The organism is Streptomyces sp. NPDC029138 (assembly GCF_055564375.1).
In genome coordinates, this window is sequence record NZ_JBVHWM010000011.1 from 54,787 (window position 1) to 111,182 (window position 56,396).

The 56,396-nt window shown below is 72.2% G+C and carries 50 protein-coding genes, 2 pseudogenes and 1 riboswitch (2 of these 53 only partly in view); of the genes and pseudogenes, 25 read left to right on the forward strand and 27 right to left on the reverse strand.

Going from position 1 to position 56,396, the window contains the following annotated elements; all coding sequences use genetic code 11:
- The 7 genes and pseudogenes from ACZ4WH_RS12890 to ACZ4WH_RS12920 form a co-directional block, all read left to right on the forward strand.
- Positions 1-691, forward strand: the 3' end of a protein-coding gene (locus tag ACZ4WH_RS12890; RefSeq protein ID WP_468179610.1) for a glycoside hydrolase family 43 protein. The gene continues 815 nt to the left of window position 1, outside the view; only the last 691 of its 1,506 coding nucleotides appear in the window; its start codon lies beyond the left edge, outside the window; the stop codon is at positions 689-691.
- 49 nt (positions 692-740) lie between these two features.
- The gene (locus ACZ4WH_RS12895) at positions 741-2,084 is read left to right on the forward strand and encodes an ABC transporter substrate-binding protein (RefSeq protein ID WP_468179612.1); all 1,344 of its coding nucleotides are present in this window, start codon (positions 741-743) and stop codon (positions 2,082-2,084) included.
- A 127-nt stretch (positions 2,085-2,211) separates the two neighbouring features.
- The gene (locus tag ACZ4WH_RS12900; protein ID WP_468179614.1) at positions 2,212-2,982 is read left to right on the forward strand and encodes a rhamnogalacturonan acetylesterase; all 771 of its coding nucleotides are present in this window, start codon (positions 2,212-2,214) and stop codon (positions 2,980-2,982) included.
- 56 nt (positions 2,983-3,038) lie between these two features.
- Positions 3,039-4,316 (forward strand): pectate lyase family protein, encoded by a 1,278-nt coding sequence (locus tag ACZ4WH_RS12905; protein ID WP_468179617.1) that lies wholly within the window; start codon positions 3,039-3,041, stop codon positions 4,314-4,316.
- Between the two features lie 49 nt (positions 4,317-4,365).
- Positions 4,366-5,466, forward strand: a complete 1,101-nt coding sequence (locus tag ACZ4WH_RS12910; protein WP_468179619.1) for a pectinesterase family protein — start codon at positions 4,366-4,368, stop codon at positions 5,464-5,466.
- Between the two features lie 39 nt (positions 5,467-5,505).
- Positions 5,506-5,929, forward strand: a pseudogene (locus ACZ4WH_RS12915) (pectinesterase family protein); the annotation flags it as partial.
- A gap of 242 nt (positions 5,930-6,171) precedes the next feature.
- Positions 6,172-6,969, forward strand: coding sequence for an HAD family acid phosphatase (locus ACZ4WH_RS12920; protein ID WP_468179620.1), 798 nt, complete (start codon positions 6,172-6,174; stop codon positions 6,967-6,969).
- Between the two features lie 9 nt (positions 6,970-6,978).
- On the opposite strand, the pseudogene ACZ4WH_RS12925 reads toward ACZ4WH_RS12920, so the two are convergent.
- A pseudogene (locus ACZ4WH_RS12925) lies at positions 6,979-7,998 on the reverse strand (glycoside hydrolase family 43 protein); the annotation flags it as partial.
- 36 nt (positions 7,999-8,034) lie between these two features.
- On the opposite strand from ACZ4WH_RS12925, the gene ACZ4WH_RS12930 reads away from it, so the two are divergent.
- Positions 8,035-9,432 carry an NCS2 family permease gene (locus ACZ4WH_RS12930; RefSeq protein WP_468179622.1) on the forward strand — a complete coding sequence of 466 codons (1,398 nt, stop codon included), beginning with the start codon at positions 8,035-8,037 and terminating at the stop codon, positions 9,430-9,432.
- 4 nt (positions 9,433-9,436) lie between these two features.
- On the opposite strand, the gene ACZ4WH_RS12935 is transcribed toward ACZ4WH_RS12930, so the two are convergent.
- From ACZ4WH_RS12935 to ACZ4WH_RS12945, 3 genes are all read right to left on the reverse strand, one after another.
- Complete coding sequence (locus tag ACZ4WH_RS12935; RefSeq protein ID WP_468179624.1) at positions 9,437-10,891, reverse strand: peptidoglycan D,D-transpeptidase FtsI family protein; 1,455 nt, start codon at positions 10,889-10,891, stop codon at positions 9,437-9,439.
- A gap of 65 nt (positions 10,892-10,956) precedes the next feature.
- The gene (locus ACZ4WH_RS12940; RefSeq protein WP_468179626.1) at positions 10,957-11,430 is read right to left on the reverse strand and encodes a GNAT family N-acetyltransferase; all 474 of its coding nucleotides are present in this window, start codon (positions 11,428-11,430) and stop codon (positions 10,957-10,959) included.
- Positions 11,431-11,476: 46 nt separating this feature from the next.
- Positions 11,477-12,250 (reverse strand): IclR family transcriptional regulator, encoded by a 774-nt coding sequence (locus ACZ4WH_RS12945; RefSeq protein ID WP_468179628.1) that lies wholly within the window; start codon positions 12,248-12,250, stop codon positions 11,477-11,479.
- Positions 12,251-12,402: 152 nt separating this feature from the next.
- Between ACZ4WH_RS12945 and ACZ4WH_RS12950 the strand changes: the two genes are divergently transcribed.
- From ACZ4WH_RS12950 to ACZ4WH_RS12965, 4 genes are all read left to right on the forward strand, one after another.
- Positions 12,403-13,932 (forward strand): aldehyde dehydrogenase (NADP(+)), encoded by a 1,530-nt coding sequence (locus ACZ4WH_RS12950; RefSeq protein WP_468179630.1) that lies wholly within the window; start codon positions 12,403-12,405, stop codon positions 13,930-13,932.
- Positions 13,933-14,040: 108 nt separating this feature from the next.
- Positions 14,041-14,652 carry a DUF1349 domain-containing protein gene (locus tag ACZ4WH_RS12955; RefSeq protein WP_468179632.1) on the forward strand — a complete coding sequence of 204 codons (612 nt, stop codon included), beginning with the start codon at positions 14,041-14,043 and terminating at the stop codon, positions 14,650-14,652.
- Positions 14,653-14,759: 107 nt separating this feature from the next.
- Positions 14,760-15,479, forward strand: a complete 720-nt coding sequence (locus ACZ4WH_RS12960; protein WP_468179634.1) for a DsbA family oxidoreductase — start codon at positions 14,760-14,762, stop codon at positions 15,477-15,479.
- A gap of 95 nt (positions 15,480-15,574) precedes the next feature.
- On the forward strand, positions 15,575-16,636 hold the full coding sequence (locus ACZ4WH_RS12965) for an aminotransferase class V-fold PLP-dependent enzyme (protein ID WP_468179636.1): 1,062 nt from the start codon (positions 15,575-15,577) through the stop codon (positions 16,634-16,636).
- Positions 16,637-16,698: 62 nt separating this feature from the next.
- Here ACZ4WH_RS12965 and thpD read toward each other — a convergent pair whose 3' ends face one another.
- The 5 genes from thpD to ACZ4WH_RS12990 all read right to left on the reverse strand — a co-directional run bounded on the left by thpD (position 16,699) and on the right by ACZ4WH_RS12990 (position 21,267).
- Entirely contained in the window at positions 16,699-17,592 is an 894-nt protein-coding gene (thpD, locus tag ACZ4WH_RS12970; protein ID WP_468179638.1) for an ectoine hydroxylase, read from the reverse strand.
- A 5-nt stretch (positions 17,593-17,597) separates the two neighbouring features.
- Positions 17,598-18,002, reverse strand: coding sequence for an ectoine synthase (locus ACZ4WH_RS12975; protein WP_468179640.1), 405 nt, complete (start codon positions 18,000-18,002; stop codon positions 17,598-17,600).
- 30 nt (positions 18,003-18,032) lie between these two features.
- The gene (gene ectB, locus ACZ4WH_RS12980) at positions 18,033-19,304 is read right to left on the reverse strand and encodes a diaminobutyrate--2-oxoglutarate transaminase (RefSeq protein ID WP_468179642.1); all 1,272 of its coding nucleotides are present in this window, start codon (positions 19,302-19,304) and stop codon (positions 18,033-18,035) included.
- 13 nt (positions 19,305-19,317) lie between these two features.
- The gene (ectA, locus tag ACZ4WH_RS12985) at positions 19,318-19,836 is read right to left on the reverse strand and encodes a diaminobutyrate acetyltransferase (RefSeq protein WP_468179644.1); all 519 of its coding nucleotides are present in this window, start codon (positions 19,834-19,836) and stop codon (positions 19,318-19,320) included.
- 330 nt (positions 19,837-20,166) lie between these two features.
- Complete coding sequence (locus tag ACZ4WH_RS12990) at positions 20,167-21,267, reverse strand: pyridoxal-phosphate-dependent aminotransferase family protein (RefSeq protein WP_468179646.1); 1,101 nt, start codon at positions 21,265-21,267, stop codon at positions 20,167-20,169.
- Positions 21,268-21,405: 138 nt separating this feature from the next.
- On the opposite strand from ACZ4WH_RS12990, the gene ACZ4WH_RS12995 reads away from it, so the two are divergent.
- The 5 genes from ACZ4WH_RS12995 to ACZ4WH_RS13015 all read left to right on the forward strand — a co-directional run bounded on the left by ACZ4WH_RS12995 (position 21,406) and on the right by ACZ4WH_RS13015 (position 26,050).
- On the forward strand, positions 21,406-22,254 hold the full coding sequence (locus ACZ4WH_RS12995; RefSeq protein ID WP_468179648.1) for a transporter substrate-binding domain-containing protein: 849 nt from the start codon (positions 21,406-21,408) through the stop codon (positions 22,252-22,254).
- Complete coding sequence (locus ACZ4WH_RS13000) at positions 22,251-23,084, forward strand: amino acid ABC transporter permease (protein WP_468179649.1); 834 nt, start codon at positions 22,251-22,253, stop codon at positions 23,082-23,084. Before ACZ4WH_RS12995 ends, ACZ4WH_RS13000 begins: the two co-directional genes overlap by 4 nt.
- Positions 23,081-23,875 (forward strand): amino acid ABC transporter ATP-binding protein, encoded by a 795-nt coding sequence (locus ACZ4WH_RS13005; protein WP_468179651.1) that lies wholly within the window; start codon positions 23,081-23,083, stop codon positions 23,873-23,875. The genes ACZ4WH_RS13000 and ACZ4WH_RS13005 overlap by 4 nt, the downstream gene beginning before the upstream one ends.
- A gap of 17 nt (positions 23,876-23,892) precedes the next feature.
- Positions 23,893-24,984: an amidohydrolase family protein gene (locus ACZ4WH_RS13010; protein ID WP_468179652.1), complete on the forward strand. Its 1,092-nt coding sequence runs from the start codon at positions 23,893-23,895 to the stop codon at positions 24,982-24,984.
- A 154-nt stretch (positions 24,985-25,138) separates the two neighbouring features.
- Positions 25,139-26,050 (forward strand): SCO1860 family LAETG-anchored protein, encoded by a 912-nt coding sequence (locus ACZ4WH_RS13015; RefSeq protein ID WP_468179654.1) that lies wholly within the window; start codon positions 25,139-25,141, stop codon positions 26,048-26,050.
- Positions 26,051-26,388: 338 nt separating this feature from the next.
- Here ACZ4WH_RS13015 and cobC read toward each other — a convergent pair whose 3' ends face one another.
- From cobC to cobM, 6 genes are read right to left on the reverse strand one after another with little or no spacing between them, the layout of a single operon-like run.
- Positions 26,389-27,483, reverse strand: a complete 1,095-nt coding sequence (gene cobC / locus ACZ4WH_RS13020; protein WP_468179656.1) for an Rv2231c family pyridoxal phosphate-dependent protein CobC — start codon at positions 27,481-27,483, stop codon at positions 26,389-26,391.
- Complete coding sequence (locus ACZ4WH_RS13025; protein ID WP_468179658.1) at positions 27,473-28,411, reverse strand: sirohydrochlorin chelatase; 939 nt, start codon at positions 28,409-28,411, stop codon at positions 27,473-27,475. Before ACZ4WH_RS13025 ends, cobC begins: the two co-directional genes overlap by 11 nt.
- A complete protein-coding gene (locus tag ACZ4WH_RS13030; protein WP_468179659.1) occupies positions 28,408-28,998 on the reverse strand; it encodes a precorrin-8X methylmutase in 591 nt (196 codons plus the stop codon). Before ACZ4WH_RS13030 ends, ACZ4WH_RS13025 begins: the two co-directional genes overlap by 4 nt.
- On the reverse strand, positions 28,995-30,677 hold the full coding sequence (gene cobJ / locus ACZ4WH_RS13035; protein ID WP_468179661.1) for a precorrin-3B C(17)-methyltransferase: 1,683 nt from the start codon (positions 30,675-30,677) through the stop codon (positions 28,995-28,997). Before cobJ ends, ACZ4WH_RS13030 begins: the two co-directional genes overlap by 4 nt.
- A complete protein-coding gene (cbiE, locus tag ACZ4WH_RS13040; RefSeq protein WP_468179663.1) occupies positions 30,674-31,909 on the reverse strand; it encodes a precorrin-6y C5,15-methyltransferase (decarboxylating) subunit CbiE in 1,236 nt (411 codons plus the stop codon). The genes cobJ and cbiE overlap by 4 nt, the downstream gene beginning before the upstream one ends.
- Positions 31,906-32,724: a precorrin-4 C(11)-methyltransferase gene (cobM, locus tag ACZ4WH_RS13045; protein ID WP_468179665.1), complete on the reverse strand. Its 819-nt coding sequence runs from the start codon at positions 32,722-32,724 to the stop codon at positions 31,906-31,908. The genes cbiE and cobM overlap by 4 nt, the downstream gene beginning before the upstream one ends.
- An 82-nt stretch (positions 32,725-32,806) precedes the next feature.
- Between cobM and ACZ4WH_RS13050 the strand changes: the two genes are divergently transcribed.
- Positions 32,807-33,535 (forward strand): ZIP family metal transporter, encoded by a 729-nt coding sequence (locus ACZ4WH_RS13050; protein WP_468179667.1) that lies wholly within the window; start codon positions 32,807-32,809, stop codon positions 33,533-33,535.
- A gap of 11 nt (positions 33,536-33,546) precedes the next feature.
- On the opposite strand, the gene cobI is transcribed toward ACZ4WH_RS13050, so the two are convergent.
- The 10 genes from cobI to ACZ4WH_RS13100 all read right to left on the reverse strand — a co-directional run bounded on the left by cobI (position 33,547) and on the right by ACZ4WH_RS13100 (position 47,301).
- On the reverse strand, positions 33,547-34,296 hold the full coding sequence (cobI, locus tag ACZ4WH_RS13055) for a precorrin-2 C(20)-methyltransferase (protein WP_468179669.1): 750 nt from the start codon (positions 34,294-34,296) through the stop codon (positions 33,547-33,549).
- Complete coding sequence (locus ACZ4WH_RS13060; protein WP_468179671.1) at positions 34,293-35,699, reverse strand: cobyrinate a,c-diamide synthase; 1,407 nt, start codon at positions 35,697-35,699, stop codon at positions 34,293-34,295. Before ACZ4WH_RS13060 ends, cobI begins: the two co-directional genes overlap by 4 nt.
- Positions 35,699-36,298, reverse strand: coding sequence for a cob(I)yrinic acid a,c-diamide adenosyltransferase (cobO, locus tag ACZ4WH_RS13065; protein WP_014671916.1), 600 nt, complete (start codon positions 36,296-36,298; stop codon positions 35,699-35,701). Before cobO ends, ACZ4WH_RS13060 begins: the two co-directional genes overlap by 1 nt.
- Positions 36,298-38,301, reverse strand: coding sequence for a putative cobaltochelatase (locus ACZ4WH_RS13070; RefSeq protein WP_468179673.1), 2,004 nt, complete (start codon positions 38,299-38,301; stop codon positions 36,298-36,300). The genes cobO and ACZ4WH_RS13070 overlap by 1 nt, the downstream gene beginning before the upstream one ends.
- Positions 38,298-41,948, reverse strand: coding sequence for a cobaltochelatase subunit CobN (cobN, locus tag ACZ4WH_RS13075; protein WP_468179675.1), 3,651 nt, complete (start codon positions 41,946-41,948; stop codon positions 38,298-38,300). The genes ACZ4WH_RS13070 and cobN overlap by 4 nt, the downstream gene beginning before the upstream one ends.
- Positions 41,945-43,453, reverse strand: a complete 1,509-nt coding sequence (locus ACZ4WH_RS13080; RefSeq protein ID WP_468179677.1) for a cobyric acid synthase — start codon at positions 43,451-43,453, stop codon at positions 41,945-41,947. The genes cobN and ACZ4WH_RS13080 overlap by 4 nt, the downstream gene beginning before the upstream one ends.
- Positions 43,450-44,394 carry a cobalamin biosynthesis protein gene (locus tag ACZ4WH_RS13085; RefSeq protein ID WP_468179679.1) on the reverse strand — a complete coding sequence of 315 codons (945 nt, stop codon included), beginning with the start codon at positions 44,392-44,394 and terminating at the stop codon, positions 43,450-43,452. Before ACZ4WH_RS13085 ends, ACZ4WH_RS13080 begins: the two co-directional genes overlap by 4 nt.
- A gap of 103 nt (positions 44,395-44,497) precedes the next feature.
- A riboswitch (cobalamin riboswitch) is annotated at positions 44,498-44,638 on the reverse strand.
- A gap of 158 nt (positions 44,639-44,796) precedes the next feature.
- Positions 44,797-45,024, reverse strand: coding sequence for a hypothetical protein (locus ACZ4WH_RS13090; RefSeq protein ID WP_014671911.1), 228 nt, complete (start codon positions 45,022-45,024; stop codon positions 44,797-44,799).
- A 34-nt stretch (positions 45,025-45,058) separates the two neighbouring features.
- Positions 45,059-46,315: an inorganic phosphate transporter gene (locus ACZ4WH_RS13095; RefSeq protein ID WP_468179681.1), complete on the reverse strand. Its 1,257-nt coding sequence runs from the start codon at positions 46,313-46,315 to the stop codon at positions 45,059-45,061.
- A gap of 143 nt (positions 46,316-46,458) precedes the next feature.
- Positions 46,459-47,301 carry a lysozyme gene (locus ACZ4WH_RS13100; RefSeq protein ID WP_468179683.1) on the reverse strand — a complete coding sequence of 281 codons (843 nt, stop codon included), beginning with the start codon at positions 47,299-47,301 and terminating at the stop codon, positions 46,459-46,461.
- Positions 47,302-47,492: 191 nt separating this feature from the next.
- On the opposite strand from ACZ4WH_RS13100, the gene ACZ4WH_RS13105 reads away from it, so the two are divergent.
- The 3 genes from ACZ4WH_RS13105 (at position 47,493) to ACZ4WH_RS13115 (ending at position 51,116) form a co-directional block, all read left to right on the forward strand.
- Positions 47,493-48,221: a class II aldolase/adducin family protein gene (locus ACZ4WH_RS13105; protein ID WP_468179685.1), complete on the forward strand. Its 729-nt coding sequence runs from the start codon at positions 47,493-47,495 to the stop codon at positions 48,219-48,221.
- A gap of 133 nt (positions 48,222-48,354) precedes the next feature.
- Positions 48,355-49,482, forward strand: coding sequence for an alpha/beta hydrolase (locus ACZ4WH_RS13110; RefSeq protein ID WP_468179687.1), 1,128 nt, complete (start codon positions 48,355-48,357; stop codon positions 49,480-49,482).
- Positions 49,483-49,697: 215 nt separating this feature from the next.
- Positions 49,698-51,116, forward strand: a complete 1,419-nt coding sequence (locus ACZ4WH_RS13115) for a hypothetical protein (RefSeq protein ID WP_468179689.1) — start codon at positions 49,698-49,700, stop codon at positions 51,114-51,116.
- 60 nt (positions 51,117-51,176) lie between these two features.
- Here the strand turns inward: ACZ4WH_RS13115 and ACZ4WH_RS13120 are convergent, their stop codons facing one another.
- Positions 51,177-51,614: a VOC family protein gene (locus ACZ4WH_RS13120; protein ID WP_468179691.1), complete on the reverse strand. Its 438-nt coding sequence runs from the start codon at positions 51,612-51,614 to the stop codon at positions 51,177-51,179.
- Between the two features lie 747 nt (positions 51,615-52,361).
- Here ACZ4WH_RS13120 and ACZ4WH_RS13125 point away from each other — a divergent pair.
- From ACZ4WH_RS13125 to ACZ4WH_RS13140, 4 genes are all read left to right on the forward strand, one after another.
- Positions 52,362-53,054 carry a hypothetical protein gene (locus ACZ4WH_RS13125; RefSeq protein WP_468179693.1) on the forward strand — a complete coding sequence of 231 codons (693 nt, stop codon included), beginning with the start codon at positions 52,362-52,364 and terminating at the stop codon, positions 53,052-53,054.
- 93 nt (positions 53,055-53,147) lie between these two features.
- The gene (locus ACZ4WH_RS13130; protein WP_468179695.1) at positions 53,148-54,746 is read left to right on the forward strand and encodes an ABC-F family ATP-binding cassette domain-containing protein; all 1,599 of its coding nucleotides are present in this window, start codon (positions 53,148-53,150) and stop codon (positions 54,744-54,746) included.
- A 335-nt stretch (positions 54,747-55,081) separates the two neighbouring features.
- Positions 55,082-55,303: a helix-turn-helix domain-containing protein gene (locus tag ACZ4WH_RS13135; RefSeq protein ID WP_004002281.1), complete on the forward strand. Its 222-nt coding sequence runs from the start codon at positions 55,082-55,084 to the stop codon at positions 55,301-55,303.
- A 117-nt stretch (positions 55,304-55,420) separates the two neighbouring features.
- Positions 55,421-56,224: an enoyl-CoA hydratase/isomerase family protein gene (locus tag ACZ4WH_RS13140; protein ID WP_468179697.1), complete on the forward strand. Its 804-nt coding sequence runs from the start codon at positions 55,421-55,423 to the stop codon at positions 56,222-56,224.
- A 38-nt stretch (positions 56,225-56,262) separates the two neighbouring features.
- Here ACZ4WH_RS13140 and ACZ4WH_RS13145 read toward each other — a convergent pair whose 3' ends face one another.
- Positions 56,263-56,396, reverse strand: the 3' portion of a protein-coding gene (locus tag ACZ4WH_RS13145) for a nucleopolyhedrovirus P10 family protein (RefSeq protein ID WP_468179699.1). The gene runs 592 nt beyond the window's last position; only the last 134 of its 726 coding nucleotides appear in the window; the start codon falls outside the window, past its right edge; the stop codon is at positions 56,263-56,265.

Genomic DNA, 56,396 nt, shown 5'->3' on the forward strand with positions numbered 1-56,396 from the left:
GGGCCATGGGGGGAACTGGCCGGTCCTCGGTGACGAGGGCGCCCCCGTCGCCGTACACCGACGGCCGGACCTCCCGCCGCAGCCGCCCGCCGCTCCGGCGACCGACGACGACTTCCCCGGCGGCCGGTACGGCCGGCAGTGGCAGTGGACCGCCAACCCGGGCGACGGCTGGGCCACCCAGCACTCCGCGGACGGGCTGCGGCTGACCTGCGTCCGCTCGGCCCACGCCGGTGACCTGCGGGAACTGCCGAACGTGCTCACCCAGCGGCTGCCCGGCCGGCCGAGCACGGTCGAGGTCGAGCTGTGCCTGGACGGCACCGAGCCGGGCGCGCGGGCGGGGCTCGCGGTGCTCGGGGATGCCTTCGCCTGGATCGGGCTGGAGCGCGGGGCCGACGGGACGGTCCGGCTCGTGCACCGGTTCGCGGAGGCGGTCGCCGACGAGGAGCGCGACGCCGGGGTGCCGTGCCTCGCCCCCGAGGGGCGGGCGCGGCTGCGGATCGAGGCCGGCGCCGGGGCGCGCTGCCGGTTCCGGTACGACGTCGGGGACGGCCTCCGCCCGTCCGGACCCGTCTTCGCGGCCACCCCCTGGCGCTGGGTCGGAGCCCTGCTCGGCCTGTTCGCCACCGCACCCGAGGGACCGGGACCCGCCGGGGCGGCGACCTTCACCCGGTTCCGGATCACACCCCGCTGAGCCCCACACGTTCATGTCTCCGTTGGATCCAGCAGAAGAGAGCCGACCCATGAGAAGCAGCATCCGCATCCGCAGAAGCAGGCGCGCCGCCCTCGCCGTCGCCCTGGGCTCCGTCCTCACGCTGACCGCCACCGCCTGCGGCGACGACGGCAGCGGCAGCGCGGGGGACAAGGGGGGCGAGGGCTCCGGCAAGGGCACCATCACCTTCTGGGACAACAACGGCGGTGTCCGCACCGACGTCTGGAAGCAGATCATCGCCGACTTCGAGAACGAGTACCCGGACATCAAGGTCAAGTACGTCGGCATCCCGGCGGCCGGCGCCCAGTCCAAGTACGACACCGCCATCCAGGGCGGCGGCCTGCCGGACGTCGGCGGCGTGGGCACCGCGATGCTCGCCGAGGTCGCGGCCCAGGGCGCACTGGAGCCGCTGGACAGCCGGCTGGAGAAGAGCCCGCTGAACGGAAAGCTGAGCCAGAACCTGATCGACGTCAGCAAGGCGGCGGGCGGCGGGGGCAGGCTGTACCAGGTGCCGACCTCCGCGAACAACGGCACGCTGTGGTATCGGACCGACCTGTTCAAGAAGGCCGGCCTGGACGCGCCGACCACCTGGTCGAAGTTCTACGAGGCCGCCGACAAGCTCACGAACAAGGGGAAGAACCAGTTCGGCTTCACCATTCGCGGCGGCGAGGGTGCCATCGCGCCGGCCCTCGACGCGGTGTACGGCCAGACCGGAATCACGTCGTTCTGGAACGGCGACAAGACCACCGTCAACGACCCCGAGAACGTGGCCGCTCTGGAGAAGTACGTCGCGCTCTACAAGAAGGACACCCCGTCCGCCGACGTGAACAACGACTTCACGAAGATGGTCGCCCAGTGGGACAGCGGCACGATCGGCATGCTGAGCCACAACCTGGGGTCGTACCAGGACCATCTGAAGGCACTGGGCAAGGACAAGTTCCGGGGCATTCCCAACCCCACGCAGGACGACGGCACCCGGGTGCAGGTCTCCAACCCCGTCGACGGGCTGAGCCTGTTCAAGTCGAGCAAGAACAAGGCGGCCGCTTGGAAGTTCATCGAGTTCGCCGTGTCCGCCAAGGAGAACTCCAAGTTCAACGAGTCGGCGGGGCAGGTCCCGGCCAACACCGACGCGGCCAAGGACGCGTGGATCCAGCAGGCCGAGCCGACGAAGCTGGCGGCCGAGGCGCTGAACGGGGGCGACACGAAGATCGTGCAGCTGCCTTACTACCTGCCCGACTGGAACACGATCTCCAAGGCCGACAACGAGCCGAACTTCCAGAAGCTGCTGCTCGGGAAGATGAGTGCCAAGCAGTTCCTGGACATCCTGGCCGAGCAGCTGAACAAGGCGCAGGCCGACTGGAAGAAGAACCACTGAGAACTCGGGTGGTTTACGCCGCTGGGGCTGCGGGCCGGATGTGGCTGGTCGCGCCCCGCGGCGGAGCCGCAAAGAGATGCAGCCCCGCGCCCCTTCAGGGTTCCCCTGCGTCGGAAAGGCGCCGATCTTGTCCCTCACGCGTAGGCAAGTCACCTCCGCCGCGATTGCTGCCGTTCCCGTCGTCGGCCGTTCCCGGCGGGAATCCCGCACGCTCCACATCGCCGGTGATTCGACGGCCGCCCAGAAATACGCCGACGCCGCTCCCGAGACCGGGTGGGGAATGGCGTTGCCCTTCCTTGTCCGCAAGGAGGTAAAGGTAGCCGACCATGCCCTGAACGGGCGGAGTTCGAAAAGCTTCGTGGACGAAGGAAGGCTGGACGCGATCCTCTCGGAGATCCGCCCCGGCGACCTCCTGCTCGTCCAGTTCGCGCACAACGACGAGAAGGCCACCGATCCCGCCCGGTACACCGAGCCGTGGACGACGTACCAGGAGTACCTGCGGAGGTACATCGACGGGGCACGGGCCAGGAAGGCGCGCCCCGTTCTCGCCACCCCCGTCGAGCGCCGCAGGTTCGACGCCGACGGCAACGCCCTGCCCACCCACGGCGACTACCCGGCGGCCATGCGGGCGCTGGCCGTGGCGGAAGGGGTGCCGCTGCTGGACATCGAGGCGCTGTCGCTCGCGCTGTGGCAGCGGCTCGGGGTGGAGGAGACGAAGACCTACTTCAACTGGACCGCCACCGAGCAGGACAACACGCACTTCAATCCGCTGGGCGCCATCGCCGTGGCCCGGCTCGTGGCGCGGGAGTTGCTGCGTACCCGGGTGCTGGCCCGGCACGACGTCGTACGGCCGCACGAGGACATACCCACCTCCTGGATCACCTGGCCACCCGCATAGCTGAGGAGACCCCCACAGTGCGCATACACAGATGTCATGGACGTGTCATAGCAACGATGGCCGGCTGCACGGCCCTCGTCCTGGCCGTCACCGGCACCGCGTCCGCTCAGTCCGCCCACCACGCCGGCCCCGACCGGCAGGTGCTGCCCGCCGAGGACGGCTGGGCGGCGTACGGGACCGGGACGACCGGCGGGGCCGCCGCCGGCTCCGCCCACGTGTACACCGTCACCACCTGGGAGCAGTTCAAGGCGGCCCTCGCGGACGGCGGCAGCGCGCCGAAGATCGTCCGGGTGAAGGGCACGATCGACGCCGACGGGCCGGACTGCGCCTCGTTCGCCGTGCCCGGGTACGACTTCGCCACCTATCTGAAGACCTACGACCCGGCGGTGTGGGGCCGCTCGAAGAACCTCGACGGCGAGCCCGACGGCAGCCCCGAGGGCCTGCGCCGCGCCTCCGCCGCCCGCCAGGACGCCTTCATCAAGGCGGACGTCCCCGCCAACACCACGATCGTCGGCATCGGCCGGAACGCCGGTTTCCAGGGCGCCAGCCTCCAGATCAAGGGCGTCGACAACGTCATCGTCCGCAATCTGAGCTTCGAGAGCCCCCTCGACTGCTTCCCGCAGTGGGACCCGACCGACACCGCCGACGGGAACTGGAACTCCGAGTACGACAGTGCCGTGATCTACGGATCGACCCATGTGTGGATGGACCACAACACGTTCACCGACGGGGACCACCCGGACAGCACGCTGCCGTCGTACTACGGCCGGATCCACCAGCAGCACGACGGCGAGCTGGACATCGTCAAGGGCGCCGACTACGTCACCGCCTCCTGGAACGTCTTCGAGGACCACGACAAGACGATCCTCATCGGCAACAGCGACAGCGCGTCCACGGCCGCCGTCGACCGGGGGCACCTGAAGGTCACCTTCCACCACAACCTGTTTCGGAACCTGGTCGAGCGGGCCCCGCGCGTCCGCTTCGGACAGGTGGACTCGTACAACAACCACTTCGTCGCCGGCGACGGCTACTCCTACAGCTACGGCATCGGCATGGAGTCCCAGCTCGTCGCCGAGCACAACGCGTTCACCCTGCCGGCGGGGGTGGGCGCCGGTTCGATCCTGAAGAAGTGGAAGGAGGCGCCGGTCACCGCCGCCGACAACTGCGTCAACGGCGTGCCGACGGACCTCATCGCCGTCCACAACGCGCAGGTGCCCGGCGAGATCCTCCAGTCCGGGGCCGGATGGACGCCGGTCCTGCGGACCCGGGTTGACCGGCCGCAGGCCGTCCCCGGCATCGTCGACCACCGCGCGGGCGCCGGACACCTGCGCTGAGCCGAGGGGGCCGGGCCCCGGCCCCCTCCTCACCCGAAGGAGTACAGCTGTGCCCCTCTCCAGACGGGGTTTCCTCACCGCGAGCGCCACAGCCGCCGCCGCGCTCGCCCTGACCTCCGCCCCCGCACACGCCCTCACCCGCCCGTTCGGCCGCTACGGCTCCCCGGCCCGCCGCCTCACCCCGGACACCCTGTACGTCGACCCGCACGGCCGCGGCGACTTCACCTCCGTGCAGGCCGCGGTGACCGCCGCCACGGGGAGCGGCCGGACCCTCGTGATCGCCCCCGGCAGCTACCGGGAGAAGATCGCCGTCGACGTGAGTCGTACGGAGATGACCTGGATCGGCGCCTCGGAGAACCCCCGGGACGTGGTGGTCGTGCACGACCACGCGGCCGGCACCCCCAAGCCCGACGGCGGCACGTACGGCACCTCCGGTTCGGCGACGACCACCGTCCAGGCCGACGGGTTCACCGCCCGCTGGATCACCTTCGCCAACGACTGGCTGCGCGCCGACCACCCGGACATCGGCGGCACCCAGGCCGTCGCCCTCAAGGTCCAGGGCGACCGCGGCGCCTTCCTGCACTGCCGCTTCCTCGGCCACCAGGACACGCTGTACGCCGACTCGACGGCCCTCGGTGTCTTCGCCCGCCAGTACTACGCCCACTGCTACGTCGAGGGAGACGTCGACTTCGTCTTCGGCCGGGCGACGGCGGTGTTCGACCGCTGCCGCTTCCACACCCTGAACCGGACCGACCTGGCCGCGGCACCCTACGGCTTCGTCTTCGCGCCCTCCACGGCCGTCGCCAACCCGCGCGGTTACCTCGTCACGCGCGGCCGTGTCACCAGTGAGGCCCCGGACGCCTTCTACAAGCTGGCCCGCCCCTGGGTGCCCAGCTCCGACCCCACCGCCCGCCCGATGCTCACCGTCCGCGACACCCGGCTCGGCCCCGGCATCGACGCGGCCGCCCCCTACACCGACATGTCGGCGGCCTACCCCTGGCAGAACCAGCGCTTCGCCGAGTACCGCAACACCGGCCCGGGAGCCGAGATCACCGTCCCGGAGAACCGGCCCCAACTGACCGGCGAACAGGCCGCGTCGGCGACCAGAACGGCCTGGCTCGGGGAGTGGACGCCGCGGCAGGAGTGCTGATGGTCCGCAGACGCACGCTCCTCGGTGGACTCGTCGGCGGTCGTGCACGGCCCCGCCGAGGCGGCGGACCTGACCCTGCGCGGGGTCGCGGGGCGACCCCCGTGACGTGGTCATCGTGTACGACAACGCCAACGACTCGCTGCGCGCCGACCACCCCGACATCACCGGCACGCAGGCCGTCGCCGCCTACCTCACCGGCGACCGCAGCCGCGCCGAGAACGTCCGGTTCCTCGCCCACCAGGACACCCTGTTCACGGACACCACGGCCCTGGACGCCTTCGACCGGCAGTACTTCCGCAACTGCTACGTCGAGGGAGAGGTCGACTTCGTCTTCGGCCGGGCGACGGCGGTGTCCGACCACTGCCGCTGCCACACCCTTCCGCGGGACGTGGAATTCGCCCCCAAGGGCATGGTGTTCGCACCCTCCACCGCCCGGGCCAACCCGCACGGCATTCTCGCCGTTGACCTTGCCGGGCACCTTGCCGTCGCTCACCGATGAACCCCCGTTCGCAGTCGCGGTATCCGACCCCAGGGGAGGCGGGTCAAGGGAGCTCCAGATCAAGGCAATCGGAAGGTAATGCCCCAGGTGGGTGTGCAACAGGGGGTGCGTATCGATCGGGTAACAGGGCTCGCCGTGTGGGTGTGATGCGCGTAGACAGTCCGTGACCTGGTACATCACTCTCATCCACCAGATCCGGAGAATCCATGCGGAAGTCCCTCAAGGCGGTCGCGGTCGGCGCCGCCTGTGTCGTCGCCGGCGCGGCGCTGTACGGCGCGGGCGCGGCCACCGCCGGTCAGTCGACGGCGAACTCCACCCACGAGCCGTACAACATCGGGCTCCTGGTGAAGGACATCGACACCTACTACGGCACCACCGCCGACAGCGACGGCGTCTACCAGGCGTCCAAGGACAGCCCGTACGCCAAGGACCTGGCGCGTATAGACGCCGACGCCAGGAGCTACATCGACAAGGCGGCCCGCAAGGCGCACCACAAGGGCGAGAAGCCGGCCGTCGTCTTCGACATCGACGACACGCTGCTGCTCAGCCTCGACTACGAGAAGCGGTACAACTACACGTACAACTCCAGCACCTGGAACGACTACGTGAACCGCGCCGACCGGCCCGCCGTCTTCGGCAGCCCGGAGCTGGTCCGGTACGCCGCGTCCAAGGGCGTCGAGGTCTTCTACAACTCCGGCCTCAGCGAGGCCCAGCGGGCCGCCGCCGTGGAGAACCTGAAGAAGGTCGGCGCCGATGTGAACCTCGACGTCGACCACATGTTCCTCAAGGACAAGGCCGACCCGCCGGCCTACCTGAAGGACTGCGCCACCCCGGGCACCTGGAACTGCACGACCGTGCGGTACAAGTCCGGGACGCGCGAGCACATCGAGGACGACCTGGGTTACGAGATCATCGCCAACTTCGGCGACCAGTACTCGGACCTGGACGGCGGCCACGCCGACCGCACGTACAAGCTGCCGAACCCGACGTACTTCGTCAGCTGAGCCCTATCCGTACGTCCTGAGCAGCCGCTCGTACTCGGCCCCCGTCACCGGCAGCACCGTGCCGTGGCGGGGGCTGGCGGGCAGCGCGTAGTCCGTCGACGGGGTCCACTTGCCGGGGGCGAGGTCGGTGGTCTCGAAGGGGACGTAGCCGCGCAGGCCGTACTCGTCGATGAACAGGTACCACTTCTTCTCGGTGTTGGACCTGAAGACGGTCGGGCCCTCGCCGCGCTGGACGGCACCGCTGCCGACGCAGTCGGCGACGAAGTCGTACGACGTGTCGGTCAGGTCCCGCGACTTCTCCGCGGTGATGAACTTCGAGCAGGGCGAGCTGGAGGACGGGTCCCGCTCGTCCTTGGTGAAGCGGTAGTACGTCCCCTTGTCCTTGATGACCGTCGAGTCGATGACCGAGTAACCGGGGTCGTCCCAGACCTTGGGTTCGCGGAAGGTGCGGAAGTCCTTGGTGGTGGCGTACAGCATGCGGTTGTACGTCCAGCCGGTGTGGTCCGGGTCGTCGGCGGCGTACAGCTTCGACGCCCAGAAGACCACGTACTCGTGCAGCCGGCTGTCCCAGTAGGCCTCCGGCGCCCAGGTGTTGCCCGCGTTGTCGGGCGCGACCCGCACCAGCCGCTGGTCGGTCCAGTGGACCAGGTCGGTGGACTCCCACACCATGAGGGACCTGCTGCCGTGTCGCTGGACGTGGTCCCAACTGCCGCTGCTGTTGCGGTACATCCGCAGGTCGGTGGCGATCAGATAGAACGTGTCGCCCTTGGGGGAGCGGATCACGAACGGGTCGCGCAGGCCCTTCTCCCCGATGGTCGAGGTCAGCACCGGCTGCCCGCCGTTCAACTCCCGCCAGTGCAGCGGATCGTCGCCCTGGCTGAGCGCGTAGCGGATCTGCTCGCCGTCGGCCGTGCCCTCGCCGGTGAAGTAGACGAAGAGATGTCGGACGCCGTATGGCGGGCCGAACTCGATGACGTAACACGGAGAAAACCTGAAACAGGTTCGGCGCGGGAACAATCCAGCCAGCATCCGCAGACTGATCTTCAGATGACGAGGAGTGGGACCATGTCCGTCGACCGGTACTTCAGGATCTCCGAGCGGGGATCGACGCTCGGGCGCGAGATACGCGGCGGCTTCGCCACGTTCTTCACCATGGCCTACATCCTTGTCCTGAATCCGATCATCCTGGGCAGCGCCAAGGACAAGTTCGGGCACACGCTGGACACCGGCCAACTCGTCACCGCCACCGCCCTGGTGGCCTGTGTGATGACGGTCGTCATGGGCGTCGGCGGCAATCTGCCCCTCGCCATCGCCGCCGGACTCGGCCTCAACGCCGTCGTCGCCTTCCAGCTGGCCCCGCTGATGAGCTGGGCGGACGCGATGGGCCTGGTCGTCCTCGAAGGCGTCGTCATCTGCGTGCTGGTGCTCACCGGACTCCGGGAAGCGATCATGAACGCGATCCCGCAGGAGCTGAAGCAGGCCATCGGCGTCGGCATCGGCCTGTTCATCGCCTTCATCGGCTTCGTGGACGCCGGGTTCGTCAGCCGTGTCCCGGACGCCGCCCACACCACCGTGCCGGTCCAGCTCGGCGCCGTCGGCCGGCTCACCGGCTGGCCGGTGCTGGTCTTCTGCCTCGGCGTGCTGCTCACCATCGCGCTGCTCGCCCGCAAGGTGAAGGGCGCGATCCTCATCAGCATCGTGACGATGACCGTCGTCGCGATCGCGGTCAACGCCGTCGCCGACATCAAGAGCTGGGGCCTGACCACGCCCAAGGTCCCCGACAAGATCGTCGCCGCCCCGGACTTCGGACTGGTCGGTCACTTCAGCCTGTTCGGCGGCTTCGCCGAGGCCGGCGTCCTCACCGCCGTCCTGCTGGTCTTCACCCTCGTCCTGTCCGACTTCTTCGACGCCATGGGCACGATCGTCGGCATCACCGCGGAGGCCGGACTGCTGGACGAGAACGGCCAGGTGCCCGGCATCGGCCGCGTGCTGTTCATCGACGGCGCCGCGGCCGTCGCCGGCGGTGTCGGCTCCGCCTCCTCCAACACCGCCTACATCGAGTCGGCGGCCGGCGTCGGCGAGGGCGCCCGCACCGGCTTCGCCAACCTGATCACCGGCGGCCTCTTCGGCCTCGCCCTCTTCCTCACGCCGCTGCTCACCATCGTCCCGCTCCAGGCGGCGGCGCCCGCGCTCATCGCCGTCGGCTTCCTGATGATGACCCACGTCAAGCACATCGACTGGGACCGCTACGAGATCGCCGTCCCGGCGTTCCTCACCATCGCCGCGATGCCGTTCACGTACTCCATCACCGACGGGATCGGGGCGGGGTTCCTGGCCTACGTCGTCATCAAGACGGTGGTGGGGAAGGCGCGGGAGGTCAACTGGCTGCTGTGGGCGGTCTCGGCACTGTTCCTGGTGTACTTCGCGATCGACCCGGTGGAGCAGATCCTCGGGGTGAAATGAGGGTCTACTTCAGGGCCGCCTGCATCATCGCCCTGGCCACCGGCGCCGCCAGGCCGTTACCGCTGACTTCCGAGCGGGCCGCGTCCGACTGCTCGACCATCACCGCGACGGCGACCTCCTTGCCGTTGCTGTCGGACTTGCCGTAGGACGTGAACCAGGCGTACGGCGTCTTGCTGTTGTTCTCGCCGTGCTGGGCGGTGCCGGTCTTGCCACCGACGGTCACCCCGTCGATCAGCGCGTTCGTGCCGGTGCCGTCCTTCACCACCGTCCGCATCGCCGACTGGAGCTGCTCGGCGGTGGTGGAGCTGATGATCTCCTCGGTGCCGGCGCTGTCGTCATAGTCCTTCAACACATCACCGCCGCTGTCGGTGATCCGCGAGACCATATGCGGCGAGACCAGCTTGCCGCCATTGGCTATGGCCGCGGACACCATGGCCATCTGGAGCGGGGTCGCGGTGACGTCGAACTGGCCGATGCCGGACAGGGCGGTCTGCGCCTGGTCCATGCCGGACGGGTACACGCTGGCGTAGGCCCGAACCGGCACGTCCTGCGCGTCGTCGTTGAAGCCGAACTTCTCGGCCATGGCCTTCACCTTGTCCTGGCCGAGCTGGACGGCCATGTGGCCGAAGACGTTGTTGCACGAGTACCGCAGGGCGACGCGGATCGAGGCGTTCTCGCAGGGCGCGGACCTGTTCTCGTTGTCCAGGTCGCGCACCGTGCCCGGCAGCCGGTACGGGTTGGGGCTGTCGGTCGGCTCGTCCACGTTCTTGTACAGCCCGTCCTCCAGCGCGGCGGCCGCGACGACCAGCTTGAACGTCGAGCCCGGGGGTAGCGGCTGGCGCAGGGCGCGGTTGGTGAGCGGCTTGTCCTTGTCCGCGTTGAGCGTCTTCCAGGCCTGGCCGGCCGTGTCCGCGTCGGTGAGCGCGGAGGGGTCGTACGACGGCGTCGACACCACGGCGAGGATCTTGCCGGTCTTCGGGTCGATCGCGACGGCCCCGCCCTTCTTGTCACCGAGCGCGCGGTAGGCCGCCTTCTGCACCGCCGGGTCGATCGTCGTGAGCACATCGCCCGGTTCGGCACGCTCGCCGGTGACGGTGTCCATGACGGTCTTCAGCCGGTTGTCCGTGCCGTTGAGCAGGTCCTTGTAGATGCCCTCCAGCTGGGTGGGGGCATAGGCCTGCGAGGCGTAACCCGTCACGGCCGCGTACAGCCTGCCGTCCGTGTACGTCCGCTTGTACGCGAGGTCGCTTCCCTTCGTCCGCGTCGAGCCGGTGATCGCGTCCCCGGCCACGATGATGTTCCCGAGGGGCCGCGAGTAGGTCGCGATCGCGTTCCGCCGGTTGTCGTTGTCGTCCGCGAGGGCCTTGCCGTCGTAGAACTGCAACCATGTGGCCCTGACCAGCAGGGCGAGCACGAGCAGCAGCGCGAAGACGGACGCCCGCCTGATCGTCTTGTTCATCCCGCTGGGAAGACGATCGAGAGGGGGGCAATCGTTCCCGTACGACCGTTTTTCTCATCCGGCGTTCAGGAAGCCTCCAGGATGAGCACGACCTCCTCGATCTCCCGGCCGCGCGCGTTCGCGTAGCCCCGGGCCCGGGCCGCCTCGCGGAAGCCGCACTTCTCCAGGACGCGCAGCGACCCGCGGTTGTCGGCCGCCGCGCGCGCGTACAGCGGCCGCTCGGGAACCTCGGCGAGCAGGGCCCGCAGCGCGGCCGTCGCCACGCCCCGGCCCCAGAAGGCGCGGTCGATCCAGTACGTCACCTCGCGCTCGCCGGCCACGCCGTAGACGGCCGCGTTGCCGGCCACCACTCCGTCGGCCATGACCGTGCGCAGCACGTCGGAGGAGTTCCGCAGGCGCTGCCAGTAGGCCGCCAAGGCCTCCCGGTCGTACGGGTCCTCCGGGCCGAACGCGGCCATCCGGACGGACTCCGGGTCGGTCATCTGCCGGTAGAACACCGGCAGGTCGCCGTCCTGTACGGCCCGCAGCGCGATCTCCATGCGACCGAGCCTACGGCCCCCGGCCTCAGGACCACGGCTGACGCGGTCAGAGTCTGCGGGTCGCCAGCGTCAGCCGGTCCCGCGCGTCGAACAGCGCGTCCCTGATCATCTGCTCGTGGGCGGGGGTCAGCCGGGCCACCGGCACCGAGCAGCTGATGGCGTCCCGCGCGGGCGTGCGGTACGGGATGGCCACGCCGAAGCAGCGCAGGCCCAGCGTGTTCTCCTCGCGGTCGACCGCGAAGCCCTGGTCCCGGACCTGGTGCAGCTCCTCGATGAGCTTCTCCCGGTCGGTGATGGTGTGCTCGGTGAGCGCGGGCAGCGTCTCCGGCAGCAGCTTGCGCACCTGCTCGTCGGTGTAGCTGGCGAGGATCGCCTTGCCGAGGGAGGTGGAGTGGGCCGGGAGCCGGCGGCCGACGCGGGTGAAGGGGCGCAGATAGTGCTGGGACTGGCGGGTGGCCAGGTAGACCACGTTGGTGCCGTCGAGTCGGGCCAGGTGGATGGTCTCCGTGGTGTCGTCGGATAGCCGGTCCAGCGTCGGGCGGGCGGCGGCCACCACCTCGTCGCCGTCGATGTACGACGTGCCGACCAGCAGCGCCCGCACCCCGATGCCGTACCGCGTGCCGGTCGCGTCCGTCTCCACCCAGCCCAGCTCCACGAGCGTGCGCAGCAGCATGTACAGGCTGGACTTGGGATATCCCACGGCCTCCTGGACAGCCGCGAGGGAGTGCATACCGGGCCGGCCGGCGAAGTATTCCAGCAGCTCAACGGTCCGTACCGCGGACTTGACCTGCGCCCCGCCCCCTGTGTCGCCTGCCGTCATCGCCCTTGACCCCTTCGTTCGACGAGGACTGAGTTATATAGTCTCCGAACAGCGAATTCATCATCAGAGACAGTGTTCAGTATATCGAACGCGGCTGATGGGTGAGCCTGGATCGTCGTAGTTGATGCGGCCTTTACTGGGAGGGACCCGCGGTGGCAGCAGCACCAGTCTGGAGTGTCGACCCGCGCACCGGGAAGCAGCGTGAACAGGTTGCGGTGGAGGCCACAGCCCAGGAGGTGGACGCGGCCGTCCGGGCGGCCCACGCCGCGCGCGACGCCCTCACCGACCGCACGGTCCGCGCCGCGTTCCTGCGCTCGGCCGCCGCGGGCCTGGACGCGGCCAAGGACGGCCTCGTCGAGACCGCCGACGCCGAGACCGCGCTCGGCCCGGCCCGGCTGACCGGCGAACTGGCCCGCACCTGCTACCAGCTGCGGGCCTTCGCCGACATCGTCGACGAGGGCGCCTTCCTCGACGTCATCATCAACCACCCCGACGACACCGCCACCCCGCCCATCCCGGACCTGCGCCGCTACAAGGTGCCGCTCGGCGTCGTCGCCGTCTACTCCGCCTCCAACTTCCCCTTCGCCTTCTCCGTCGCCGGAGGCGACACGGCCAGCGCGCTGGCCGCGGGCTGCCCGGTGGTCGTCAAGTCCCACCCCGACCACCCGGCCCTGTCCGAGCTGGTCGCCAAGGTGCTGCGCCGGGCCGCCTCCGAACACGGCATCCCCGAGGGCGTGGTCGGCCTCGTGCACGGCTTCGAGGCGGGCGTCGAGCTGATCAAGCACCCGCTGGTCGCCGCGGCCGGCTTCACCGGTTCGGTGCGGGGCGGACGGGCGCTGTTCGACGCGGCCGCCGCGCGCCCGGTGCCGATCCCGTTCCACGGCGAACTGGGCTCGCTGAACCCGGTCCTGGTCACGGAGGCCGCCGCGGCCGAGCGGGCCGAGGAGATCGGCGGCGGGCTCGCCGGCTCGATGACCCTCGGCGTGGGCCAGTTCTGCGTCAAGCCCGGCCTGGTGCTGGTGCCGTCCGGCGCGGCCGGCGACCGGCTGGTGAAGTCCCTGACCGACGCCGTCAGCGACACCGACGCCGGGGTGCTGCTCGACCACCGCATGCGGGACAACTTCATCGCCGGCGTCACCGAGCGCACCCAGCTCCCGGACGTGGAGTCGCCGGTCACCCCGGGCGCGGGCGGCGAACACTCGGTCAGCGCCGGGTTCCTCACGGTGCCGGCGGAGAAGCTGGCCGAGGAGGGGGCGTACGACCTGCTGCTGGAGGAGTGCTTCGGGCCGGTCACCGTGGTGGCCCGCTACGCGGACGAGGCCGAGGCCACGGCTGTGCTGTCGCGGCTGCCGGGTAACTTGACGGCGACCGTTCAGGTGTCCTCGGAGGAGGCGGCCGGTCGGGGGCGGGGGCCGGAGCTGCTGGCCGAGCTGACGCCGCTGGCCGGGCGTGTGCTGGTGAACGGGTGGCCGACAGGGGTTGCGGTGGCGCCCGCGCAGCATCACGGGGGGCCTTACCCGGCGACCACGTCCACGTCCACGTCGGTGGGCGGTACGGCTGTCGAGCGGTGGTTGCGGCCGGTCGTTTATCAGAACGCGCCTGAGGCCTTGCTGCCCGAGGAACTCCGCGACGACAATCCGCTCGGGCTTCCTCGGCGGTTCAACGGGGTTCTGGAGCGGTAGCGCCGTACGGGGCGGGCGGTTCGTCGGCGGGTGCCGGTGCGTCGTGGTTGCTCGCGCAGTTCCCCGCGCCCCTCGAGTCGGTCCGGTTCCCCTGCGCAGAAAAGGTCGATGGAGTTGGAACTTCCCGAACTGCCCTTTTCGCTGGAGGCTTTCGGGCCGGACGGCGACTGGTCGTACGGAGACGGTGTGCTCACCGGGCGGGCCGGGCCCCGGCAGGACCGGTTCGTGCCGCCCACCGGGGAAGAGGGCGAACCCGCTTCCGACGCGCCCCGGTTGCTGGGGGCGGCCCCCGGTGGGGACTTCCAGTTGATCGCCCGGGTCTCCGTGGGGTTCCGTGACGCCTTCGACGCCGGGGTGCTGTACGTCCATGTGGGCGAGCGGGCCTGGGCCAAGCTGTGTCTGGAGTACTCCCCGGACGTGCCCACCGTGTGCACGGTGGTCACCCGGGGGCACTCCGACGACGCCAATGCGTTCACGGTGGACGGGGACTCGGTGTGGCTGCGGGTCAGCCGGACGGGGCGGGCCTTCGCCTTCCACGCCTCCCGGGACGGTGTGCGGTGGACCTTCGTCCGGTTCTTCACCCTGGGTGAGGAGAAGGAGGCCGGTGCCGCGCTGGTCGGGTTCATGGCGCAGTCGCCGGTGGGGGAGGGGTGCGCGGTGACGTTCGACCACATCGCGTTCAGGTCCGGCGGGCCGAGCGACCTGCGAGACGGCAGCTGAGGCTCGCGTGACACGGCGGCCCCGGGAATGAAACCGGCTGTTTGAACGTTCATGTACCGGCCCGGGGAGAGCCCCCGCACCCGTACGACCTGGAGAGAGCCGAAGACATGCGCGTCGAGATCTGGAGCGACATCGCCTGCCCCTGGTGCTATGTGGGCAAGGCCCGCTTCGAGAAGGCGCTGGCTGCCTTCCCGCACCGCGACCAGGTCGAGGTGGTGCACCGCTCCTTCGAGCTGGACCCGGGCCGCGCCAAGGGCGACGTCCAGCCGGTGATCACCATGCTGACCAGGAAGTACGGCATGAGCGAGGCACAGGCCCAGGCCGGTGAGGACAACCTCGCCGCCCAGGCCGCCGCCGAGGGCCTGGACTACCGCACCCGGGACCGCGACCACGGCAACACCTTCGACATGCACCGCCTGCTGCACTTCGCCAAGGAGCAGGGCCGGCAGGACCAGCTGATCCAGATCCTCTACCGGGCGAACTTCGCCGAGGAGCGGTCCGTCTTCACCGAGGGCGACGAACGCCTGGTGGACCTGGCCGCCGAGGCCGGCCTGGACGCGGAGGCCGCCCGCGCGGTGCTCGCCGACCCGTCCCGCTACGCCGACGAGGTCCGCGCCGACGAGCGCGAGGCCGCCCAGCTCGGCGCGACCGGTGTGCCGTTCTTCGTCCTCGACCGGACGTACGGCGTCTCCGGCGCCCAGCCCGCCGAGGTCTTCACCCAGGCGCTGACCCAGGCCTGGGGCGAGCGCTCTCCCCTGAAGCTGGTCGACCAGGGTGACGCCGAGGCCTGCGGGCCGGACGGGTGCGCGGTGCCGCAGCGGGGCTGAAAGCGCAGGTCGGGGCGGTTGTATAAGCGCTGCTGAGAGGAACCACGTAAAAGTTCGCAATGGACGCGTAGTTCCCTGGGCCGCAGAGTGGACCCATGGAGACCACGGAGACGTTCGACCGCCTCGTCCGCGCCGAGTTCACCCCGAAGAGCATCTATCTCAACACCGCGAGCAACGGCCTGCTGCCGGCCCGTACCGTCGCCGCCCTCCAGGAGGCGGCGCTGCTGCGGGCCGAGGGCCGGCCGCTGACCTCGCTGTACGAGGACGTGGAGACGAGCCGGGCCGCGTTCGCCCGGCTCGCCGGCGTCCCGGCCACCCGCGTCGCAGCGGGCGCCTCGGTCGCCGCGCACACCGGCGTGATCGCCGCCTCGCTCCCGGCGGGCGCCGAAGTCCTCACCGCCGAGGACGACTTCACCTCCGTGCTCAACCCCTTCCACGTCCGCGGCGACCTCAAGGTCCGCACGGTCCCGCTGGAGCGGATCGCCGAGTCCGTCCGGCCGGGCACCGCGCTCGTCGCGGTCAGCGCCGCCCAGTCCGCCGACGGACGGATCGCCGACCTGCCCGCCCTGCGCGAGGCCGCCCACGCCCACGGCGCCCGGACCTACGTCGACTTCTCCCAGGCCGCGGGCTGGCTGCCGGTGGAGGCGGACGCCTACGACTTCACCGCCAGCGTCTCCTTCAAGTGGCTGCTGGGCCCGCACGGCGCCGCCTTCCTCACCGTCCCCGAGGACTTCGGGGGACTGACCCCGCTGCTCGCCGGCTGGGTCGCGGCCGAGCGGCCGTGGGACAGCTGTTACGGCTCGGTGGCCGAACTCGCCCACTCCGCACGGCGGTTCGACCTCACCCACGCCCTGTTCACCTTCGCCGGGCTGCGCCGGTCCCTGGAACTCGTCGAGGAACTCGGCGTGGCGGCCGTCCACGCCCATGACATCGCCCTCGCCGACCGGTTCCGCGCGGGCCTCGCCGGCCTCGGCCACGAGCCGGTGCCCGCACCCGGCTCGGCGATCGTCTCGGTCCCCGGACTCGGCTCCCGGCAACCCGAGTTGAGCCAGGCGGGCATCGAGGTCTCCAACCGCGCGGGCAACCTGCGCGCGGCCTTCCACCTCTACAACACGGCCGCGGACGTGGACCGGCTGCTGGAGGCGCTGTCCGGCTGACACGACCGGGCCGGGGCCTCCCGTCCCACACAGGAGGTCCCGGCCCGGTGATCAAGGGGCGGCTACCGCACCGGAGTGAAGTCCCTCGCTCCGATGAACTCGGGCCGCCGTACTGGCGCCGCGAACGGCTCCACCGCGGCGTTCTCCACGCTGTTGAACACGATGAAGACATTGCTGCGCGGGAACGGCGTGATGTTGTCGCCGGAGCCGTGCATGCAGTTGCAGTCGAACCAGGTCGCCGAGCCGGCCTTGCCGGTGAACAGCCGGATGCCGTACTCGCTCGCCAGCGCGGTCAGCGCCTCGTCCGACGGCGTGCCCGCGTCCTGCATCTGGAGGGACCTCTTGTAGTTGTCCTCCGGCGTGGCACCGGCGCAGCCCAGGAACGTCCGGTGCGAACCCGGCATGATCATCAGGCCGCCGTTGGTGGCGTGGTTCTCGGTCAGCGCGATCGAGACGGACACCGTGCGCATGTTCGGCAGGCCGTCCTCGGCGTGCCAGGTCTCGAAGTCCGAGTGCCAGTAGAAGCCGCTCGCGCCGAAGCCGGGCTTGACGTTGATCCGGGACTGGTGGACGTACACGTCGGAGCCGAGGATCTGCCGGGCGCGGCCGACCACGCGCGGATCGCGCACCAGGTTCGCGAACACCTCGCTGATCCGGTGCACCTCGAAGACCGAGCGGATCTCCTTGGACTTCGGCTCGACGATGGAGCGCTCGTCGGCGCGGATCGCCGGGTCGGCGACCAGCCGGTCCAGCTCACGCTTGTAGACCTCGACCTCGTCCGGGCCGATCAGCTGGTCGACGGCGAGGAAGCCGTCCCGCTCGTAGGCCTGGAGGTCGGCGGCCGGGATCGGGCCCGGGGTGTCCGGGGCGCCCCAGACGACGGGGTCCTGGCGGGGGACGGTCACCTCGGTGGTGCCGCGGGTCGGGTAGAGATCCTTCACGGGGGCGGTGGTCATGGCTCTCACACCTCCTCGGGCTCGGTGAGCAGGGGGTAGACACCGTTCTCGTCGTGGTCCTCCCGGCCGGTGACCGGCGGGTTGAACACGCAGATGCAGTGGAAGTCCTCCTTGACGCGCAGAGTGTGCCGCTCGTGCCCGTCGAGGAGGTACATGGTGCCGGGGGTGATGGTGTACGTCTTCCCGGCCTCGTGGTCGGTGAGTTCGGCCTCGCCCTTGGTGCAGACGACGGCCTCGACGTGGTTGGCGTACCACATCGACGTCTCGGTCCCGGCGTAGAGGATGGTCTCGTGCAGGGAGAAGCCGACCCGCTCCTTGGCGAGGACGATCCGCTTGCTCTCCCAGGTGCCGGACTTCGCTCTGACGTGCCGGTCGGTGCCTTCGATGTCCTTGAACGAACGGACGATCATGGGGGTGCGCTTCCTCCTTGCTAGGCCTTGCTAGGCGGTTTCGCGGACGGCGCGGGCGAGGACGCTGAGCCCCTCGTCCAGCTCGTCGGGGGTCACGGTCAGGGCGGGCAGCAGCTTGACGACCTCGCTCTGCGGGCCGGACGTCTCGACGAGGAGCCCGAGTTCGAAGGCGCGGCGGGCGATCCGGGAGGCCCGGTCCTTGTCGTGGAACTCCAGGCCCCACACGAGCCCGCGCCCGCGGTACTCCTTCACATCGGCCAGGTTCTCCTCGGTGATGGAGATCAGGGCCTGTTCGACCTGCTCGCCCCGGGCCCGGGTCTGCTTCTCCATGGCCGAGCCGTCGGTCCAGTACGTCTCCAGCGCGGCGGTGGCCGTGACGAAGGCGGGGTTGTTGCCGCGGAAGGTGCCGTTGTGCTCGCCCGGCTCCCACACGTCCAGCTCCGGCTTGAACAGGCACAGCGACATGGGCAGCCCGTAGCCGCTGATCGACTTCGACACGGTCACGATGTCCGGCGTGATCCCGGCCTCCTCGAAGGAGAAGAACGCGCCGGTACGGCCGCAGCCCATCTGGATGTCGTCGACGATCAGCAGCATGTCCTGCCGCTCGCACAGCTCCTTCAGCGCGCGCAGCCACGCGGGCCGGGCGACGTTGATGCCGCCCTCGCCCTGCACGGTCTCCACGATCACGGCGGCGGGCTTGTTCAGCCCCGATCCCTGGTCCTCCAGCAGCCGCTCGAACCACAGGAAGTCCGGGACCGTGCCGTCGAAGTAGTTGTCGAACGGCATCGGCGTGCCGTGCACCAGCGGGACACCGGCGCCGGCCCGCTTGAAGGCGTTGCCGGTCACGGCCAGGGAGCCCAGCGACATGCCGTGGAAGGCGTTGGTGAACGACACGATCGCCTCGCGGCCCTTCACCTTCCGCGCCAGCTTCAGCGCCGACTCCACCGCGTTGGTCCCCGTCGGGCCCGGGAACATCACCTTGTACGGCAGGTCGCGCGGGCGCAGGATCAGGTCCTGGAAGGCCTGGAGGAAGGTGCGTTTGGCCGTGGTCGACATGTCCAGGCCGTGGGTGACGCCGTCCCGTTCCAGATAGTCGATCAACGCCCGTTTGAGGACAGGGTTGTTGTGGCCGTAGTTGAGTGAGCCGGCGCCGGCGAAGAAGTCGAGGTACGCATGACCGTCCTCGTCGTACATCCGGCTGCCCCGCGCGCGGTCGAAGACGGTGGGCCAGCCGCGGCAGTAGCTGCGCACCTCGGACTCCAGGGTCTCGAAGACGCTGAGGTCGGGCTGGGTGATGGTCACGGTGAATCGCTCCTCAGTGGGCGGTGGAGTCGGTCAACGGGCCGATGCGGTAGAGGACTTCGGGGTCGTGCGGGCCGTCCGGGAACAGTTCGGCGGGGAACAGCACCTCGCGGGTCACCCGTGCGCCGTGCCGCTCGGCGAAGGAGGTGAACAGCCGCTCGGAGGCGGTGTTGCCGGGCGTGATGGTGGTCTCCACCTCGGTGATCCCGTTCTCGGAGACGAGCCGGGCGGTCAGCCCGTCCAGCAGGTTGGCGGCGATGCCGTGGCCCCGGTGGGCGGGGTCGACGGCCACCTGCCAGACGAGCAGGGTGCGGGGGCGGTCCGGCCGCAGGTATCCGGTGACGAAGCCGACCGGCTCCCCGTCCGCACCGCGCGCCACCGCCGAGGTGCCGGCGAAGTCCCGGCACCACAGCAGATAGCTGTAGGAGGAGTTCAGGTCGAGGGTTTTCGATTCCTTGGCGAGACGCCAGAGCGCGGCTCCGTCGGTCGTCGCCGGCCGTTCGATGAGCAGGTCTGCGGGTGCGGCAGTCATGCGGCACGAATTTAGCGAGGCGAATTCGAAAATGCACGGGAGTGAGTGAGAGGACTCCTTGCCTGCCCGGTGAAATGTCTGGGATGTCCCGCATCAAATCAGGGCATATCGCACTCGTTGTGGAGTGTGTCACAGCCTGGAAACCGCAGGAAACCTGTCGGCAAACTTCCCTGTTTAGCTCTGCAAAAAGCGGGCAGAAGAAGACGGGAAGCTATCGTCCGGAGAATCGGCGGAGATTGTGAAAGTAATTGGAATTCAAGATGTGAAAACGGCCCGCACGAGGTGTGCGAGCCGTTTTCGGTGTGTTCCCGGGTGATTACCGATCGCTCATTACCGCCACGCCTTCTCCACGGCCCGGCGGGCGGCGGCCTGGTCCACCGGCAGTCCCTGCTCGGCGAGCGCGGCGCCCAGTGCCGCCAGGGAGTTCTGGACCGCGGCCTGTGTCGCGTCGGCGCCGTAGTGGTTGACGCGGATCATCCCCCGGGCCAGGGCACCGCCGCCGGCGGCCAGCGGCAGGGCCGGGTCGGCCGCCAGGGCGCGGGCCACCAGGTCGGAGGCCACCACACCGGACGGCACGCGAAGGGTCGTGGCGACCGGCGCGGCGTCCCTCTCCTCGTACACATACGGCTCCAGGCCCCCGCCCAGCGCCACCGCGCCCGCCCGCGAGGCCAGCGCCGCGCGCCGGTGCCGGGCCATCACCGCCTCCAGGCCGGCCGACTCGATCCGCTCCAGGCACGCCTGAAGCGCCAGCATCTCCAGCTGGGCCGGAGCGTGCGGCAGCGCCTTGCGGCCGGCGTCGATCCAGCGGTCCTTCCAGTCCAGCAGGGAGAGGTAGGAGCGGCGCGGGGCGTTCGGGTTGGCGGCCATCCGGGCCCACGCCCGCTCGCTCACCGAGATCGCCGACACGCCCGCCGGGCCGCCCATCGCCTTCTGCGCCCCGATCACGCACAGGTCCACGCCCCACGCGTCCGGCAGCACCGGCTCCGCGCCCACGGAGGCCACCGCGTCCAGATAGAAGAGGGCACCCTGCTCCCGTACCACCTCGCCGATCTCCGCGACCGGGTTGGTGTTGCCAGTGGCCGCCTCCGCGTGCACCAGCGACACGAAGTCGATCTCCGGGTGCTCGGCGAACGCCTCCCGGATCTGCCCGGCGGTCACCGCCGTGTGGAAGGGGACCGAGATGTCGTACACCGTGGCGCCGGCGTCCCGCAGCCAGTTGCCGAAGGTCTGTCCGTACGGGCCCGTGATCACGTTCAGGGCCACCGTGCCCGGGCCGGCCGCCGCGCGGATCGCGCCCTCCAGCGGCAGCAGCGCCTCACCCTGGGTGATCAGGACGTCCTGGCGGGTGTCCAGCAGCCGGGCCACCCCGTCCTCGATGGCGGCGAAGCGCTCGGCACTCAGCGGGGGCAGGTCGAGAAAGGGGTGGGTCACGGCGGTGCTCTCTTCGTTTCTCGGAGGTCGACTCCCTCGATCTTAGGTCGGGGGGCTGCCTGGCCATGGGTTTGATTTGAGAGACTCAAACCCTTCCTTATAATCGGAACCCTTAGTTCCCCCACAGGAGATCTCCCCATGAAAACGCTCGTCGGGCGCCGGGCCCGCCTTCTGGCCGCCACCACCGCGACCGCCGCACTCGTGCTCGTCGCGGCCGGCTGCTCCTCCAGCGACTCGGGGAGCGGCAAGACCACGGTCAAGGGCGTCCACCTGGTCAAGGGAGGTCAGCTGACCACCTGCACCCACCTGCCGTACCCGCCGTTCCAGTCGGAGGTGAACGGCAAGGTGCAGGGCTTCGACGTCTCCCTGATCGACCTCGTCGCCAAGGATCTCGGGGTAAAGCAGCAGATCCTCGACACGCCCTTCGAGAACTTCAAGACGGGCGCCTTCCTGAACTCGGGCGAGTGCGACCTGGCCGCCGCCGGCATGACCATCACCGCCGAGCGCAAGAAGAACGTCGACTTCTCCGACCCGTACTTCGAGGCCACCCAGGCCGTCCTCGTCGACAAGAGCAGCGGGATCAACTCGCTCGCCGACGTCAAGGCCAAGGGCAAGAAGCTCGGCGCCCAGGCGCAGACCACCGGCGAGGACTACGTCAAGAGCAAGGGCTACGACCCGATCTCCTTCGAGTCCTCCGACGCCGTCCTCAACGGCCTGCGCACCGGCCAGGTCCAGGCCGTCGTCATCGACTACCCGGTCGTCCAGGGCTGGCTGAAGGACAAGGCGAACGCGGACAAGTTCAAGGTCGTCGACAACCTCAAGACCGGTGAGCAGTACGGCTTCACCGTGAAGAAGGGCAACAAGGCGCTGCTCGACGCCGTCAACAAGGCGATCAAGACCGCCAAGGCCGACGGCACCTACAAGAAGATCTACGAGCAGTGGATCGGCCCCTACGAAGCCTCCGTCGCCTCTCCCGCCGCCTCATGACCGAGACGGACACAACCCTCCAGCCGAAGAAAAAGGGACTGACCCGGCGCCAGAAGCGCGGCGTGTCGCGCGGCATCCAGTACGCCGTCTTCGCCGCCGCCGTGATCGCCTTCGCGGTCACGGCCGACTGGGGCCGGCTGAAGAACCAGTTCGCCCAGGCCGACATCGCCCGGCAGATGTTCCCGGACGTCATCACGCTGGCGCTGAAGAACACCGTGCTCTACACGCTGTCCGGCTTCGTCGTCGGGCTCGTCCTCGGCATGGTCATCGCGCTGATGCGGCTGTCCTCCGTGGGTCCGTACCGCTGGCTGGCGAGCGTCTACATCGAGATCTTCCGCGGCCTGCCCGCCCTGCTGATCTTCATCTTCGTCGGCGTGGCCGTGCCGCTCGCGTTCCCGGGCACGGAGATCCCGGGCGGCACCTACGGCAAGGTCGCCCTCGCGCTCGGCCTGGTCTCGGCCGCGTACATGGCGGAGACCATCCGCGCCGGCATCCAGGCCGTGCCCAAGGGGCAGATGGAGGCGGCCCGTTCGCTCGGCTTCTCGCCCGCGAAGGCCATGGTCTCCATCATCGTCCCGCAGGCCTTCCGGATCATCCTGCCGCCGCTCACCAACGAACTCGTCCTGCTCTTCAAGGACTCCTCGCTGGTGCTGTTCCTCGGCGTCACCCTGGAGGAGCGGGAACTGTCCAAGTTCGGCCGCGACCTCGCCAGCACGACCGCCAACTCCACGCCGATCCTCGTCGCGGGCCTGTGCTACCTGCTGGTCACCATCCCGCTCAGCTTCGTCGTCCGCCGTATGGAAACCAAGGCCCAGGAGGCGATCCGGTGAGCCGCCCGGAGATCGAGGTCCGCCGACTGCACAAGTCCTTCGGCGACAACGAGGTGCTGCGCGGCATCGACCTGGAGATCGGCCAGGGCGAGGTCGTCTGCGTCATCGGCCCCTCCGGCTCCGGCAAGTCGACGCTGCTGCGCTGCGTGAACCTGCTGGAGGAGCCCACCAAGGGCCAGGTCTTCGTCGGCGGCACCGAGGTGACCGACCCCGACGTCGACATCGACGCCGTACGCCGCCGCATCGGCATGGTCTTCCAGCAGTTCAACCTCTTCCCGCACCTGAACGTCACCGAGAACCTCACGCTGCCGCAGCGCCGGGTCCTCGGGCGGGACAGGGCGACCGCCGCGCGCGTCGCCGCCGAGAACCTCGCCCGCGTCGGCCTCTCGGAGAAGGCGGACGCCTACCCGTCGTCCCTCTCCGGCGGCCAGCAGCAGCGCGTCGCCATCGCCCGCGCGCTCGCCATGGGCCCCGAGGTGATGCTCTTCGACGAGCCGACCTCCGCGCTCGACCCGGAGCTGGTCGGCGACGTCCTCGCCGTCATGCGCCGGCTCGCGCGGGAGGGCATGACGATGATGGTCGTCACCCACGAGATGACCTTCGCCCGCGAGGTCGCCGACCGGGTCGTCTTCATGGACGGCGGCGTGATCGTCGAGGACGGCACCCCGGACCGGGTGATCGGCGATCCGCAGCACGAGCGCACCCGGCACTTCCTCTCCCGGCTGCTCGACCCGGCGATGGCCGAGGTCGAGGAGGAGACCTCCGACCAGGTGGGGAAGTCCGAGCCGTAGGTCGTTAAGGTGCGAGCATGAGCGATGGTGCCGTGCTGCACGTGAAGGGCCGGGTCCTGGCGGGGCCGGACGATGTCCGTGACGAGCTGTGGGTGGTCGGGGGCCGCGTCTCCTACGGCCGCCCCGCCGGGGCCCGCGACATCACCACCGTCGAGGGCTGGGCGCTGCCCGGCCTGGTCGACGCGCACTGCCACGTGGGCCTGGGCGCCGAGGGCCCGGTCGACGCGGACACCGCCGAGAAGCAGGCGCTCACCGACCGCGAGACGGGCACCCTGCTGCTGCGCGACGCGGGCTCGCCCTCCGACACCCGCTGGATCGACGACCGCGACGACCTCCCGAAGATCATCCGGGCGGGCCGGCACATCGCCCGCACCCGCCGCTACATCCGCAACTACGCCTGGGAGATCGAGCCCGACGACCTCGTCGCCTACGTCGGCCAGGAGGCCCGGCGCGGCGACGGCTGGGTCAAGCTGGTCGGCGACTGGATCGACCGCGACCTCGGCGACCTGTCCCCCTGCTGGCCCCGTGAGGCGGTGGAGGCGGCGATCGCCGAGGCCCACCGGCTCGGCGCCCGGGTCACCGCCCACTGCTTCGCCGAGAACTCCCTGCGCGACCTGGTCGAGGCGGGCATCGACTGCATCGAGCACGCCACCGGCCTCACCGAGGACCTGATCCCGCTCTTCGCCGAGCGGGGCGTCGCGATCGTCCCGACCCTCGTCAACATCGCCACCTTCCCCCGGCTCGCGGACGGCGGCGACAAGAAGTTCCCGCGCTGGTCCGCCCACATGCGCCGGCTGCACGAGCGGCGCTACGACACCGTGCGCGGCGCCTACGACGCCGGCATCCCGGTCTTCGTCGGCACGGACGCCGGCGGCACCCTGCCCCACGGGCTGGTCGCGGAGGAGGTCGCCGAGCTGGTCGCCGCCGGCATCCCGCCGGTCGACGCGCTCGCCGCCACCAGCTGGGCCGCCCGCGCCTGGCTCGGCCGGCCCGGGCTGGAGGAGGGCGCCCCGGCCGACCTCGTGGTGTACGAGGCCGATCCCCGGGCGGACGTACGGGTGCTGGCGGCGCCCCGCCGGGTCGTGCTGAACGGACGGGTGGTCGAGTAGACGTTCCCGTGACCCCCTCGATTCGACCTGGAATCGAATCGGCGTGCGGAAAATCCACGTTTGAGTGAAGTAACCCTCGATCGCTGACCGTTCACCCACAGTGGGGACAAGGTTGACGGGTCCCAAGCATGTCCCGTCTGGGGGTCCCACCGCCTTGAACAGCAACAACTTCCGCATGTCCGCACGCCGTCCCGCCGTCCTCGCGACGGTCACGGCTCTCGCCTCGGTGCCCGTCGTCCTGGGGGGCGCGGGCGCCGCGCACGCGACCGGTGAGCACGGTCGCGCCTCCGCCGTCGTCCTGCGCACCGGGCTCGACGTGTCCCTGCTCAACAAGACCGTGAACGTCCCGCTCGCGGTCTCCCTCAACGAGGTCCAGGCACCGCGGAGCGCCGACCGGACCGCGCTGTCCGCCCGGCTCGACGGCGTGAACGGCGGCAAGCCGTTCACCGTCCTCGGCGCGGACGTCGCCCAGGCAAGGGCCACGGTGACCGGGCAGCGCGCCGAGGGCTCGGTCCGGGTCGCCCACGCCAGGCTGCACGTCCCCGGCCTGCCCCTGCTCTCCCTGATCGAGGCCGACACGATCACCGCCAAGGCGACCTGCGAGGTCGGCAAGGCACCGGTCGCCTCCGCGAACGTCCTCGGCGCCGTCACCGTCCTCGGCAAGCGCGTCACCCTCACCGCCGGCGGCCCGACCGAGGTGAAGGTGCCCGGCGTCGGCGAGGTCCGCCTCGACCTCTCCCAGCGGCGCACCACGACCCGTACGGCCGCCGTGACCGCCCTCGAACTCAAGGTCTCCGTCAACCCCTTGAACCTCAACGTGGCCGACGTCGAGGGCAAGGTCACCCTGGCCGAGGCCACCTGCGAGTCCCCGATGACCCCGCCCACCAGGACTCCGGTCCCGAGCCACGACCCGGCCGCCGGCCCCCGCCCCCAGGGCGCCCCCGCCGAAGCGGGCCTCGCGGAGACCGGCGGCAGCTCGGCGACCCCGTACATCGCGGGCGGCGCACTGGCACTGCTGCTGGCGGGCGGGGGAGCCGTGGCGGTGGCCCGGCGGCGGAAGAACTGACGGGGGTCTCGGCTGATGCCGGGTGCTCGCGGTCGGTTCGCGGGCTGCCACTGGCGGCCCTGATCACTCCCGCCGCCGGCCCCGGTGGTCCCCGTCAGGTCGTCACCCCGGGTAAGGCGTCGTCTCCCGGCCCGCCCGGAGCGTGGCTGCCCACCACGCCGGTTGGTCCAGCAGGGTCATGGCGTAGCCCGGGGTGTCGGGGTCGGGGGGCTCGCCGTCCCGGTCCGGCCCGGTCGTGGGCGCATGGGTGGCCGAACAGGCCCGTGCGCACGGAGGGCGATCTCGTGGCCGGGCCGCTCAACGAAGCGAGCCGGGGCGCCGGTCGGGGCCCCAGCCTCTCAGCCGGCCGAGACGGGTGGGTGGGTCGGCGAATCCAGTGCGGCCGACAGTGCCTTCAGGAAACCGTTCACTGTCGCCCGGTCCCGCACAGCGACCCGCACCCACTCGTCCCCGAGCCCCGGGAAAGTGTCACCCCGCCGCACCGCGTAACCAAGCTCCCGCAACCGCCGCCGTACCCCCGCCGCCCCCGGCATACGCACCAGCACGAACGGCCCCTCGGCAGGCTCCACCACCCGTACTCCGCGAGCGGCGAACGCGGCCAGCCCGGCCACCAGATACGCTCGGTCCCCGGCGATGCGATGCGCCGCGTGCCCGGCCTCCGCCAACGCCCTCGGCGTCACACACGCCTCCGCGGCCGCCAGCGCCGGTGTCGACACCGGCCACAACGGCTGGGCCCGCTCCAGCTCGGCGATCACCTCGGGCGCGGCCAGGACGTAACCGATGCGCAGCCCGGCCAGCCCCCAGGTCTTGGTGAGGCTGCGCAGCACGACGAGCCCCGGCACATCGGTCCGCCCGGCCAGCGCCTCCCGCTCACCCGGCACCGCGTCCATGAACGCCTCGTCCACCACCAACGTCCGCCCGGGACGGGCGAGTCGGGCGATCACCCCGGCCGGATGCAGCACGGACGTCGGATTGGTGGGGTTGCCGATCACCACCAGGTCGGCGTTCTCCGGCACGGCCGCCGGGTCCAGCCGGAACCCGTCCTCCTCCCGCAGCAGCACCCGGTCCACGGTGTGCCCGGCGTCCCGCAGCGCGGCCTCCGGCTCCGTGAACTGCGGGTGCACGACGACCGGCCTGCGGACCTTCAGCGCACGGGCGAGCAGGACGAACGCCTCCGCCGCCCCCGCCGTCAGCAGCACCCGCTCCACCGGCAGCCCGTGCCGCGCCGCCACCGCCGCCCGCGCGGCCCGCCCGTCCGGGTAGGCCGCGAGGGACGACAGCGAGCCGGCGATCTCCTCCCGCAGCCACGGCGGGGGCGTGTCCGCGCGGACGTTGACGGCGAGGTCGGTCAACGCGGCTCCGTCGTCCCGTACTTCCGCGTCCCCGTGGTGCCGCAGATCGTGCCCGGACCCGCCGGTCGCCTCAGTGCGCATGGCTGTGCGAGTGCCCCCCGTGATGGTGGTGCCCGTGACCGTGCCCGTGGTGGTGGTCGTCGTCGTCCGGGTGGAAGTGCGGCTGCTGCGGCAGGCCGACCTTGTCCTCGAAGCCCGGCAGCGCGATCCGGTACACGCACGAGTCGCAGTTCATGCGCAGATCGCCCTTGACGGCCTCCTCGTACCGCTCCATCACCAGATCCAGCAGCTCCGGCTCGGGGCCGATGACATCGGCCGACCGCACCTCGGTCTCCGGGTGCGCGGCGGCCCAGCCCTCGGTCTGCTGCCGCACCCGGTCCGGCAGGATGCCGGTGAAGAGGAAGTAGGGGAGTACGACGATCTTCCGCGCCCCCAGCGCCGCGCACCGGTCCAGCCCGCTCGGCACGTCCGGCGCCGCGAGCGACACGAACGCCGTCTCCACCCCGGCGTACCCACGGCCCTCCCACAGCAGCCGCGCCGCCTTGAACACCTCCGCGTTGGCGTCGGGGTCGGTGGACCCGCGCCCGACCAGCAGCACGGTCACGTCGGCCCGGTCCCGCGGGGTGCGGGCGGAAGAGCCGAGCGCCTCGTCCAGCCGCCGCTCCAGCACGCTCAGCAGCGCCGGGTGCGGGCCCAGCGGGCGGCCGTAGGTGTACGAGATGCCCGGGTGCCGCTCCTTCTCGCGGGCCAGCGCGGCCGGGATGTCGCCCTTGGCGTGCCCGGCGGACACCAGCATCAGCGGCACGGCGGCGAACCGGCGCACGCCCTGCTCGACCAGCTCGGTGACGGCCTCGCCCAGCGGAGGCGGGGACAGTTCGATGAAGCCGCCGGCGACGGGCAGTTCGGGGTGTCGGCGCCCCAGCTCCCGGACGAAGTCGCGGAACGCCTCGGCTCCGGCGTCGTCACGGGTGCCGTGTCCGGCGATGAGCAGGGCGGGCGGGGTGGTCACGCGTTCTCCTCGGAGTGTGCGGCGGGGTGGTACAGCAGGGCGTTGAGCGCGGCGGACGCGACCGCCGACCCGCCCTTCTCGGACACGTTGCTCACGGCGGGCAGTCCGCTCTCGCGCAACGCGGCCTTGGACTCGACCGCGCCGACGAAGCCGACGGGCAGTCCGATGACGAGGGCCGGGGCGGCGTCCAGGGTCAGCAGCTCCTCGAGTGCGGTCGGCGCGTTGCCGATCACCCAGAGGGCACCGGGGCCGACCTGCTCGTGGGCGAGCCGGATCGCGTGCGCCGAACGGGTCAGACCCGGCCCGGCCACGGCGTCCCTGAGCCGGCAGACGGTCTCCCGCCGGGTGATCCCGGCGGCCACCATCTCGACGTCCACGACCACCGGCGCCCCGGCGTGCAGCGCCGCGTGCGCCTTCACCAACTCGCCCTCGTCCATGACGAGATCCGTCGCGTACTCCAGGTCGGCGGCGGAGTGGATGACCCGCTCCACCACGGCCCGGGTCAGCGGCGGGAAGTGCGAGGTGTCCAGGCGGGCGCGCAGCCGCCGGTAGGACTCCTGCTCGATCGGGTGGACGACGCGGTTCACTTCGGGTCCTCCTGCCAGCGGTAGCCACGCGGCGTCACCATGCGCCCCGCGATCTCCCGGGTCGCCGTGTTGCCCACGGTGACGACCGTCATCATGTCGACCGTCGCCGGGTCCAGGCCGGCGAGCGTCGTGACCCGGCCGGCCTCGTCCGGCCGGGAGGCGTTGCGGACGACGCCGACCGGCGTCGCCGGCTCCCGGTGCCCGGCGAGGATCGCCAACGCCTTGGGCAGCTGCCAGTCGCGACCCCGCGAGCGCGGGTTGTAGAAGGTGACGACGAGGTCCGCCTCGGCCGCCGCGCGCACCCGGCGCTCGATGACCTCCCACGGCGTGTGCAGATCGGACAGGCTGATGGACACGTGGTCGTGGCCCAGCGGCGCGCCCAGGATCGCCCCGGCGGCCAGCGCGGCGGTCACCCCGGGCACCCCGACCACGTCGATGTCGTCGGAGGCCTCGGCGAGCGCCGGGGAGGCCATGGCGTACACGCCCGCGTCCCCGCTGCCGATCAGCGCCACCGCGTGCCCCTTGCGGGCCTCCGCGACCGCCGTCCGGGCCCGCTCCTCCTCCGCGCCGAGCCCCGACTCCAGCACCCGGGTGCCGGGCCGCAGCAGGTCGCGGATCTGGTCCACGTACTGGTCGAGCCCGACCAGCACCGACGCCCGCCGCAGCTCGGCCGCCGCGCGCGGCGTGAGCAGGTCCCGGGCGCCCGGCCCGAGCCCGACCACCGCGAGCCGCCCGCGCCCGGGACGCCGTACGACCGCACAGGTCGCCATCGCGGGCCGCGCGGCCGACTTCATCTTGGGGACGAGGAGTTCACCGCCCCGGACCAGGGCGGCGGCCTCCGCGACCGACGGGGTGCCGACGGCCGCGAGGGGCGCGTCCGACGGGTTGGGCACCTCGACCGCCGCCAACTCCTCGGCGGAGTACGTCACCAGGGGCACCCCGAGCCGCTCGGCGGCGGCCACGATGCCCGGCTCCCCGGCCTTGGCGTCCACGGTGGCCAGCTCGGCGACCGACCGCGGCGAGAGCCCGGCCTCCCGCAGTGCCTCCTCGACCAGACCGAGGACCTCCTCGGCCGGCGCGCCCTTCGACGCCCCGACCCCGACCACCAGCGACGGCGGCCTGAGCAGCACCTCCCGCTCACCCGGCGCGACGGCCCGGTCGGTCACCCGGATCGTGTACGGCCCCTGCGGCGCGACCGGCAGCGGCGGCAGCGGCCACGCCACCTCGGCCTCCAGCGCGACCGGTTCGCCGTCCAGCAGCGCCCGGGAGACCACGGCGACCGACCCCTCGTAGGGCAGGCCGAGCGTGTCCAGGCCCGGCAGCCCGACGGCGTCCGTCGCGGTCGTCACCACCGGCTCGGCGCCCAGCACCTCACCCACCTCGCGGGCGAGCGCGTTGGCGCCGCCGCCGTGCCCGCCGAGCAACGACACCGCGAACCGGCCGCCCTCGTCCACGCACACCACGCCCGGGTCGGCCGCCTTGCCGTCGAGCAGCGGCGCGAGCAGCCGTACCACCGCACCGGTCGCCAGGAAGCACACCAGCTGCTCGCACTCCGTGAACGCGGCCCGTACGGCCTCTCCGACGGGACCCTCGTAGACGCGCGTACGCTCCGGCCAGGCCGCGGCCAGCCGGTCCCGCGCCGCCGCCCCCGCCGCGGTGGCGGAAATGAGGCCGATCACTGGACCACTCCTTCACTAGACGCCGGGGTTCTGACGCCCCACAGCAGAAACACAGGATTGGTGGCCGCCAGCCGGGTCACATCCCCCGGAAGCGGCGCGAGACGCGAGGACTGCACCAGCACCCCGTCGCAGGTGAACCCGGCGTCGGTCAGCGCCGCGCGCGCCGCCGGCACCCGGTCCAGCGCGGCCATGGCGACGACGACCGTCCGCCGGGCCCGCCGCGCGCACGCGGTCACGACGGCGGGCAGCTCCCGGCCCCCACCGCCGACGAACACCGCGTCGGGATCGCCGGCCAGCCCGGCCAGGGCGTCCGGCGCCGAGCCGTGCACCACGTCCACGTCGACGCCGTGGGCGTCCGCGTTGGCGCGGACGCGCGCCACCCCGTCCGCTGTCTTCTCGACGGCGACGACGGCGGCGCCGAGCCGCGCGCACTCCACCGCGACCGAGCCCGACCCGGCGCCCACGTCCCACACCAGGTCGCCCAGGCGCGGCCCCAGCCGGGCCAGGGCCAGCGCCCGCACCTCGAACTTGGTGATCATCGAGTCCCGGTACGTGAACTCGCCCTCGTCCAGGGCCCAGCGGGCCGGCGCCAAAGGCACCCCGGCGACCGTCCGCACCGCACCGAGCGCCCGCGCCTCGTCCAGGCACAGCACCACGCTCACCGCCGTACCCCAGTCCCGGGCCGCCGCCTCGGCGGGCGTCACCCGCTCCACGCGCTCCCGCTCCGGATCGCCGAGCGCACTCGCCACGACGAGCACGCGGTCCGCCGGCACCGAGGCCCCCAGCTCGGCGGGACCGGCGCCCGGTCCGGTCAGCACGGCCACCTTCGGCCGCGCCCGGCACACGTTCACCGCCGTCCGCAGGTCCCGGCCGTGCGCGCTGACCACCACCGCGTCGTCCCAGGGCAGCCCGATCCGGGCGAAGGCGGCGGCCACCGAGGACACCCCCGGCCGCACGTCCAGCAGCCCGGTCCCGAACCGCTCGGCCAGCGCCCGCACGATCCCGAAGAACCCCGGGTCCCCGGACGCCAGCACGACCACCGGCAGCTCCTTGCCGACGTACCCGGCGATGGTGTCCAGGGCCGGCGCCAGCGGACCGAGCACCACCCGCTCCGCCCCCTCCGGCAGCCGTACGGCGTCCAGGTGCCGCCGCCCGCCGACGACCAGCGCCGCCCCGGCGAGGACGTCCTCGGGCACCGGCGCCCCGGTTCCCGTACCGACGACCGTGATCAACTCTTCGCCCTCTGCTCCCGCAGCGCCCGCCGCGCCTCGGGGTCGGCCTTCCGGTAGCCGTGGAAGTGACCCGGGTGGTACAGGTGCGAACGCGTCCCGTGCGCGTCCAGCGCCGGGCCGACCAGGAACAGCGTGTGCTTCCAGAGCTTGTGCTCCTTGACCGTCTCCTCCAGCGTGCCGATCGCGCACTTCACGACCAGCTCCTCCGGCCAGGTCGCCTGGTACGCGATCACCACGGGCGTGCTCGTCGGGTAGCCGCCCTCCAGCAGCTCCCGCACCAGCTGCCCGCTGCGCGCCGCCGACAGGAAGATCGCCATGGTGGTGCCGTGGCGGGCGAACTCGCGCACCTCCTCGCCCGGCGGCATCGGCGTCTTGCCCCCGCCCAGCCGGGTCAGCACCACGGACTGCGCCACCTCGGGGATCGTCAGCTCCCGCTGCGCGAGCGCGGCCACGGCGGAGAAGGAGGACACGCCCGGGACGACCTCCGTCGCGATGCCGATCTCCTGGCAGCGGTCCAGTTGCTCCTGCGTGCCGCCCCACAGAGCCGGGTCGCCGGAGTGGATACGGGCCACCCTCAGCCCCTCCTCGAACGCACGTCGGTACACCGCGACGACGTCCTCCAGCGACATGGTCGCCGAGTCCAGGATCTCGGCGTCCTCGCGAGCGTGGTCGAGGACCTCCGCCTGGACCAGGCTCGCGGCCCAGATCACGACGTCGGCCTCGGCGATGGCCCGCGCGGCCCGGAACGTCAGCAGATCGGCGGCGCCGGGGCCGGCACCGACGAAGGTCACCTTGCCGGTGGGGGCATCGGCCATGGGAATCGGTCCTCTCCTACGAGTACTGCGGTTGTTGCTGCCGGACGTGCGGAAACGCCGGTCGATCCGATAGCAAGGGCCTATGGCGGTCTTCGTCGCGCTCGGCGCGTTCCTGATGACGCTGGCCGGCGGCTGGACGGCACAGCGCGTGACCGACCGCCGCCATCTGGTGCTGGGCCTGGCCGGCGGACTGATGCTGGGCGTGGTCGGCCTGGACCTGCTGCCGGAGGCCCTGCGGGCAGCGGGCACCGAGGTCCACGGCGTCCCGGCCGCGCTCCTGCTGTTCCTGGCCGGCTTCCTCCTCGCCCATCTGGTGGAACGCCTGCTGGCGGCCCGCCGCGCCGCCCACGGCGCCGACGAACACAACCACAGAGCCCCCGAGGTGGGCCTGACGGCGGCCGCGGCGATGGTGGGGCACAGCCTGATGGACGGTGTGGCGATCGGCGCGTCCTTCCAGGTGGACGACGGCATGGGCACCGCCGTCGCGCTCGCCGTCATCGCCCACGACTTCGCGGACGGCTTCAACACCTTCACCCTCACCAGCCTGTACGGCAACGCCCGCCGCAAGGCCCTCGCCATGCTCTTCGCGGACGCCGTCGCACCCGTCGCCGGAGCCGCCGTGTCCGCGTTCCTCACCGTCCCGGAGGGCGTCCTCGGCGGCTATCTCGGCCTGTTCGGCGGCGCACTGCTGTACCTCGCCGCGGCCGAGATCCTCCCGGAGGCCCACCATGAGCACCCCGCCCGTTCGACCCTGCTGTGCACGGTCGCGGGCGCGGCCTTCATCTGGCTGGTGGTGAGTGTCACGGGGTGACCCGGGCGGTGTCACAGCTTGCCGCCCCGGCCGCCGTCCCGGCGCGGCGGCGCGATCAGGGTCGACAGATACGGCAGCGGCGTCCCGTCCAGCTCGGCGGCCGGCCGCACCGACTCCTCCGGCAGCCCCAGCGCCGAGCCCCACACCGCGCCCCCGAGCCGCCCGGTCTCCCGCAGCGCCTCCGAGACCTCGGCGGCCTGCCGCCCGAACTTGTACGCCACCACCGTCCCCGGCCCGGCCAGCGCCTCCCTCAGCACCGCCGACCCGGCCGTCACCGGCACGAGGGTCAGCGGTTCGGTGCCCTCGGTCAGCACGGCCCCGGACCGCGCCGCCAGATCCTGCATGGCGGTGATCCCGGGCACGGTCTCCACGGCGACACCCGGCAGCATGTCCACGATGGTCTGCGCGAGATAGGTGAACGTCGAGTACACGTTCGGGTCCCCGATGGTGGCGAACGCGACCGACCCGTGCGCTTCGAGCAGCTCGGCGACCCGCCGCCCGGCCGCGTCCCAGGCCGCCTCGCGCCGGGCCCGGTCGGTCCGCTCGTTCAGCGCGAACACGACCCGGACGACCTTCTCCTCGGGCACGTAGTGCAACACGGTCGCCTCGGCCCGCCCGCGCTCCCCGCCGTCCTTTCCGTCAGCCGCAGCCATGACGGGTACGACGACGACATCGGCGGCCCGCAGCGCGTTGACCCCTTTCACGGTCACCAGCTCCGGATCACCGGGACCGACCCCGACCCCGACCAGCCTGCTGCTCATGACGTCCGGCACCTCTCCACGAACCGACGGGCGACACCGGGCTCGGACGCCCAGTGCGTGTGCAGATAACTCGCGTGCACGCCCTGCTGTACGAAACCTTCGACCCGCCGCACCGGGGCCCGTACACCCCAGGCGGGATCGGCACCGGCGCCCGGCTCGACGACGGTGCGATGGAACTCGTGGCCCCGCATCCGCGTCCCGGCCACCGCCAGCACACTGTCGCCGACGGCCACGGCGTCCCGGTAGCCGAGCGTCAGCCGATCCGTCATCCGCGCGGTGGCGTCGAGCACGCCGCACATGGGCTGCCCGTCCAACTCGCGGCACAGATAGAGCAGTCCGGCGCACTCGGCGGCCACGGGAGCGCCGGAACGGGCCAGTTCCGCCACGGCCTTGCGCAACGGCTCGTTGGCGGACAGCTCGGCGGCGTACACCTCGGGGAAACCACCGCCGATGACCAACCCGGCCGTTTCCTCGGGCAGTTGCTCATCACGCAGGGGGTCGAAGGTGACGACCTCGGCACCGGCGGCGGTGAGCAGCTCGGTGTGCTCGGCATAGGAGAAGGTGAACGCGGACCCACCGGCGACGGCGACCACAGGGGCTCGCCTCTCGGCCGAGAGCTTCGGGTGGTGGGGCGCCTTCTCGGCGAACCGAGTCGGGTGGTGGGTGAGCGAGGCGGGGGTCCAGGGGGCGGAGCCCCCTGGGAGGGCACCCGCAGTACGGGCAAGCCCTTCCAGCGCGGCCAGGTCACATCCCTGAGCCACCTGCGCGGCCATGGCCTCGACGGCCTCGACCGCGGCAGCCTGCCGCTCGGCGACCGGCACCAACCCCAGATGCCGAGAGGGCGTATCCACCTGAGCGACCCGCCGCAAGGCACCCAGGACCGGCACACCCGACGAGTCCAGCGCCTCCCGCAGCAACTCCTCATGCCGGTCCGAGGCGACCTTGTTCAGGATCACGCCCCCAACCCGCACCTCCGGGTCCCAGGAAGCGAAGCCGTGCACCAGCGCCGCCACCGACCGCGACTGGGACGAGGCGTCCACGACAAGCACCACCGGCGCCCGCAGCAGCTTGGCGACATGCGCGGTCGACGCCAGTTCCCCCTCCCCGGCCGCCCCGTCGTACAGCCCCATCACACCCTCGACCACGGCGAGGTCACACCCCCGCGCCCCGTGCAGAAACAGCGGAGCGACCAGCTCCGGCCCGCACAGATACGCGTCCAGGTTGCGCCCGACCCGTCCGGTCGCGAGGGCGTGGTACCCGGGGTCAATGTAGTCCGGCCCGACCTTGTGCGGGGACACGGCGAGCCCCCGCGCGGCGAACGCGGCCATCAGCCCCGTGGCGACGGTGGTCTTGCCGCTGCCCGAGGAGGGCGCGGCGATGACCAGCCGAGGCACCGACGACATCACCACTCGATGCCCTTCTGGCCCTTCTGCCCCACGTCCATGGGGTGCTTGACCTTGGACATGTCGGTGACGAGGTCGGCGAAGTCCACCAGCTTCTCCGGCGCGTTCCGCCCGGTGATCACCACATGCTGGGTGCCGGGCCGGCCGCGCAGCACGTCGATCACCTCGTCGGTGTCGACCCAGCCCCAGTGCATCGGGTACGCGAACTCGTCCAGCACGTACAGCCGGTACGTCTCGGCGGCCAGGTCCCGCTTGACCTGCTCCCAGCCCTCGCGGGCCTTCTCCTCGTTGTCCATCTGAGCGTCCCGCTGGACCCAGGACCAGCCCTCGCCCATCTTGTGCCAGTCGACGGTCCCGCCCTCGCCGGAGGCACCGAGCACCCTGAGCGCGTTCTCCTCGCCGACCTTCCACTTCGCCGACTTGACGAACTGGAACACCCCGATGGGCCACCCCTGGTTCCAGGCCCGCAGCGCGAGCCCGAACGCGGCGGTGGACTTGCCCTTGCCGACGCCCGTGTGCACGACGACCAGCGGACGGTTCCTTCGCTGACGGGTCGTCAGACCGTCGTCCGGTACGACACTCGGCTGTCCCTGCGGCATTACGCGGCCCTCCTCGACGTCCCCTGCACATCCCTGACCAGCCCGGCGATCGAGTCGGCCCGCAGCTCGTCCAGCGTGACGGCCGTACCGCCCAGCTCACCGGCCAGCTGCCCGGCGAGCCCGAGCCGCACCGGCCCCGACTCGCAGTCCACGACCACCGAGGCGACCTGCTCGGCCGCGAACAGTCGCGCCGCGCGCCCCGCGAGCGCCACCGGCTCCGGGCCACCGGTCGCCCGGCCGTCGGTCACCACGACCATCAGCGCCCGGCGCGCCGGGTCCCGCAGCCGCTCCACCCGCAGCACCTCGTGCGCCTTCAGCAGCCCGGCCGCGAGCGGCGTACGACCGCCGGTCGGCAGCGACTCCAGTCGCGCGGCGGCGGCGTCGACGGAGGACGTCGGCGGCAGCGCGACCTCGGCCGCCGACCCCCGGAAGGTGACGAGGCCCACCTTGTCCCGCCGCTGATAGGCGTCCAGCAGCAGCGACAGGACGGCGCCCTTCACGGCGCTCATCCGCTGCCGCGCCGCCATCGACCCCGAGGCGTCCACCACGAACAGCACGAGGTTCCCCTCGCGCCCCTCACGGACCGCCTGCCGCAGATCGTCCCGCCGTACGACCAGCCCCGGGCCGGACCGTCCGCGCGCCCGCTGATGCGGTGCGGCGGCTTGTACGGTCGCCGCCAGATGCAGCTTGGTCAGCGTCCCCTGGGGCCGCCGGGCCCCGGTGGTCCGACCGTGCTCCGTCCGCGCCCGCGACCGCCGCCCGGCGGCACCCTCACCGATGCCGGGCACGCTCAGCACCTTGGCCCGGAAGGGTTCGGCCGCCCGTACGGCCGACTGCTCCTGCCCGCCGGACCCCTGCGGCTGCCCGCCCTCACCGGCCTCGGGCCGCGCGGCGCCGCCGCCGTCGTCCTGCGGACCGCTGTCGGGCGCCGGTTGCCCGCCGCCCCCACCGGGACCGTCGGGACCGGGATCGTCCCCGCCGTCCCCGCCGTCCCCGGAGAACTGCTCGAGCGTCTCGTCCAGCTTGTCCTCGTCCAGACCCGGCGCGTCGAACGGGTTCCGCCGGCGCCGGTGCGGCAGCGCCAGCAGCGCGGCCTGCCGCACGTCCTCGGCGAGCACATCGGTCCGCCCGGCCCACGCGGCCAGCGCGGTCGCCGTACGAGCCATCACGATGTCGGCGCGCATGCCGTCCACCTCGAAGGCCGCACAGGTCGCCGCGATCTGCCGCAGCGCCCCGTCGCCCAGCCGCACCTGCGGCAACAACTCCCGTGCCGCCACGATCCGTTGCCGTACGGCGGCCTCCTCGCCGGCCCAGCGCGCGGCGAACCCGGCCGGATCGTCGTCGTACGCCAGCCGGCGCCGGACGACCTCGACCCGCTGCTCCGGCTCCCGCGAGGCCGCGACCTCCACGGTGAGCCCGAACCGGTCCAGCAACTGCGGGCGCAGCTCGCCCTCTTCGGGGTTCATGGTCCCGACGAGCAGGAACCGGGCCGCGTGCCGCACGGACACACCCTCGCGCTCCACGTACGAGGCACCCATCGCCGCCGCGTCCAGCAGCAGGTCGACCAAGTGGTCGTGGAGGAGGTTGACCTCGTCGACGTAGAGGATGCCCCGGTGCGCGTCGGCCAGCAGGCCCGGCTCGAAGGCCTTGACGCCCTCGGCGAGCGCCCGCTCGATGTCGAGCGCGCCGACGAGACGGTCCTCGGAGGCGCCGACGGGCAGCTCGACCATGCGGGCGGGCCGCTCGACGCCCCTGCCGGCCTCGTGCGGCCCGTCCGGGCAGGCGGGGTCGGGGGAGGCCGGATCACACGAGAACCGGCACCCGGGCACCACGGCCACCTCCGGCAGCAGCGCTGACAGCGCCCGTACCGCCGTGGACTTCGCGGTGCCCTTCTCGCCGCGCACCAGCACACCGCCGACCGCCGGCGACACGGCGTTCAGCAGCAGCGCGAGCCGCAGATCGTCCTGGCCGACGACGGCCGTAAAGGGAAAGGGGGTGGTCACTGGTCGCCCTCCAAGTCGCCTTCCAGCTCCAGGTACGTGGCGCGCAGCCGCTCCAGCGTGTCCGCGTCCGGCTCCGCCCACAGGCCACGGTCCGCCGCCTCCAGCAGCCGCTCGGTGATCCCGCGCAGCGCCCACGGGTTGGACTTCTTCATGAAGTCCCGGTTCTCCGGGTCGAAGACGTACTCGGCGCTGAGCTTCTCGTACATCCAGTCGTCGACCACGCCCGCCGTCGCGTCGTAGCCGAACAGGTAGTCCACGGTCGCCGCCATCTCGAAGGCGCCCTTGTACCCGTGCCTTCTCATGGCGCTCATCCAGCGCGGGTTGACGACCCGCGCCCGGAACACGCGGTGCGTCTCCTCGCCCAGCGTCCGCGTCCTCACCTGGTCCGGTACGGCGGAATCACCCACGTACGCCTCGGGGTTGGCACCCGTCAGATGCCGCACCATGGCGACCATGCCGCCGTGGTACTGGAAGTAGTCGTCCGCGTCGACCAGGTCGTGCTCACGGGTGTCGACGTTCTTCGCCGCCACCGCGATCCGCCGGAACGCCGTCTCCATGTCCCCGCGCGCCGCCCGCCCGTCGAGCCCCCGCCCGTAGGCGTAGCCGCCCCAGACGGCGTACACCTCGGCCAGGTCGGCGTCGCTGCGCCAGTTCCGGGCGTCGATCAGCGGCAGCAGGCCCGCGCCGTACGCGCCCGGCTTCGAGCCGAAGACACGGGCCGTCGCGCGGCGCCGGTCGCCGTGCTCGGCCGCGTCCTCGTCCACGTGCGCCCGCACGTAGTTGGACTCGGCCGGCTCCTCCAGCTCCGCCACCGCCCGCACCGCGTCGTCGATCAGACCGACCACATGCGGGAACGCGTCCCGGAAAAAGCCGGAGATGCGGACGGTCACGTCGATGCGCGGGCGCCCCAGCTCCGCGAGCGGGATCACCTCGAAGCCGGTCACCCGGCGCGAGGCGTCGTCCCACACCGGACGGCAGCCCAGCAGCGCCAGGATCTCGGCGATGTCGTCGCCCTGGGTGCGCATCGCGGACGTGCCCCACACCGTGAGCCCCACCGACTTCGGGTACGCGCCGGTGTCCTGGAGGTACCGCTGCACGAGGGAGTCCGCCAGCGACTGGCCGACCTCCCAGCTCAGCCGGGACGGGATCGCCTTGGGGTCGACCGAGTAGAAGTTGCGGCCCGTCGGCAGGACGTTGACCAGACCACGGGTCGGGGACCCCGACGGACCCGCCGGAACGTAACCGCCGTCCAGCGCCCGCAGGATGTGCCCGATCTCGTCGGTCGTCTTCGCCAGTCGCGGTACGACCTCGTCGCACGCGAACTCCAGCACGGCGACCGCGTCGGGGAGTTCGGCGCCGAGCACACCCCGCAGGACGGCGGGGACGACCGTACGGTCCCACGCCCGCGCCTCCATGCCCTCCGCGATCCGCCGGCACAGCTGCTCCAGCAGGTCGATCGCGTCGGACGCGGTCCGCGCGGGGCCGTCCGCCAGGTCCGTCAGCTCCACCGGCACCTTAACCGGCGTGCCCGGCTCGGCCAGCAGCTCCTTCTCCGCCAGCCCGAAGTGGGCGGCGAGGCAGGCCCGCAGGCCCGGCAGCGCGTTCGCCCGGCCGCCCCACACCTGCGAGGCGCGCAGCACGGCCAGTACGAGGTTCACGCGCGGCTCGCCGACCGGGCCGCCGCCGAGGATGTGCAGGCCGTCGCGGATCTGCACGTCCTTGATCTCGCACAGATAGCCGTCGATGTGCATGACGAACTCGTCGAACGCCTCGTCGTCCGGCTGCTCGTCCACGTGCAGGTCGTGGTGCAGCTCCGCCGCCTTGACCAGGGTCCAGATCTGGGCGCGGACCGCCGGGGCCTTCGCCGGGTCCAGGTCGGAGACGAGCGCGTACTCGTCCAGCAGCTGCTCCAGCTTGGCCAGATCGCCGTAGGTGTCCGCGCGGGCCATCGGCGGCACCAGGTGGTCGACCACCGTGGCGTGCCCGCGCCGCTTGGCCTGGGTGCCCTCGCCGGGGTCGTTGACGATGAACGGGTAGATGAGGGGCAGGTCGCCGAGGACGGCGTCCGGAGCGCATCCCCGGGACAGCCCGAGTCCCTTGCCGGGCAGCCACTCCATCGTGCCGTGCTTGCCCATGTGCACGATGGCGTCGGCGCCGAAGCTGTTCTCCAGCCAGCGGTAGGCCGCCATGTAGTGGTGCGACGGCGGCATGTCGGGGTCGTGGTAGATCGCGATCGGGTTCTCGCCGAAGCCGCGCGGCGGCTGGATCATCACCACGACGTTCCCGAACCGGAGGGAGGCCAGCACGATGTCGTCGCCGTCCACATAGAGGCTGCCCGGCGGCTCGCCCCACGCCTCGGTCATCGCGTCCCGCAGGCCGGGGTCCAGCTTCTCGAACCATGCCCGGTAGTCGGCCAGCGGCACCCGCGCGGGCGCGGCGGCCAGCTGCTCCTCGGTCAGCCACTCCACGTCGTGACCGCCGGCCGCGATGAGCCGGTGGATCAGCTCGTCGCCGCCGGAGGGGTAGTCGGTGAGGCCGTATCCGGCGTCCCGCAGCGCGTCCAGCACCCGGACCGCCGACGCGGGCGTGTCCAGGCCGACCGCGTTGCCGACCCGGGAGTGCTTGGTCGGGTACGCCGTGAAGACCAGCGCGATCTTCTTCTCCGCGTTCGGCTTGTGCCTCAGCCGGGCGTGCCTGAGGGCGATCCCGGCCACGCGGGCGGCCCGCTCGGGGTCGGCGACGTACACCGGCACCTCGTCGGGGCCCTGCTCCTTGAAGGAGAACGGCACGGTGATCAGCCGGCCGTCGAACTCGGGGATCGCGACCTGCATCGCGGCGTCCATGGGGGACAGGGCCGCGTCGGACTCCTCCCACGCCGCCCGCGAGGAGGTGAGGCACAGCCCTTGCAGCACGGGGATGTTCAGGTCGGCGAGGGCGCCGACGTCCCAGGACTCCTCGTCACCGCCCGCCGACGCCTGGGAGGCGTGCGTGCCGCCGGCCGCGAGCACCGTGGCCACGAGCGCGTCGGCCCGCCCCAGCAGCTCGTACAGCGCGGGGTCCGCGCCGCGCAGCGAACCGCAGTACACCGGGAGGGCGTTGGCGCCCTGCGCCTCGATCGCCTCGCACAGGGTGTCCACGAAGGCGGTGTTGCCGCTCAGTTCGTGCGCCCGGTAGAACAGCACGCCCACGGTCGGCCGGCCGTCGACGACAGCACGGTCGCCGTGGACGCCGAACTCCGGCATCTTCCGCGGCTCCTCGAAGCCCTCACCGGTCAGCAGCACGGTGTCCGAGAGGAACCGGGACAGCTCCAGCAGGTTCGCGGGACCGCCCTCGACGAGGTACTTCAGCGCCTCCGCGACCACACCGGCCGGCACGGACGACTCCGCCATCAGCTCGGCGTCCGGCACGGTCTCGCCGCCCAGCAGCACGGTCGGGACGCCGGACGCCTTCAGCGCGGCCAGCCCGTCCTCCCAGGCCCGCTTGCCGCCCAGCAGCCGTACGACGGCGAGGTCCGCGCCCTCGATCAGGCCCGGCAGCTCCTCGGCGACGTCGACGCGGGTGGGGTTGCCGATGCGGTAGCCGGCGCCGGAGGCCCGGGCCGCCAGCAGATCCGTGTCGGCGGTCGACAACAACAACACTGTGCTCATGCGGGCGCTCCCGGTGGAATGAAAGGCAGTCCTTGCGGCGCGCCCGACTCGATGAGCCGCCAGAGCGCGTCCGTGTCCGCGTGCTGTTCGATCAGGTCGCCGAGCCGGTCGAGCTGCTCCTCGCGCAGCGCGGCGAAGGAGGTGTCCGGCGCGGGCACGAAGCGGCGGCCCGCGGCGGCGGCCACCTCGCGCAGGAAGGCCCGCCGGAAGCCGTCCGACTCCAGCGAGCCGTGCCAGTGGGTGCCCCAGGTCTGGCCGACCCGGCAGCCGTCGAGGAAGGCTTCGCCCCCGTCGACGGTGGCCACCCCGTGATGGATCTCGTAGCCGTCGACCCGCTCGCCGAGGGCTTCGCCGCTGGGCCGGGTGAGGGTCTTCTCGCGGGCGAAGCGCACCCGGACGGGCAGGATGCCGAGCCCGTCGACATGGCCGCGCCGGCTCTCGACGTCGTCCTCGATGTGCTCGCCGAGGATCTGGAAGCCGCCGCAGACGCCGAGGACGGGGCGTCCCTCGGCGGCCCGGCGTGCGAGCGCGTCCGCCAGCCCGCGTTCCCGCAGCCACTCCAGCGCCCGTACGGTCCCGCGAGTGCCCGGCACGACGACGAGATCGGCGTCCGCCAGCTCCTCCGGCCGGTCCACGAACCGCACGACCACACCCGGCTCGGCGGCCAGCGCGTCCACGTCGGTGAAGTTGGACATCAGCGGGATCGCGCAGACCGCGACCCGCAGCACGTCCTCGCCGACCGGGGGCGTCACGGCGGACTCGCGGACGGTCCCGCGCAGGGAGACGCGCAGCCCGTCCTCCTCGTCGATGCCGAGCCCGTGCCGGAAGGGCAGCACGCCGTACGTCCGCCGCCCGGTGAGGTCCCGGAGCATGTCCAACCCCGGCTCCAGCAGGCTCACATCGCCCCGGAACTTGTTCACCAGGAACCCGGCTACCAGCTCCTGGTCCTCGGGCGAGAGCAGGGCGACGGTCCCGAAGAAGGAGGCGAACACGCCCCCGCGGTCGATGTCGCCGACGACGAGCACGGGCAGCCGCGCGTTCCGCGCGATCCCCATGTTGACGATGTCGGTCCGCCGCAGGTTGATCTCGGCAGGACTCCCCGCCCCCTCACAGATCACCGCGTCATACGTGCCCCGCAACTCCGACAGGCAGTCCAGCACCGTGCCCAGCAGCCGCTGCCGGCGCCCGCCGTGGTACCCGCGCGCACTCAACTCCCCGACCGGCTTGCCCAGCAGCACCACCTGGCTGCTCTGCTCACCGCCGGGCTTGAGCAGCACCGGGTTCATCAGCGCGGTCGGCTCGACGCGGCACGCCTGGGCCTGCATGGCCTGCGCCCGGCCGATCTCGGCGCCCTCGCGCGTGACGAACGAGTTCAGGGACATGTTCTGCGCCTTGAACGGCGCGACCTTCACGCCCTGGCGCACCAGCCAGCGGCAGATGCCGGCCGTCACGACGCTCTTGCCCGCGTCGGAGGTGGTGCCGGCGACGAGGAGACCACCGTTCACTTCCCACGTCCTTTCAGGAGGGTGCGCGCCGCGAGCGTGGTGCCGAGCGCGAGCAGACCGACGCGGCGGGAGAGCCGTGCGGCCAGGTCGATGTCGGTGACCCGGACCGGCCGACCGGTGGCGCCGTTCAGCACCGGGCGGTGTTCGACCCGGCCGCCGTAGGAGAGCGTCCCGCCCAGGCGCACGCCGAGAGCGCCCGCGAAGGAGGCTTCAACGGGCCCGGCGTTGGGGCTCGGATGCTTTCCCGCGTCCGCCCTCCAGGCGCGCACGGCACCCCGCGGATCGGGTCCGGCCACGGCGGCGAGTACGGCGGTCAGCCGGGCCCCCGGCCAGCCGACGACGTCGTCCAGGCGGGCGGAGGCCCAGCCGTAGCGCCGGTGGCGGGGCGACTTGTGACCCACCATCGCGTCCAGGGTGTTGACCGCGCGGAACCCGAGGAGCCCCGGGACTCCGGCGACGGCACCCCAGACGAGGGCGCCGACCACGGCGTCGGAGGTGTTCTCGGCGACCGACTCGACGACGGCCCGGGCGATGCCGTCGGCGTCCAGCGCCTGCGGGTCCCGGCCGCACAGATGCGGCAGCCGGGCCCGGGCGGCCTCGACGTCCCCGGCCTCCAAGGCGCGCCCGATGGCGCGGGCTTCCCGGGCGAGCGAGGTGCCGCCGACGACGGCCCAGGTGGCGGCGGCGGTCAGCGCGGCGGAGGCGGTACGGGAGGGGCGTACGGCGCGAACGGCCAGCGTTCCCAAGGCGACGGCGCCACCGGCGCACACGGCGGTGTGCAGGGCGCCCCAGCCACGGTGGTCGTGCCACAGGGCGCGTTCCACGGCGCCGGCCGCCCGGCCGAACGCGGCGACCGGGTGCCCGCGGCGCGGATCGCCGAGGAGCAGGTCACCGAGGACGCCGGCGGCGGCGCCGTACGCGTAAGCGCGATCGGCACCCATCGGCTCAGCCGGCCGTGGGGACAGGAACGGGCCTGGTACTGGTCCTCGATCGGCAGCCGAGCATGGCGATATGTGTCCTCACTCAGGGTGTCCGCGCCCTGGTTCGACGTGAATCGGCGGTGAGAGTTCCTGGCTCCCGGGGTTTCTTCCCCGGTGACAGTGGCGGGACCGCGCCGGATTCGCACCGGCTTCCTCTCTTGCCGCCGTACATGGCCTGGGCAGTCCACCACGCGCCCGGAACGGCCGTCAACTTGCCGTTGACCTGGGATGCCGGACTGTGCTGAGGCCCACATCACCGGCCCGCCGGACGGCACCGGACGGCCGGTCCGACGACATGCGTCGGCCCCGCCGGTCCCGCTGAAGCGGTGGCCCGGCGGGGCCGATGCGTGAGGTTTCGAACCGTCAGGGCTTGACGACGATCAGGTAGATCCCGTACGCCACCGCCGCCGCGCAGGCCGCGAAGCACACGTACGCGCCGGTCACCGCCAGCGCGGCGGACCCGCCCTGCGCCGCCGCCTTCTCGCGGCGGGACAGGCCGTTGATGCCGAGGGTGAACAGGACCACCAGGCCCACCGTGAACGCGAGGCTGACGCCGAAGACGGAGCCGAGGGCCGCCCAGTCGATCTTCATGGGGATGCTTCCTTCAGTAACCGTGTGCTCGGGGTCAGACCGCGGCGGCCGGCGGGGTGGCCGGGGCGGCGGCGGGGGAGGGCTCGGTGGCCGGGGCCGGGATCGTGGCCGTCAGGTCCTCGGTGACCGCGCCCACCGGGGGCGGGGTCACGGCGGCGATGGCGGTGGTCACCACACCCGCCGGCTCCCCGGCGTCGGCGACCACGTTGGTGTGGTCGACGACCTCGCGGCGGGAGACCTTCCAGATCGCGGCGCTCGCGGCGACCAGGAAGACGGCGACGACGGCGGTGCCCCAGTCACCGAGGTCGGTGACGGACTCGGCGCCCCCGCCGACCAGCGCGGCGGCCGGGAGGGTGAGCCCCCAGGCGACGAACATGCGGGTCGCGGTGGACCAGCGGACCACGCCGCCCTTGCGGCCGAGGCCCGCGCCCATCACCGAGCCGGAGACGACGTGCGTGGTGGAGAGGGAGAAGCCGAGGTGGGAGGAGGCCAGGATGGCGGTCGCGGCGCTGGTCTGGGCGGCGAAGCCCTGGCGCGGCTCCAGGTCGGTCAGGCCCTTGCCCATGGTGCGGATGATGCGCCAGCCGCCGATGTAGGTGCCGAGCGCGATGGCCAGGCCGGCGGAGAGGATGACCCAGGTGGGAGGGTTGGAGCCGGGGGCGATGGAGCCGCCCGCGACGAGGGCGAGCGTGATGATGCCCATCGTCTTCTGGGCGTCGTTGGTGCCGTGCGCGAGAGAGACCAGACCGGCGGAGGCGATCTGGCCGGCGCGGTAGCCCTTGCGGGTGGCCTCGCCGTCGGCGGTGCCGCCGACGCCGTAGGAGAACCGGGTGGCCAGCAGCGAGGCGAGGCCCGCGACGACCGGCGCGGCGACGGCCGGGAGCAGCACCTTGGTGACCAGGACGTCACCGTGGACGGCGCCGAAGCCGGCGGAGGCGACGGTGGCGCCGACCAGGCCGCCCATCAGGGCGTGCGAGGAACTGGAGGGCAGGCCCACCAGCCAGGTCAGCAGATTCCAGAGGATCGCGCCGACCAGGGCGGCGAAGATGACCTCGGGACGGATGCCGGTCTCGTCGACGAGACCCTTGGAGATCGTGTTCGCGACCTCCACGGAGAGGAAGGCGCCCACAAGGTTGAGGACGGCGGACATGGCAACCGCGATCTTCGGCTTCAGGGCGCCTGTGGAGATGGTGGTGGCCATCGCGTTCGCGGTGTCGTGGAAACCGTTCGTGAAATCGAACGCGAGAGCGGTTACCACCACAATCGCGAGGATCAGCGAGAAGCTTTCCATTTACCCAGGCAATCGTTCGAGGTCATTGGCTGGATGAACGTAGGCAACCTGGGTGAACGGAAGATGAACTGAGGCGGGCGTGAGGGTGTCCGTAACGCGCGTGCGAGGTTCCGCTTCGCGTCTTCGGCCCAGGCGTGCCTTGGCTAGTGGCCTCGCGCGAAGATCCGCAGCCGGCTCAGCGAGCCGTTGAAGAGATTTTGGTCACCCGGCAGCCTGCCCTTGACGGCGTGCTGCCAGAACGTCCAGTACCGCCAGCCGCCGGGCAGCGTGCCCGGTCGCGAGGTGCCGTGGCGGGCGATCCACAGGGCGTGCGAGGAGGAGAAGGCGCGGCTGTTCCCGGTGCACAGCTTCCACCACTGGGTTGTGGTGTAGATCACCGGACGGCGGCCGGTCTCCTCCTTGATCTCGTCGCTGAACGACCGGATCCAGCGGACCATCCGGGCCTTGCTCAGGCCGTAGCACTTGTGCTTCGCGTTGTACGGGTTGTACTCGATGTCCAGCGCGGGCGGCAGCGTCCAGCCGTCCGCCCGCCAGTCGCCGCCGTGCCGCACGAAGTACCCGGCCTGCTGGGCGCCGGAGGACCGGTCCGGCAGGGCGAAGTGGTAGGCGCCCCGGATCAGTCCGGCCTCGCGGGCACCCGAGTACTGTCCGGCGAAGTAGGGATTGCGGTAGTTCGTGGACTCGGTCGCCTTGATGTAGACGAATCGCGCGCCCTTCGCCCGGGCGGCCGCCCAGTCGACCCGCTTCTGATGCGACGACACGTCGTGGCCTCTGGGCCGGGTTCCGGCCAGGACCGCCAGCGCGGACAGCCCCGGCAGCACGGACAGCGTGGCCGAGGCCGCGGGTCCGGCCGCCTCCGGTCCCCCGGTCGACCTCAGTGGTCCGGCCGACGCGGTCGTGGTGGTCGCGAGGGCGAGGGTGAGGGCCGCCGTGGCCGCCGTGAGGAGACCGGTGCGGCGGCGGACAAGGGTGCGTTCACGGGCCATGTGTCTCCCCCGGGATGGCGGGCGTCCAGTCGGCAAGAGGGATCATTGAAGGCCCGCCCATCACCACATCCGTGACGATTCAGAGCGTTTCGGCACGATATGCGCTATATCCGCCCGTTCGGCCGTACGGTCTCCGCGCGGAAACGACCGGCCCACCCGCTCTCCGCCGGTCCGGCTGGCAGGATCACGGCATGGCTGAAGCGCTGCGGAACACGGACGACGGGCACCAGGGCGGGCACCGGGACGCGCGACAGGACGGCGGGCGGCGGGACGCGCGGCAGGACGAGGCACGGCTCTGGGCGGAACTGGTCGCGACGGCACGCCGGACCGTCACCGACGGCCTGGTCGTCGGCACCTCCGGCAACGTCTCCGCCCGCGTCGGGGACCTCGTGCTGGTCACCCCGTCGGGCGTCCCCTACGACCGGCTCACCCCGGCCGACATCACCGGCGTCGACCTCACCGGACGCCAGGTGCTCGGCACGCTCGTGCCGACCAGCGAGCTGCCCATGCACCTCGCCGTCTACCGCACCACCGACGCCCGCGCCGTCGTCCACACCCACGCCGTGCACGCGACCGCCGTCTCCACGCTCGTGCCCGAGCTACCGCCGGTCCACTACATGACCGTCGCCCTCGGCGGCCCCGTCCGGGTCGCCCCCTACGCCACCTACGGCACCGACGAACTGGCCGAGAACATGCTCCGCGCCCTCGCCGGCCGCTCCGGCTGCCTGCTCCAGAACCACGGCACGATCACCTACGGCGCCACCCTCGACCAGGCCTACGACCGCACCGCCCAGCTGGAGTGGATGTGCCGCCTGTGGCTCACGGCGTCCTCGGTGCCGGGCCTGACACCGTCCCTGCTGACGGAGGCACAACTGGCGCAGGTCGGGGAACGCTTGAAGGGGTACGGCCAACGGAGGTGACCCCTTGCTGTCCTTGATCCGCCGCAACGGCGCCCAGTCACGACGTGCGCACCCGGCGGTGCCGAACCCGCCCGCACCCCGACGGTCCTCGCTTCCGCTGGCCGGTGGCCACAGGCCCGCCGACACTGGACCCGTGCTCACCGTCAAAGCCACCGCCGCCGGACTCACCGCCGTCCTGGCCGCCGGCATGGCGTCCGTCGTCGCCGGCCGGCTCGCCAGCGACGCCGCGCTGAAGGTCCCGGCGGGCCGCCCGCTGCCCACCGAGCCCCGCCTCACGGTGCACGGCACGGCCGCCGGCCAGATCACGCTCACCCGCGACCTGGCCACCCTGCGCCCCGGCACCTACGGCCTCGCCGGCGACGGCTCCCACGCGGTCGTCGGCCCCGTCCTGGAGGCGGCCCAGCACACCGCCGACACGGTCGTGCGCCGTCTGGAACGCGTCACCCACGGCACCTTCGCCTCCGGCGACGCGGTGTGGCTCACCCCCAACCTGTACGTCGGCAACCCCGGCGCCGCTCTCGGCCTGGACCACACCGACGTCGACGTGCCCGGCGAGCTGGGCGCCCTGCCCGCCTGGTTCGTGCCCGGCCAGCGGGACACCTGGGTGATCGCCGTGCACGGCCTCGGCGCCACCCGGGAACACGCCATGAACGTCATGGGCTTCCTGCACGGCCGCCGGCTGCCCGTCCTCGCCCTCGCCTACCGCGGCGACCTCGGCGCCCCGCGCCCGCCGGACGGCCTGAACCACCTCGGCGAGACCGAGTGGCGGGACGTCGAGGCGGCGATCCGCCACGCGCTGCGCCACGGCGCCCGCCGCGTCGTCCTGCTCGGCTGGTCCACCGGCGCCACCATGGCCCTGCGCGCCGCCGAACACTCCGCGGTCCGCGACCGCATCGCCGGGCTCGTCCTGGACTCGCCGGTGCTCAGCTGGGAGGCCACGCTGCGGGCGCTGGCCCGGGCCCGCCACACCCCGCAGCCGCTCCTGCCGCTCGCCGTGCGGGCCGCGCAGGGCCGGGCCGGACTGCACGCCGACCGGGCCGCCGAGACCGCCGACCCCGACCGGCTCCGGGTCCCCACCCTGATCATCCACGGCCCGGACGACCGGGTCGCCCCCTGGGAGTTCTCCCGCGGGCTCGCCCGGCGCCGCGCCGACCTGGTCGCCCTGCACACCGTCGCGCACGCCCCGCACGCGGCGATGTGGAACGCGGACCCCGAGGAGTACGAGGAACGGCTGCGGCGGTTCCTGACCCCGCTGATGTGACGGCGGGGGCCGATGTGACGCCCCGGGCTTCCGGGCTGACGGACGCCCAGGCGCCCGGGTCCGCCGACACCGGCGCGAAACATTCCGTTTAAGGCCGTACGGCCGGCTCGATCGTGCCCGTCCTGCCCTTCCCGCACCCGGTGCGTTGGCCAGCCCCGTCGCCCCGCGTGACATTCCGTTTGGGTTTTCGGACCGTCAACCGGAAGACTGCACCCGTGACGTCCCGTATCCCGCGCGACTCCAGGCTCCGACTCGTCCGACCGCGACCCCTGGCCGCCGCCCCCAGAGCTGTGAACCAGCGGCGCCCACGCCGCCCCGCACCCCGGCCGCCGGAGGGCACCCCCGCCCCCGCCGAACTGGCCGGAATGGCCCGCGCCGGTCTGGCCGGCGCGGTCCGCGTCGCCCGCTGGGCCGACGCCGCACTCGGCCCCGGCCGCACCGGTGCCACCGTCGACGGCAAGGCCACCCTCTCCGACGCCACCGCCGAACGCGCCGCCGCCGACCTCGGCCTGAGCGCCGCTCAGGTCCGCGCCGACTGGGACACCGCCCGCCTCGCCGGACTCGTCGAGGTGCACGGCGACAGCGCGCGCCCCGGCTGGCGACTGCGCGCCTGGGACCGTGACGACAGCGCCGTGCTGCGCGGCTGGGTCGCCCTCTTCGACGCCTGGTCCCTCGCCTGCCCCGAACCCGACGGACACGAACCGGCCGCCGTCGCCGAGGTCGTCTCGGCCATGCCCCAGGTGCTCTCCTTCCTCCAGCTGTCCGCCGGACCGGTCCCCGTCGAGCAGCTGCTCGACCTGCTCCAGCAGCGGGTCACCGAACTGCGCACCGAACGCTGCGAGGTCTCCTACGAGCCCGGCACCGGACAGCCCGCCGGGACCCCGGGCCCGGCGGACCCCGGCCCCGCCGCGGACGCCCCGCTCGCCCCCCTGCTCGACTGGGCGCTGCGGGCCCTCGCCTCCGTCGGCGCCCTCACCTACGGCGACGGCCAGGCCACGCTCACCCCGCTCGGCAACTGGGCGGTCTGGGTCAAGCTGGAGCAGATCTGCGTGGCCGCGCAGAGCCCCGCCGGCAACATCGAGCAGTCCGCCGAGGACATGCTCCGCGGCTGCGCCCAGCTCCGGCCCAACGCGGCCCGCGCCGAGTACCGCGCCTGGCTCGCCGCCCGCCCCGTCGGCAGCGCCGTCACCGAGCTGATCGCCGCCGCCCGGGGCGACGACGCCCTGCTGCGCGGCCTGGCCTTCGAGGCGCTGCGCGTCGTCGGCGCCCCCGCCGAGCCCGACGTACGGTCCGTCGTGGACGAGCCGGCCCTGCGGCCGTACGCCCTGCTGTGGCTGGCCGAGCACGACGGCGTCGACCCGGAGGACGCCCACGAGGCGCTCACCCGGGAGGAGGCCACCTGGCTGTGGGTGGACACCGCCGCCGCCGTCGCCGACCACGGCGAGGCGCCGATGCTGGTCCGGCACCTGGAGTCCGCGGTGCAGCCCACCGTGCCCCAGCTGCTCGACGAGGTCCGCGCCGTCGGCCACCCGCGCACCGTGCAGGTCCTGGTCGCGCTCGCCGCCGCCCATCCCGACCCGGCCCTGGCCAAGGCCGTCCGCCGGGCCGCGTTCCAGGTGCACACCGGGGGCTGAGCGGGAGGCCGGGCGGCGGGGTGCGGTGGCGGAGCGGCGGCGGAGTGGCGGGGGAGTGGCTCAGACGCCGATCTCGGGGGCGTACGTGCCGAAGCTCCAGATGTTCCCCTCGGTGTCCCGGGCCATGTAGTCCCGTGAGCCGTAGTCCTGGTCCGTCGGGGGCATCAGGATCTCGACCCCGTGCTCCACGGCCCGCTGGTGGTGGGCGTCCACGTCGTCCACCACGACGTACACCCCGGCGGGTCCCGCGTCTCTCATCGCCGTGTCGAAGAGGCCGCCGCGCCCCTTGGAGCCGATCATCACCGCGCCGCTGCCCTGGACCAGCTCGGCGTGCATCACCTTGCCGCCCTCCGTCTCGTAGACCGACAGCTCGGTGAAGCCGAGGGCCTCCGTGAGCTGCCGGATCGCCGCCCGGGCGTCCGTGTACAGCAGCGTGGGAAAGATGCTCGGCCGCGCGCCGCCACCCGTGCCTGCCATGCCGATCACTCCTTCGTGCATCGGTTCCGCCGTGCTCTTCGAGTCTTGCAGGCACCACTGACAACGCTCCGACGAAACGTCCCGGAGCGCGCCATGTCGCCGCTCCGGCACGGCGGCAGGGCGAGCACCAGGGCGATCAGACGGGTCGATCAGGCGGTCGATCAGGTGGGGCGATGAGGCGGAGGGACGAGAGGCGGGGCGGTGAGGCGGGCGCCCTCGCCCCCTGCCGTGCGGTCGCTGCCGCCCGGTCGTGCGGTCGCTGTCGTCCCTGCCGTGCGGTCGCTGTCGTCCCGGTCGTGCGGGCGCCCTCGCCCCCTGCCGTGCGGTCGCTGCCGGCTGGCGGTGCGGGTCGCTGTCGTCCCTGCCGTGCGGTCGCTGCCGCCCGGTCGTGCGGGCGCCCTCGCCCCCTGCCGTGCGGTCGCAGCCGCCCGGTCGTGCGGTCGCAGCCGCCCGGCGGTGCGGTCGCTGTCGCCCCTGCCGTGCGGTCGCTACCACCCCGCCCTGCGGACGCCCCCGCCCCCGCCCTGCGGACGCCCCCGCCCCTGCCGTGCGGTCGCTACCACCCCGCCCTGCGGACGCCCCCGCCCCCGCCCTGCGGACGCCCCCGCCCCCGCCCTGCGGACGCCCCCGCCCCCGCCCTGCGGACGCCCCCGCCCCCGCCGAACGGGGGACTTCTCGCCGCTGCCCGCCCAGCCACCCCGCCGATCCGGTCGGCGATGACTACGCTCGGCGGCTGATCCGGGACGGTGGGTACCCAAAGGGGGCGAGGTGGCACTTCCGCCCGTGGGCCGTCTCGCCGTCGTCCTCCTCCTGGCCGTCGTCACCCTCGGCCTGCTCGGCGCGGCCCGGCAGCTGCGCCCGGTGCCCTACGGCGACCGGCTCCTCCGCGACGGGCCGGACGCCGCGGCGTGGGCGGCGCGGGTGGGGGACGGTGCCGTGGCCGGCCACGACAGCCGTACCGGTGCGCTCCGGTGGCGGTACGCGCGCGTGGGGCACCGTCCCGTCGACGTGGTGCACACGCGCGGGGAGCTGATCGCGCTCTGGGACGACGGGCTGCTCACGGACACGGACGGCCGTTCCGTGCGCTGGCACCGGGCCCTGCCCGACGCGGCCGAGTGGCTCCCGGCCCAGGGCGGCACCGGCGTCCTGCGCCCCCTCGGCCGCGGCATCCTCGCCGTCGTCACCCCGCGTCGCGTCACCGCGTACCGCACCGCCGACGGCGACCTGCGCTGGGTGCTGCCCGCCCGGAAGGGCTGCGCCTTCCGCCCCCAGGGCGCCGTACGGCGGGGCGCGGCCCTGCTCCTCGCCCAGCCCTGCGCGGACACCGCATGGACCGGCCAGCTCGTGGCCCTGGACGACCTGGGCCGGATCGCGCCCGGCCGCACCCCGCTGGGCAACGACCTCCCCTGCCCGCACCCTGGACACCTGGACGCAGGAAAACCGCTTGCACGGCCCCGTTAGACTTTCCCCCATGGCCATTCTCCTCGCGCATTAGACGGCGGGAACGTCCTCAGCCGCCCACCCGCCAACCCCTGTACGCCCTGGAGTCTGTCCGTGATCTCCGCCTCCGGTATCGAGCTGCGCGCCGGTGCGCGCGTCCTCATCGAGAACGCCACCTTCCGTGTCGCCAAGGGCGACCGCATCGGCCTCGTCGGCCGCAACGGCGCAGGCAAGACCACTCTCACCAAGTGCCTGGCCGGCGAGGGCATCCCCGCCGGCGGCACGATCACCCGCTCCGGCGAGGTCGGCTACCTCCCGCAGGACCCCCGCACCGGCGACCTGGACATCCTCGCCCGCGACCGCATCCTCTCCGCGCGCGGACTCGACGTGCTGATCCGCAAGATGCGCGAGAACGAGGAGCGCATCGCCAACGGCAAGGGGTCCACCCGCGACAAGGCCATGAAGCAGTACGAGCGCCAGGAGACGGAGTTCCTCACCAAGGGCGGGTACGCCGCCGAGGCCGAGGCCGCCACCATCGCCGCCGCCCTGAACCTGCCCGACCGGGTGCTCGGCCAGCCGCTGCACACGCTCTCCGGTGGTCAGCGCCGCCGTATCGAGCTGGCCCGCATCCTGTTCTCCGACGCGGACACCCTGCTGCTGGACGAGCCGACCAACCACCTCGACGCGGACTCGATCGTCTGGCTGCGGGACTACCTGAAGACCTACCGCGGCGGCTTCATCGTGATCTCCCACGACGTCGACCTGGTCGAGACGGTCGTCAACAAGGTGTTCTACCTGGACGCGAACCGGTCCACGATCGACATCTACAACATGGGCTGGAAGCTGTACCAGCAGCAGCGCGAGGCCGACGAGAAGCGCCGCAAGCGCGAGCGCGCCAACGCGGAGAAGAAGGCCGCGGCCCTCAACGCCCAGGCCGACAAGATGCGCGCCAAGGCGACCAAGACGGTCGCCGCGCAGAACATGGCCCGCCGCGCCGAGAAGCTGCTCTCCGGCCTCGAAGACGTCCGGATGTCCGACAAGGTCGCCAAGCTGCGCTTCCCGGAGCCCGCGCCCTGCGGCAAGACCCCGCTGATGGCCGAGGGCCTGTCGAAGTCGTACGGCTCGCTGGAGATCTTCACCGACGTCGACCTCGCCATCGACAAGGGCTCCCGGGTGGTCATCCTGGGCCTCAACGGCGCCGGCAAGACCACCCTGCTGCGGCTGCTCGCGGGGGTGGAGACGCCGGACACCGGCCGGGTCGTCCCCGGGCACGGGCTCAAGCTCGGCTACTACGCGCAGGAGCACGAGACCCTGGACGCCGACCGCACGGTCCTGGAGAACATGCGCTCGGCCGCCCCCGACATGGACCTGGTCGAGGTCCGCAAGGTGCTCGGCTCCTTCCTGTTCTCCGGCGACGACGTCGACAAGCCCGCCGGTGTCCTCTCCGGCGGTGAGAAGACCCGGCTCGCCCTGGCGACCCTGGTGGTGTCCTCGGCGAACGTGCTGCTCCTGGACGAGCCGACCAACAACCTGGACCCGGCCAGCCGCGAGGAGATCCTCGGCGCCCTGCGCACCTACAAGGGCTCGGTCGTCCTCGTCACCCACGACGAGGGCGCCGTCGAGGCGCTCCAGCCGGAGCGGATCATCCTGCTGCCGGACGGCGTCGAGGACCTGTGGGGCTCCGACTACGCGGATCTCGTCGCCCTGGCGTGATCGAAAGCCTGATCCACTGCGTATGGATCATTCGGCCCATCGGTGATCCATCATCTGTGTGAGATCTCCTCGTACCGGGGTGTGTCGTACACGGATTTTCCGGCCGATCCCCCAGCTGTCGGGGGATCGGCCGCTGTGCGTTCCTGACCTGGCACTTCGCGAATCCACCCGGACGGCCCCATGGGCCGCACCCCTTGGAATCCCTTGTTCCGCTTGTGGGGATCCACTCCTGTCGTCACAACGATGTCTCACGGACCTTGCCGAATGGGTGGCCATCACGCCCAAGAGGGGTGATCATGAGGAGACCAGAGCGCACTTCCCATGAGGAGGCACGGGTGGCCGAGACTCTGAAGAAGGGCAGCCGGGTGACCGGCGCCGCGCGCGACAAGCTCGCGGCAGACCTGAAGAAGAAGTACGACTCCGGTGCGAGCATCCGGGCGCTGGCCGAGGAGACCGGCCGCTCGTATGGCTTTGTGCACCGGATGCTCAGCGAGTCGGGCGTCACGCTCCGTGGGCGTGGCGGAGCGACCCGGGGTAAGAAGGCCGCTTCGTCCTGACTCCGGGCGGCCCATCGGCTTCGATGGTGGCCACCCGGTCGGGATTCCGACCGGCCGGGTGGTTACTGTGCAGTCACTTAGCTTAGCTCTGTTGACCGCACCCATCGGAGGCGCCCCATGGCTTCGCCCGAGCAGGACCTCACTCCCGCACTCGACAAGGACGGCGTACGGCTCACCGTCGACGACACGCTCGCCACGGTGACGCTGACCAACCCGGCCAAGCGCAACGCGCAGAGCCCCGCCCTGTGGCGGGCGCTCGCGGAGGCCGGGCGGTTGCTGCCGGGCTCCGTCCGGGTCGTCGTGCTGCGTGGCGAGGGCAGGTCCTTCTCCGCCGGGCTGGACCGTCAGATGTTCACCCCGGTGGGGATTCCGGGCGAGCCGACCTTCATCGACCTCGCGCGCCGTGACGACGCCGGGATCGACGCGACCATCACCGAATACCAGGAGGCGTTCACCTGGTGGCGGCGGACCGACATCGTGTCCATCGCCGCTGTCCAGGGGCATGCCATCGGGGCCGGCTTCCAGCTCGCGCTCGGCTGCGACCTCCGGGTCGTCGCCGACGACGTGCAGTTCGCCATGCGTGAGACCAGCCTCGGCCTCGTCCCCGACCTGACCGGCACCCACCCGCTGGTCGGCCTCGTCGGATATGCCCGCGCGCTGGAGATCTGCGTGACCGGGCGGTTCGTCGGGGCCGAGGAGGCGGTGTCGAGCGGGCTGGCGAATCTCGCCGTGCCCGCCGGGGAACTGGACGGGGCGGTACGGGACTTGGCGGCGGCGATCATGGCGGCGCCGCGCGATGCGGTGGTGGAGACCAAGGCGCTGCTTCGCGGTGCCCTCGACCGCACGTACGAGGAGCAGCGCGCGGCCGAGCGGGCTGCTCAGGCCCGACGGCTGCGGGACCTGGCCGGGCTCGGCGAATGAGCTGATGAGCCGACCGCCGGACAGGTGCCCGGCGTCGGTCAGCGCACCGCCGTGACCAGCACCGCCACCGTCGGGCGGTCCGGCAGGGCGTCTCGTACGGCCGCGCGGACCTGTCGGGCCACGTCCACGGCTCGGTGGGTCGCGTCGGTCGCCAGTTCCACCCGGAGGTGAC

What these genes read in the sequence shown, in the direction of transcription:
- ACZ4WH_RS12895 (WP_468179612.1), top strand. Translation starts at nt 741, where the DNA reads ATGAGAAGCAGCATCCGCATCCGCAGAAGCAGGCGCGCCGCCCTCGCC.
- ACZ4WH_RS12905 (WP_468179617.1), top strand. Translation starts at nt 3,039, where the DNA reads ATGGCCGGCTGCACGGCCCTCGTCCTGGCCGTCACCGGCACCGCGTCC.
- ACZ4WH_RS12920 (WP_468179620.1), top strand. Translation starts at nt 6,172, where the DNA reads ATGCGGAAGTCCCTCAAGGCGGTCGCGGTCGGCGCCGCCTGTGTCGTC.
- ACZ4WH_RS12930 (WP_468179622.1), top strand. Translation starts at nt 8,035, where the DNA reads ATGTCCGTCGACCGGTACTTCAGGATCTCCGAGCGGGGATCGACGCTC.
- ACZ4WH_RS12935 (WP_468179624.1), bottom strand. Translation starts at nt 10,891, where the DNA reads ATGAACAAGACGATCAGGCGGGCGTCCGTCTTCGCGCTGCTGCTCGTG.
- ACZ4WH_RS12940 (WP_468179626.1), bottom strand. Translation starts at nt 11,430, where the DNA reads ATGGAGATCGCGCTGCGGGCCGTACAGGACGGCGACCTGCCGGTGTTC.
- ACZ4WH_RS12945 (WP_468179628.1), bottom strand. Translation starts at nt 12,250, where the DNA reads ATGACGGCAGGCGACACAGGGGGCGGGGCGCAGGTCAAGTCCGCGGTA.
- ACZ4WH_RS12955 (WP_468179632.1), top strand. Translation starts at nt 14,041, where the DNA reads ATGGAGTTGGAACTTCCCGAACTGCCCTTTTCGCTGGAGGCTTTCGGG.
- ACZ4WH_RS12960 (WP_468179634.1), top strand. Translation starts at nt 14,760, where the DNA reads ATGCGCGTCGAGATCTGGAGCGACATCGCCTGCCCCTGGTGCTATGTG.
- ACZ4WH_RS12965 (WP_468179636.1), top strand. Translation starts at nt 15,575, where the DNA reads ATGGAGACCACGGAGACGTTCGACCGCCTCGTCCGCGCCGAGTTCACC.
- thpD (WP_468179638.1), bottom strand. Translation starts at nt 17,592, where the DNA reads ATGACCACCGCCCCCGTGAAGGATCTCTACCCGACCCGCGGCACCACC.
- ACZ4WH_RS12975 (WP_468179640.1), bottom strand. Translation starts at nt 18,002, where the DNA reads ATGATCGTCCGTTCGTTCAAGGACATCGAAGGCACCGACCGGCACGTC.
- ectA (WP_468179644.1), bottom strand. Translation starts at nt 19,836, where the DNA reads ATGACTGCCGCACCCGCAGACCTGCTCATCGAACGGCCGGCGACGACC.
- ACZ4WH_RS12995 (WP_468179648.1), top strand. Translation starts at nt 21,406, where the DNA reads ATGAAAACGCTCGTCGGGCGCCGGGCCCGCCTTCTGGCCGCCACCACC.
- ACZ4WH_RS13000 (WP_468179649.1), top strand. Translation starts at nt 22,251, where the DNA reads ATGACCGAGACGGACACAACCCTCCAGCCGAAGAAAAAGGGACTGACC.
- ACZ4WH_RS13010 (WP_468179652.1), top strand. Translation starts at nt 23,893, where the DNA reads ATGAGCGATGGTGCCGTGCTGCACGTGAAGGGCCGGGTCCTGGCGGGG.
- cobC (WP_468179656.1), bottom strand. Translation starts at nt 27,483, where the DNA reads ATGCGCACTGAGGCGACCGGCGGGTCCGGGCACGATCTGCGGCACCAC.
- cobM (WP_468179665.1), bottom strand. Translation starts at nt 32,724, where the DNA reads ATGGCCGATGCCCCCACCGGCAAGGTGACCTTCGTCGGTGCCGGCCCC.
- ACZ4WH_RS13050 (WP_468179667.1), top strand. Translation starts at nt 32,807, where the DNA reads ATGGCGGTCTTCGTCGCGCTCGGCGCGTTCCTGATGACGCTGGCCGGC.
- cobI (WP_468179669.1), bottom strand. Translation starts at nt 34,296, where the DNA reads ATGAGCAGCAGGCTGGTCGGGGTCGGGGTCGGTCCCGGTGATCCGGAG.
- ACZ4WH_RS13060 (WP_468179671.1), bottom strand. Translation starts at nt 35,699, where the DNA reads ATGTCGTCGGTGCCTCGGCTGGTCATCGCCGCGCCCTCCTCGGGCAGC.
- cobO (WP_014671916.1), bottom strand. Translation starts at nt 36,298, where the DNA reads ATGCCGCAGGGACAGCCGAGTGTCGTACCGGACGACGGTCTGACGACC.
- cobN (WP_468179675.1), bottom strand. Translation starts at nt 41,948, where the DNA reads ATGAGCACAGTGTTGTTGTTGTCGACCGCCGACACGGATCTGCTGGCG.
- ACZ4WH_RS13085 (WP_468179679.1), bottom strand. Translation starts at nt 44,394, where the DNA reads ATGGGTGCCGATCGCGCTTACGCGTACGGCGCCGCCGCCGGCGTCCTC.
- ACZ4WH_RS13090 (WP_014671911.1), bottom strand. Translation starts at nt 45,024, where the DNA reads ATGAAGATCGACTGGGCGGCCCTCGGCTCCGTCTTCGGCGTCAGCCTC.
- ACZ4WH_RS13095 (WP_468179681.1), bottom strand. Translation starts at nt 46,315, where the DNA reads ATGGAAAGCTTCTCGCTGATCCTCGCGATTGTGGTGGTAACCGCTCTC.
- ACZ4WH_RS13100 (WP_468179683.1), bottom strand. Translation starts at nt 47,301, where the DNA reads ATGGCCCGTGAACGCACCCTTGTCCGCCGCCGCACCGGTCTCCTCACG.
- ACZ4WH_RS13105 (WP_468179685.1), top strand. Translation starts at nt 47,493, where the DNA reads ATGGCTGAAGCGCTGCGGAACACGGACGACGGGCACCAGGGCGGGCAC.
- ACZ4WH_RS13120 (WP_468179691.1), bottom strand. Translation starts at nt 51,614, where the DNA reads ATGCACGAAGGAGTGATCGGCATGGCAGGCACGGGTGGCGGCGCGCGG.
- ACZ4WH_RS13140 (WP_468179697.1), top strand. Translation starts at nt 55,421, where the DNA reads ATGGCTTCGCCCGAGCAGGACCTCACTCCCGCACTCGACAAGGACGGC.